Annotated in this window: 50 protein-coding genes and 1 riboswitch (2 of these 51 running past the window's edge); of the genes, 27 read left to right on the forward strand and 23 right to left on the reverse strand. The window is 71.6% G+C overall.

The window, feature by feature from the left end; genetic code table 11:
* Positions 1 to 626, reverse strand: the 5' portion of a protein-coding gene (locus tag ABZZ38_RS14345; RefSeq protein WP_356739280.1) for a bifunctional DNA primase/polymerase. 85 nt of this gene lie to the left of the window's left edge; only the first 626 of its 711 coding nucleotides appear in the window; the start codon lies at positions 624 to 626; its stop codon lies off the left edge, out of view.
* 546 nt (positions 627 to 1172) lie between these two features.
* Here ABZZ38_RS14345 and ABZZ38_RS14350 point away from each other — a divergent pair.
* Entirely contained in the window at positions 1173 to 2777 is a 1605-nt protein-coding gene (locus ABZZ38_RS14350; protein ID WP_356739425.1) for a SpoIIE family protein phosphatase, read from the forward strand.
* A gap of 74 nt (positions 2778 to 2851) precedes the next feature.
* Positions 2852 to 4309, forward strand: coding sequence for an aminopeptidase P family protein (locus ABZZ38_RS14355; RefSeq protein ID WP_356739282.1), 1458 nt, complete (start codon positions 2852 to 2854; stop codon positions 4307 to 4309).
* 71 nt (positions 4310 to 4380) lie between these two features.
* Here the strand turns inward: ABZZ38_RS14355 and ABZZ38_RS14360 are convergent, their stop codons facing one another.
* The gene (locus ABZZ38_RS14360; RefSeq protein WP_356739284.1) at positions 4381 to 4821 is read right to left on the reverse strand and encodes an ATP-binding protein; all 441 of its coding nucleotides are present in this window, start codon (positions 4819 to 4821) and stop codon (positions 4381 to 4383) included.
* Positions 4822 to 5025: 204 nt separating this feature from the next.
* Between ABZZ38_RS14360 and ABZZ38_RS14365 the strand changes: the two genes are divergently transcribed.
* From ABZZ38_RS14365 to ABZZ38_RS14405, 9 genes are all read left to right on the forward strand, one after another.
* Positions 5026 to 5805, forward strand: a complete 780-nt coding sequence (locus ABZZ38_RS14365; protein ID WP_356739286.1) for a hypothetical protein — start codon at positions 5026 to 5028, stop codon at positions 5803 to 5805.
* Between the two features lie 83 nt (positions 5806 to 5888).
* On the forward strand, positions 5889 to 6647 hold the full coding sequence (locus ABZZ38_RS14370; protein WP_356739288.1) for a YcnI family protein: 759 nt from the start codon (positions 5889 to 5891) through the stop codon (positions 6645 to 6647).
* A gap of 40 nt (positions 6648 to 6687) precedes the next feature.
* Positions 6688 to 7392: an SCO family protein gene (locus ABZZ38_RS14375; protein WP_356739291.1), complete on the forward strand. Its 705-nt coding sequence runs from the start codon at positions 6688 to 6690 to the stop codon at positions 7390 to 7392.
* A 104-nt stretch (positions 7393 to 7496) separates the two neighbouring features.
* Positions 7497 to 7907: a copper chaperone PCu(A)C gene (locus ABZZ38_RS14380; RefSeq protein ID WP_356739427.1), complete on the forward strand. Its 411-nt coding sequence runs from the start codon at positions 7497 to 7499 to the stop codon at positions 7905 to 7907.
* 6 nt (positions 7908 to 7913) lie between these two features.
* Complete coding sequence (locus ABZZ38_RS14385) at positions 7914 to 9965, forward strand: copper resistance protein CopC (protein ID WP_356739293.1); 2052 nt, start codon at positions 7914 to 7916, stop codon at positions 9963 to 9965.
* Positions 9966 to 9972: 7 nt separating this feature from the next.
* On the forward strand, positions 9973 to 11217 hold the full coding sequence (efeB, locus tag ABZZ38_RS14390; protein ID WP_356739295.1) for an iron uptake transporter deferrochelatase/peroxidase subunit: 1245 nt from the start codon (positions 9973 to 9975) through the stop codon (positions 11215 to 11217).
* Between the two features lie 28 nt (positions 11218 to 11245).
* Positions 11246 to 12181, forward strand: a complete 936-nt coding sequence (gene pheA, locus ABZZ38_RS14395; protein WP_356739297.1) for a prephenate dehydratase — start codon at positions 11246 to 11248, stop codon at positions 12179 to 12181.
* Positions 12182 to 12847: 666 nt separating this feature from the next.
* Positions 12848 to 14125: a serine--tRNA ligase gene (gene serS / locus ABZZ38_RS14400; protein ID WP_356739299.1), complete on the forward strand. Its 1278-nt coding sequence runs from the start codon at positions 12848 to 12850 to the stop codon at positions 14123 to 14125.
* Positions 14122 to 14931 (forward strand): HAD family hydrolase, encoded by an 810-nt coding sequence (locus ABZZ38_RS14405; protein WP_356739302.1) that lies wholly within the window; start codon positions 14122 to 14124, stop codon positions 14929 to 14931. Before serS ends, ABZZ38_RS14405 begins: the two co-directional genes overlap by 4 nt.
* Positions 14932 to 15273: 342 nt before the next feature.
* On the opposite strand, the gene lpdA is transcribed toward ABZZ38_RS14405, so the two are convergent.
* From lpdA to ABZZ38_RS14430, 5 genes are all read right to left on the reverse strand, one after another.
* Complete coding sequence (lpdA, locus tag ABZZ38_RS14410; protein ID WP_356739305.1) at positions 15274 to 16677, reverse strand: dihydrolipoyl dehydrogenase; 1404 nt, start codon at positions 16675 to 16677, stop codon at positions 15274 to 15276.
* 126 nt (positions 16678 to 16803) lie between these two features.
* Positions 16804 to 17523: an ABC transporter permease gene (locus ABZZ38_RS14415; RefSeq protein ID WP_356739307.1), complete on the reverse strand. Its 720-nt coding sequence runs from the start codon at positions 17521 to 17523 to the stop codon at positions 16804 to 16806.
* A 34-nt stretch (positions 17524 to 17557) separates the two neighbouring features.
* A complete protein-coding gene (locus ABZZ38_RS14420) occupies positions 17558 to 18469 on the reverse strand; it encodes an ABC transporter ATP-binding protein (protein WP_356739309.1) in 912 nt (303 codons plus the stop codon).
* Between the two features lie 70 nt (positions 18470 to 18539).
* Complete coding sequence (locus ABZZ38_RS14425; protein ID WP_356739311.1) at positions 18540 to 19484, reverse strand: ABC transporter permease; 945 nt, start codon at positions 19482 to 19484, stop codon at positions 18540 to 18542.
* Entirely contained in the window at positions 19481 to 20515 is a 1035-nt protein-coding gene (locus ABZZ38_RS14430) for an ABC transporter ATP-binding protein (protein ID WP_356739429.1), read from the reverse strand. The genes ABZZ38_RS14425 and ABZZ38_RS14430 overlap by 4 nt, the downstream gene beginning before the upstream one ends.
* A gap of 226 nt (positions 20516 to 20741) precedes the next feature.
* Here ABZZ38_RS14430 and ABZZ38_RS14435 point away from each other — a divergent pair, with 226 nt between their 5' ends.
* From ABZZ38_RS14435 to ABZZ38_RS14450, 4 genes are all read left to right on the forward strand, one after another.
* The gene (locus tag ABZZ38_RS14435) at positions 20742 to 21584 is read left to right on the forward strand and encodes a M24 family metallopeptidase (protein ID WP_356739313.1); all 843 of its coding nucleotides are present in this window, start codon (positions 20742 to 20744) and stop codon (positions 21582 to 21584) included.
* Entirely contained in the window at positions 21584 to 23359 is a 1776-nt protein-coding gene (locus ABZZ38_RS14440; RefSeq protein ID WP_356739315.1) for an SDR family oxidoreductase, read from the forward strand. The genes ABZZ38_RS14435 and ABZZ38_RS14440 overlap by 1 nt, the downstream gene beginning before the upstream one ends.
* 56 nt (positions 23360 to 23415) lie before the next feature.
* Positions 23416 to 24360, forward strand: coding sequence for a MerR family transcriptional regulator (locus tag ABZZ38_RS14445; protein WP_356739317.1), 945 nt, complete (start codon positions 23416 to 23418; stop codon positions 24358 to 24360).
* 125 nt (positions 24361 to 24485) lie between these two features.
* Complete coding sequence (locus tag ABZZ38_RS14450; RefSeq protein WP_356739319.1) at positions 24486 to 25034, forward strand: RNA 2'-phosphotransferase; 549 nt, start codon at positions 24486 to 24488, stop codon at positions 25032 to 25034.
* Between the two features lie 178 nt (positions 25035 to 25212).
* Here ABZZ38_RS14450 and ABZZ38_RS14455 read toward each other — a convergent pair whose 3' ends face one another.
* Entirely contained in the window at positions 25213 to 26124 is a 912-nt protein-coding gene (locus ABZZ38_RS14455) for an LLM class flavin-dependent oxidoreductase (RefSeq protein WP_356739321.1), read from the reverse strand.
* A 58-nt stretch (positions 26125 to 26182) separates the two neighbouring features.
* On the opposite strand from ABZZ38_RS14455, the gene ABZZ38_RS14460 reads away from it, so the two are divergent.
* On the forward strand, positions 26183 to 27091 hold the full coding sequence (locus ABZZ38_RS14460) for a Cof-type HAD-IIB family hydrolase (RefSeq protein ID WP_356739323.1): 909 nt from the start codon (positions 26183 to 26185) through the stop codon (positions 27089 to 27091).
* Between the two features lie 140 nt (positions 27092 to 27231).
* Here the strand turns inward: ABZZ38_RS14460 and ABZZ38_RS14465 are convergent, their stop codons facing one another.
* From ABZZ38_RS14465 to ABZZ38_RS14485, 5 genes are all read right to left on the reverse strand, one after another.
* Positions 27232 to 28356, reverse strand: a complete 1125-nt coding sequence (locus tag ABZZ38_RS14465) for a M23 family metallopeptidase (protein WP_356739325.1) — start codon at positions 28354 to 28356, stop codon at positions 27232 to 27234.
* Between the two features lie 120 nt (positions 28357 to 28476).
* The gene (locus tag ABZZ38_RS14470; RefSeq protein WP_356739327.1) at positions 28477 to 30198 is read right to left on the reverse strand and encodes a GAF domain-containing protein; all 1722 of its coding nucleotides are present in this window, start codon (positions 30196 to 30198) and stop codon (positions 28477 to 28479) included.
* 46 nt (positions 30199 to 30244) lie between these two features.
* The gene (cydD, locus tag ABZZ38_RS14475) at positions 30245 to 34084 is read right to left on the reverse strand and encodes a thiol reductant ABC exporter subunit CydD (RefSeq protein WP_356739329.1); all 3840 of its coding nucleotides are present in this window, start codon (positions 34082 to 34084) and stop codon (positions 30245 to 30247) included.
* A 25-nt stretch (positions 34085 to 34109) separates the two neighbouring features.
* Positions 34110 to 35111 carry a cytochrome d ubiquinol oxidase subunit II gene (gene cydB, locus ABZZ38_RS14480; RefSeq protein WP_356739331.1) on the reverse strand — a complete coding sequence of 334 codons (1002 nt, stop codon included), beginning with the start codon at positions 35109 to 35111 and terminating at the stop codon, positions 34110 to 34112.
* A 32-nt stretch (positions 35112 to 35143) separates the two neighbouring features.
* Positions 35144 to 36661 (reverse strand): cytochrome ubiquinol oxidase subunit I, encoded by a 1518-nt coding sequence (locus tag ABZZ38_RS14485; RefSeq protein ID WP_356739333.1) that lies wholly within the window; start codon positions 36659 to 36661, stop codon positions 35144 to 35146.
* Positions 36662 to 36855: 194 nt separating this feature from the next.
* Between ABZZ38_RS14485 and ABZZ38_RS14490 the strand changes: the two genes are divergently transcribed.
* Positions 36856 to 37230: a cyclophilin-like fold protein gene (locus tag ABZZ38_RS14490; RefSeq protein ID WP_356739335.1), complete on the forward strand. Its 375-nt coding sequence runs from the start codon at positions 36856 to 36858 to the stop codon at positions 37228 to 37230.
* Between the two features lie 16 nt (positions 37231 to 37246).
* Here the strand turns inward: ABZZ38_RS14490 and hisC are convergent, their stop codons facing one another.
* Positions 37247 to 38377, reverse strand: a complete 1131-nt coding sequence (gene hisC / locus ABZZ38_RS14495; protein ID WP_356739337.1) for a histidinol-phosphate transaminase — start codon at positions 38375 to 38377, stop codon at positions 37247 to 37249.
* Between the two features lie 476 nt (positions 38378 to 38853).
* Here hisC and ABZZ38_RS14500 point away from each other — a divergent pair, with 476 nt between their 5' ends.
* From ABZZ38_RS14500 to ABZZ38_RS14510, 3 genes are all read left to right on the forward strand, one after another.
* Entirely contained in the window at positions 38854 to 39960 is a 1107-nt protein-coding gene (locus tag ABZZ38_RS14500; RefSeq protein ID WP_356739339.1) for a LacI family DNA-binding transcriptional regulator, read from the forward strand.
* 209 nt (positions 39961 to 40169) lie between these two features.
* Positions 40170 to 41246 carry a metallophosphoesterase gene (locus ABZZ38_RS14505; protein WP_356739341.1) on the forward strand — a complete coding sequence of 359 codons (1077 nt, stop codon included), beginning with the start codon at positions 40170 to 40172 and terminating at the stop codon, positions 41244 to 41246.
* 159 nt (positions 41247 to 41405) lie between these two features.
* Positions 41406 to 42230 (forward strand): hypothetical protein, encoded by an 825-nt coding sequence (locus tag ABZZ38_RS14510; protein ID WP_356739343.1) that lies wholly within the window; start codon positions 41406 to 41408, stop codon positions 42228 to 42230.
* A 109-nt stretch (positions 42231 to 42339) separates the two neighbouring features.
* Here the strand turns inward: ABZZ38_RS14510 and thiC are convergent, their stop codons facing one another.
* A complete protein-coding gene (gene thiC, locus ABZZ38_RS14515; RefSeq protein ID WP_356739345.1) occupies positions 42340 to 44133 on the reverse strand; it encodes a phosphomethylpyrimidine synthase ThiC in 1794 nt (597 codons plus the stop codon).
* A riboswitch (TPP riboswitch) is annotated at positions 44127 to 44261 on the reverse strand. Its footprint overlaps the gene before it by 7 nt.
* Before the next feature lie 71 nt (positions 44262 to 44332).
* On the opposite strand from thiC, the gene ABZZ38_RS14520 reads away from it, so the two are divergent.
* The gene (locus ABZZ38_RS14520) at positions 44333 to 45667 is read left to right on the forward strand and encodes a YibE/F family protein (protein ID WP_356739347.1); all 1335 of its coding nucleotides are present in this window, start codon (positions 44333 to 44335) and stop codon (positions 45665 to 45667) included.
* Positions 45668 to 45731: 64 nt separating this feature from the next.
* Here the strand turns inward: ABZZ38_RS14520 and ABZZ38_RS14525 are convergent, their stop codons facing one another.
* From ABZZ38_RS14525 to ABZZ38_RS14540, 4 genes are all read right to left on the reverse strand, one after another.
* Complete coding sequence (locus ABZZ38_RS14525) at positions 45732 to 46166, reverse strand: SsgA family sporulation/cell division regulator (protein ID WP_356739431.1); 435 nt, start codon at positions 46164 to 46166, stop codon at positions 45732 to 45734.
* Positions 46167 to 46323: 157 nt separating this feature from the next.
* Positions 46324 to 47094, reverse strand: coding sequence for a helix-turn-helix domain-containing protein (locus ABZZ38_RS14530; protein ID WP_356739349.1), 771 nt, complete (start codon positions 47092 to 47094; stop codon positions 46324 to 46326).
* Between the two features lie 193 nt (positions 47095 to 47287).
* The gene (locus ABZZ38_RS14535) at positions 47288 to 47506 is read right to left on the reverse strand and encodes a DUF5326 family protein (protein ID WP_356739351.1); all 219 of its coding nucleotides are present in this window, start codon (positions 47504 to 47506) and stop codon (positions 47288 to 47290) included.
* 186 nt (positions 47507 to 47692) lie between these two features.
* A complete protein-coding gene (locus tag ABZZ38_RS14540) occupies positions 47693 to 48010 on the reverse strand; it encodes a cupin domain-containing protein (RefSeq protein ID WP_356739353.1) in 318 nt (105 codons plus the stop codon).
* A 52-nt stretch (positions 48011 to 48062) separates the two neighbouring features.
* On the opposite strand from ABZZ38_RS14540, the gene ABZZ38_RS14545 reads away from it, so the two are divergent.
* The 4 genes from ABZZ38_RS14545 (at position 48063) to ABZZ38_RS14560 (ending at position 51244) form a co-directional block, all read left to right on the forward strand.
* Entirely contained in the window at positions 48063 to 48443 is a 381-nt protein-coding gene (locus ABZZ38_RS14545) for a phage holin family protein (RefSeq protein WP_356739355.1), read from the forward strand.
* The gene (locus tag ABZZ38_RS14550) at positions 48443 to 49582 is read left to right on the forward strand and encodes a cystathionine gamma-lyase (protein WP_356739357.1); all 1140 of its coding nucleotides are present in this window, start codon (positions 48443 to 48445) and stop codon (positions 49580 to 49582) included. The genes ABZZ38_RS14545 and ABZZ38_RS14550 overlap by 1 nt, the downstream gene beginning before the upstream one ends.
* 235 nt (positions 49583 to 49817) lie before the next feature.
* Positions 49818 to 50714, forward strand: coding sequence for a LysR family transcriptional regulator (locus tag ABZZ38_RS14555; protein ID WP_356739359.1), 897 nt, complete (start codon positions 49818 to 49820; stop codon positions 50712 to 50714).
* A gap of 50 nt (positions 50715 to 50764) precedes the next feature.
* Positions 50765 to 51244, forward strand: coding sequence for an NUDIX hydrolase (locus tag ABZZ38_RS14560; RefSeq protein WP_356739361.1), 480 nt, complete (start codon positions 50765 to 50767; stop codon positions 51242 to 51244).
* A 49-nt stretch (positions 51245 to 51293) separates the two neighbouring features.
* On the opposite strand, the gene ABZZ38_RS14565 is transcribed toward ABZZ38_RS14560, so the two are convergent.
* The 3 genes from ABZZ38_RS14565 to ABZZ38_RS14575 form a co-directional block, all read right to left on the reverse strand.
* Complete coding sequence (locus tag ABZZ38_RS14565; protein WP_356739363.1) at positions 51294 to 52949, reverse strand: globin domain-containing protein; 1656 nt, start codon at positions 52947 to 52949, stop codon at positions 51294 to 51296.
* Between the two features lie 926 nt (positions 52950 to 53875).
* Positions 53876 to 54301, reverse strand: coding sequence for a heme-binding protein (locus ABZZ38_RS14570; RefSeq protein WP_356739365.1), 426 nt, complete (start codon positions 54299 to 54301; stop codon positions 53876 to 53878).
* Between the two features lie 39 nt (positions 54302 to 54340).
* Entirely contained in the window at positions 54341 to 55555 is a 1215-nt protein-coding gene (locus ABZZ38_RS14575) for an MFS transporter (RefSeq protein ID WP_356739367.1), read from the reverse strand.
* A 144-nt stretch (positions 55556 to 55699) separates the two neighbouring features.
* Between ABZZ38_RS14575 and ABZZ38_RS14580 the strand changes: the two genes are divergently transcribed.
* Both ABZZ38_RS14580 and ABZZ38_RS14585 read left to right on the forward strand, forming a co-directional pair.
* Positions 55700 to 56161 carry a MarR family transcriptional regulator gene (locus ABZZ38_RS14580; RefSeq protein WP_356739369.1) on the forward strand — a complete coding sequence of 154 codons (462 nt, stop codon included), beginning with the start codon at positions 55700 to 55702 and terminating at the stop codon, positions 56159 to 56161.
* A gap of 30 nt (positions 56162 to 56191) precedes the next feature.
* On the forward strand, positions 56192 to 56644 hold the full coding sequence (locus ABZZ38_RS14585) for a GNAT family N-acetyltransferase (protein WP_356739371.1): 453 nt from the start codon (positions 56192 to 56194) through the stop codon (positions 56642 to 56644).
* Positions 56645 to 56710: 66 nt separating this feature from the next.
* Here the strand turns inward: ABZZ38_RS14585 and ABZZ38_RS14590 are convergent, their stop codons facing one another.
* A protein-coding gene (locus ABZZ38_RS14590; protein ID WP_356739373.1) for a serine hydrolase domain-containing protein crosses the window boundary here: on the reverse strand, positions 56711 to 57108 show its 3' end. 979 nt of this gene lie beyond the right edge of the window; the window shows 398 of its 1377 coding nt (coding positions 980–1377); its start codon lies off the right edge, out of view; its stop codon occupies positions 56711 to 56713.

Genomic DNA, 57108 nt, shown 5'->3' on the forward strand with positions numbered 1-57108 from the left:
TCCACCACCGCCTCCACCCCGGGAAGCCAGGGCGACGCCGACCCCGCGAGCGGGGCGCGCTCCCAGCGCACCTGCCCCATCCCGGTGTCCGACGGCGGGAGCACCAGATAACCGCCCTCCCCGTGGAACCGCAGCGAGCTGGGCACGTGGTCCTTGGCGTACAGCAGCTCGCCCAGCTGTTCGAGTGTGTACGGGGCGACCAGCAGCGACCACCGTGTCGGCGTCGCCACCACGGGGCCGAGCCGCATGCCCATCGCGTCCAGCGCCGCCAGGGCCCGCGCCCCCGCGACCGCCGGCAGGCTCACCGCGCAGGGGGCCCGGCCGCCGGTGGCCAGCATGATCGGGGCGTCCGGGCGGTTGGACCACCACCAGCGCACCATGCGCGCGTCGGTGGTGGCGGCCAGGAGCCCGGGGTCGAAGGGGTGCGCGCCGGGCACGACGCACTCGGGGTCGGGGCAGGCACAGCCGCGTTCCCGGTCACCGCGGCCCCCGGCCGCCTTGAGCCCCGCACCGGGGAGTACGGGCCAGTGCCACTCGGTGGCGCACAGGAGCGCCGCGTCCGGATGGGCAGGCTTCCTCTTGCGCCGGAACCGGAGCCTGCGTCGCCTTCCGAGGATCTCGCGCATGAGCGCTCGTTCCTTTCCGTTGAACGCCGAAGGTCCACGTCACACCACGTGACAAGACGTGTGCATTACTTCACTGCGCGTGCAAACCGACGTCTCGCCACCTGATCGTGTCGCGTGCCGGTGGCATGCGTCGTCGGGGTTCTTCGCCTGCGGCAAGCAACACCGCCGGAGCCGAGCGTGGGCTGTCGTCCCGGTGGACTGTCGTCCCGTGGGCTGTCCATTCAACACGTGGCGAGGGGTGGCGCGCCCGTGGCGCTCGCCGGCCCGCTGGACTTCTCCCGCCACACAGGGACGGGGCGCGACCCTTGGTGGTGAGGACGCCGGGACCACCCGTGCGGTTCCAGGCCCGCCCCAACCGCCCCCGGCCGTCACCGTCCACGTACCCGGCACGGTCGGAATGACGCTCGCCCTGGGCCGTCGTCCCGCGACGGCGTCCCGGGGCGTTCCCCGCTTCGAACGGCCTCAGTCGATCGCAAATGGCGCCCATGGGGGGCATTTTTGAGCCAAGTTCGCCTCCTTGTAAACACCGTGCGCGCCATGGGGACAATGCTGGACATCCCCTTACTTCTGCGTGTACATGTGGGTGCAGTGATAGCGGCGCAGAATGACTTGGGGGTTCGCGATGCTATTGAGCGAAACGCACCGGTCGGAAAGCCGATTGCCATGAGCGCCCCTCACCTGCCGAAAGTGGCTGGAATCGATCCCACGGTTCCGGCGCCCGCGCACACTGCGCCGCCCCTGCCGGGCATCCCCGCACCGCCGATGGCGCCCGGCGCGATGATCCAGGACCGGCTCGCGGGCTGGGTCTCCGACCTCACGAGCCTTCACGAACTCACCGAGCGGCTCTCCCGCACCGGTACCCTCGACGACGCCCTGAACGAGCTGCTGCGCGCCGGGGCCGCGCTCGTCGGCGCCCGCCGCGGCATGGCCGTCCTCGAACCGGCCGACGGCCTCGGCCCGGCCACCACCATCGGCCTCGGCCTCGCCCACGCCGACCTCGGCACGATCGAGACCGTGCCGCGCAGCGCGACCTCCTACGGGCGCATCCTGGAGGCCCTGGCGCCCGAACCCCTGACACCCGGGCCCCCCGAGGCGCGGCCGGCCCGGTCACCCCAGGACCCCCGGGCGCCGGAGGAACCGGCCTCCCCCGCCCCCGGCCCCGACGGGCGCCTGCCCGACCCCGTCGCCGTCCCCGACCTGTTCGCCGACGAGGGGCTCGACCCGCGCCACCGCGAGGTCGCCGCCCGCCTAGGCTTCGCCGCCAGTTACGCCGTACCGCTCGCCACCGAGGCGGCCGGCAAGCTGGGCGCCGCCGTCTGGCTCTACGACGAACCCGGCGAACCGGCCGCGCGCGGGCGCCACCTCGTCGGCCTCTACGGGCAGTACGCGTCCGAGCACCTGGCCCGCCTCCTGGAGCTGGAGCGCGGCCGCGCCACCCTGGCGACGATCGCGGAGGAGCTGCTGCCCAGCCGGCTGCCCCGCGTGCCCGGAGTCCAGCTCGCCGCCCGCCACCGCGCCTCCCCCCGCGGCGGCGGCGACTGGTACGACGCGCTGCCGCTTCCCGAGGGTGCGCTGGGCCTGGCCGTCGGCTCGGTCTCCGGCACCGGACCGAGCGCGCTGGCCGCGATGGGGCGGCTGCGTGCCTCCCTGCGGGCGTACGCCGTGATGGAGGGCGAGGACCCCGTCGCCGTCCTGTCCGACCTGGAACTGCTGCTGCGGCTGACCGAGCCCGCGCGGTCGGCCACCGCGCTGTTCGCGTACGCCGAGCCCGCCCTGCGGAAGATCGTGCTGGCCGGGGCCGGGCACACCCCGCCACTGGTCGTCGGCGAGCGCCGCACCGAGTACATCGAGACGTCCCTGTCCGCGCCGCTCGGCATGCTCGCGTGCTGGGAGGCACCGAGCGTGGAGATCACGACGGAGCCCGGGGAGACGGTGCTCCTCTACACGGACGGGCTGCTGCGGCGCACCGGTGAGCCCATGGACCGGGCCTTCGCGCGGCTGCACGCCGCGGCGGCGGCCGTACCGAAGGCGGACCGCGGCGACCCCGGCTCGATCGCGGACCACGTGCTGCGGACGCTGCTGCCGGAGGGCGTGGACCGGGGCGGCGGGCAGGACGAGGACGTGGTCCTGCTGGCGGCCCGCTTCGAGTGACGCAAGGCCCTGGGAGCCGCTTCCGTACGACCGTACGATGGGAAAAGTCCTGTGTCGTACGAAGGAGGCGGACCGTGGCCGAAGAGCTCACACCGGAGACCCCGGAAGAGACCGACGAGCCGATCGAGCAGCGCAAGAACGGCCTGTACCCGGGCGTGTCCGACGAGCTCGCGGAGAACATGAAGTCCGGCTGGGCCGACACGGAGCTGCGCGACCTGGAGCCCATCCCCCAGGCGGCGCACACCGCCGCCCGCCGCGAGGCGCTCTCCAGGCGGTTCCCCGGCGAGCGTCTGGTGATCCCGTCGGGCAACCTGAGGACGCGGTCCAACGACACGGAGTACGCCTTCCGGCCGTCGACCGAGTACGCGTACCTCACCGGCGACCACACCCATGACAGCGTCCTGGTGCTGGAGCCCAAGGGGGACGGGCACGAGGCGACGCTCTACCTGCTGCCGCGCTCCAACCGGGAGAACGGCGAGTTCTGGCTGGACGGCCAGGGTGAGCTGTGGGTCGGCCGCCGGTACTCGCTGGCCGAGGCCGAACGCCGGCTCGGCATCCCCGCGAAGGACGTACGCGAACTGCCGGCCGCCCTGAAGGAGGCCACCGGCCCGGTGCGCAACGTGCGCGGGCACGACGCCGGCATCGAGGCCGCCCTCACCGACAAGGTCACCGCCGAGCGGGACGAGGAGCTGCGGGTCTTCCTCTCGGAGGCGCGCCTGGTCAAGGACGACTTCGAGATCGGCGAGCTGGAGCGGGCGTGCGCGTCCACCGCGCGCGGCTTCGAGGACGTCGTACGCGTGCTGGACAAGGCACAGGCGACCAGCGAGCGGTACATCGAGGGGACGTTCTTCCTGCGCGCCCGCGTCGAGGGCAACGACATCGGCTACGGCTCCATCTGCGCGGCCGGCCCGCACGCCACCACCCTGCACTGGGTCCGCAACGACGGTCCCGTGCGCGCCGGTGAGCTGCTGCTGCTCGACGCCGGTGTCGAGACGACGACGCTGTACACGGCGGACGTCACGCGCACGCTCCCGATCAGCGGCCGCTTCGACGACCTCCAGCGCAAGATCTACGACGCGGTGTACGAGGCGCAGGAGGCGGGCATCGCGGCGGTGAAGCCGGGCGCGAAGTACCGCGACTTCCACGACGCGGCGCAGCGCGTGCTCGCCGGGAAGCTCGTCGAGTGGGGCCTGCTGGAGGGCCCCGTCGAGCGCGTCCTGGAGCTCGGCCTCCAGCGCCGCTGGACCCTGCACGGCACGGGCCACATGCTCGGCATGGACGTCCACGACTGCGCGGCCGCGCGGACCGAGACGTACGTCGACGGAACGCTGGAGCCGGGCATGTGCCTGACCGTCGAGCCGGGGCTGTACTTCCAGGCCGACGACCTGACGGTGCCGGAGGAGTACCGGGGCATCGGCGTCCGCATCGAGGACGACATCCTCGTCACGGAGGACGGCAACCGGAACCTGTCGGACGCGCTGCCGCGGCGGTCGGACGAGGTCGAGGCGTGGATGGCGGCGCTGGGGGGCTGACGCCCGTCGCGTGAGGACGCCGATGGTCGGAAGGGGCGGGGTTTCCCGCCCCTTCCGACCGCGCGCGGGGGTCAGCCGGTGACGAGCGGGGCGTCCGACCTCCACTTGACGATCTTGTCGAAGCTCACCACCGCGCCGCCGCGGCCCGATCTGTTGCCGATGTGGACATGGTCGGCCAGCTCCTCGATGAGGCTCAGGCCCCGGCCGTGCTCGGACTCCGCGGCGGCTCTGCGCGGCGGGCGTACCGGGGCCGCGGGGAAGCCCGGCCCGGAGTCGGCCACCTCGATGCGGCACTTCTCGCCGTCCAGATACGCGGTCACCCGGTACTCGGCGGAACCGTCCCCGCAGCCGTGCTCGACCGCGTTCGCGCAGGCCTCGCTCAGCGCCAGCGACAGGTCGTAGGAGATGTCCGGGTCGACGCCCGCGGTCTCCATCGTGCCGAGGAGGAGGCGTCGGGCGAGCGGAACGCTCGCAGCCTCGCGCCGCAAATGGAGTGACCACCAGATGCTCATGCTCCAGCCTCCTGGCTGCGGCTCGACATACCGTTTCGTATTGCCCTCAGGGGACAGTCGTAAGCCCGCAGTTGACGCCTGAACCCTCATTCGGCGGATGTGCGTAGCCCGTACGCCGGTGTATGTCGTCATCCCGTGCGCAAACGGTGATGTTCCGGACCTGCCGTGTGGAGGACATGAGGGCAGTGCGATGATGGCCCGGCCATGTCTGCCCTTCCCTCCGGTCCACGGATGCTGAGGGCCGCGGTGTTCGCCGCGGTCTGCGTCGTGCTGTCCGGGGTCGGGCATGTGCTCGCCGCGTGCGCCGCCGTCCCGTGGTGGACGCTGGCCCTGGGGTTCCTCGGCGCCTTCGCGGTCGCCGTGCCCCTCGCCGGCCGGCAGCGGTCCCTGCCGGTGATCGCGACCGCGCTGGCGGGCGGGCAGCTCGCGCTGCACACGCTCTTCGGGCTCGGGCAGCGGCGGCATCTCGCGATCAGCGACCAGGCGGACGACGCGCTCATCCGGATGGCCGCGAAATTGGTGTGCGGGGCGGGCGGCGCGTCGCTGACACCAGCGGACGCGCGCCGGATCGTCACCACGGCGGGCATCGACCCCGCCGCCGTCACCGCCCCCGCCCACGCGGGGCACCTCGCCGAACCGGCCGCCGGCGCCGGGCTGTGGCCCAGCCTGCCCATGTTCCTCGGCCATCTGCTGGCCGCCGTCGTGGCCGGCTGGCTGCTGCGGCGCGGCGACCTCGCGCTGCTGAAGCTGGGCACGCTGTCGGCGCAGGGCGCCACGGAGGTCGCCGACGCGGCGCTCGTACGGTCCCTGCGCGCCGCCCTCGTCCTCGTACGCGCCCTGGCCGCCGGGCTGCCCGCGCTGCCCGCGGGCGGGCCGCTTCCCTCGCGTACCGACGACGACGCACCCCCGCCCGCCACGGCGGACGCACTCCTCCACACGGTGATCAGGCGCGGCCCCCCGGCCGTACTCGTCCTCGCAGCCTGACACGGCCCACTCGACGGGAGTGGTGCCGTGGTGCGCCCGTGCGCACACGCCCCCTCCCTCACCTCTGTGGAGTGTGTAACGCCATGAACGTCTCCCGTGCCGCCCTCGCCTGCGGTGTCGCCGTCTCCTCCGTCGTCCTGCTCTCCGGGACCGCCTTCGCGCACGTCAGCGTGCAGCCGCAGGGCGAGGCCGCCAAGGGCGGTTACGCCACCGTCCACTTCAAGGTGCCCAACGAGCGCGACAACGCCTCGACCGTGAAGGTCGAAGTGACCCTCCCCGCCGAGCACCCGCTGGCGTCCGTGTCGACCCAGCCCGTCCCGGGCTGGAAGGCGGCGGTCACCAAGGCGAAGCTGGCCAAGCCGCTTCAGGTGCACGGCAAGCGGATCACCGAGGCCGCCACCAGGATCACGTGGACCGCGGACGGCTCGAAGATCGCCCCCGGCCAGTTCCAGCAGTTCACCGTCTCCCTGGGACAGCTCCCCGAGAACACCGACAGGCTCGTCTTCAAGGCCCTCCAGACGTACGACAACAACGAGGTCGTGCGCTGGATCGAGGAGCCGAAGGACGGCGCCCCGGAGCCCGAGACCCCCGCGCCCGTGCTGAAGCTGTCCGCCGCGACCGAGGACCACCACGGGGGTGGCGCGGCCACCGCCGGGACCGGTGACGAGGACAAGGAGCAGGGCCACGGCACGGAGGAGAAGGCGGCAGCCGACTCCACCGACACCACCGCCCGCGTCCTGGGCGTCGTCGGCATCCTCGTCGGTGCCGCGGGCGTCGCCTTCGGCGTCCTGGCCGGGCGCCGCCGCCCGGGCGCCTCGGACGGCCCGCGGGCCTCGGCCTGACGGCGCCTGCCACCCCGATCGAACCGCGAGAGAGAACCCCATGCAGCTCCAGAAGACCGACGAGCCCCGTCCCCGCCGGCGCGCCCCGCTGATCGCGGCGGTCGCCGGCTTGGCGGCGCTGGCCGTCGCCGGCGGCGCCGCCCTCACCCAGGGCGGCGGCGCCACCCCGGCCAACAGCCCCGTCGCCGACGTCTCGGGCGGGACGACCACGGACAAGGCCGGGACCGTGCTCGGCCGGCCCTTCCCCAAGCCGGACCTCGTCCTCACCGACACCAAGGGGCAGAGGTACGACCTGCGGGAGCGGACCAAGGGCAGGCCCACGCTGATCTACTTCGGCTACACGCACTGCCCCGACGTCTGCCCGCTGACGATGAGCAACATCGCCATCGCCAAGAAGAAGCTCCCCAAGGCGGACCAGGACAGGCTCCAGGTCGTCTTCGTCACCACCGACCCCGAACGGGACACCGTCGCCGAGCTCGCGAAATGGCTGCCGGGCGCCGGTGACCCGTCCTTCACCGGACTCACCGGCGACTTCCCGGCCATCCAGGCGGGGGCGCGCCAGATCGGCATCGGCATCGACCCGCCGACGAAGGACGAGAGCGGCGGGGTCGTCTCCATGCACGGAGCGCAGGTGATCGCGTTCTCGCCGAAGACCGACCGGGGCTACGTCGTGTACGGCGAGAACACCACCTGGCAGCAGTACGCCGAGGACCTCCCCAAGATCGTCAAGGGGGAGAACCCGTGACGGGGACCGGGCCGGGAGCCCTGACCGGGACCGGGACGCGCCCTGTGACGCGCCGGCGCACCACCGTCACCGCGCTGTCCGCCGCCGTGGCCCTCGCCGGGGCCATGGCGCTGGGCGGGTGCTCCGCCGGTGACGCCGAACCCCGGCTGGAGGTCAGCGGCGCCTTCATACCGCAGCCCGTGGGGGACATGGCCGGTGGTTTCCTCACCGTCACCAACCAGGGCGACGCGGCGGACACGCTCACCTCCGTCACCAGCCCGCTCTCCGACGACGTGCAGATCCACGAGACGAAGAACCAGAAGATGCGTCAGGTGGAGTCGTTCGACATTCCCGCGAACGGTGAGCTGAAGCTCCAGCGGGGCGGCAACCACCTGATGTTCATGGGCATCAAGCGGCAGCCGAAGCAGGGCGACACGGTCGAGATCGAGCTGCACTTCGAGAAGTCCGACCCGATCAAGGTCCGGGTTCCGGTCGAATCGCGCACCCACAACCCGGCCACGCACCAGGGGGACTGACCCACCATGACGGCCACCACCGCACTGCCCTGCGGGCGCACCGCCCCGGTCCGGCCCGGGGTCACCACCCCGCCGTACAGGACGGCCATCGCGCGGCTGCTGCTCGTCGCGGCCGTGCTGTTCGGAGCGCTGTTCACCGGCGCGGCCCCCGCGTCCGCGCACGCCGCGCTGACCGGGAGCGACCCGAAGGACGGGGCGGTGGTGGCCACCGCGCCCAAGGGCGTCACGCTCACGTTCTCGGAGCAGGTCGCCATGGACGACGACTCGATCCGCGTACTCGAACCGAGCGGCAAGCGCGCCGACACCGGGGCGCTGCGCACCCTGGGCACCGGGACCGTCGTCAAGTACGGCGTCGACCTGCACGCCGGACTGCCGGACGGCACCTACACCGTCGCCTGGCGGGCCGTCTCCGCCGACAGCCACCCGATCTCCGGCGCCTTCACCTTCTCCATCGGCGCGCCGTCCGAGACGACCGTCGCGCTCCCGAGCGAGGAGGCGGGCGGCGGAGTCGTCGGGGTGCTGTACGGGATCGCGCGGTATGCCTCGTACGCCGGTTTCATCCTGCTGGTGGGGGGCGCCGCCTTCATCCTCGTCTGCTGGCCGCGCGGCGCGACCGTACGGCCGCTGCAACGGCTCGTCGTGCGCGGCTGGGTGGCGCTGACCGCCGCCACGCTCGCGCTGTTGCTGCTGCGCGGGCCCTACACCGGGTCCGGGAAGCTGGGTGACGTCTTCCAGCTGGGCGGGCTCGGAGCCGTCCTGGAGACCAAGACCGGCGCGGCGCTCATCTCGCGGCTGCTGCTGCTCGGCGCGGCGGCGCTGTTCGTGGCCGTGCTGTTCGGCGCGTACGCCCGCCGCGATGACGAGCCCGAAGGCGACGACGAGCGCACGCCAGGGCGCGACGGCGAGGCCGGTGGTGCCGACGAGGCCCGTGGTGCGGGCGAGGCCGGTGGTGCGGGCGAAAGCGGGAAGAAGGACCTGGCCTTCGGCCTCGCGATCGGTGGCACGGTCGTCGCCGCCGGGATCGCCGGTACGTGGGCGCTCTCCGAGCACGCGTCGGCCGGGCTCCAGCCCGGGATCGCGATGCCCGTCGACATCCTCCACCTGCTGGCGATGGCCGCCTGGCTGGGCGGGCTGGCCGCGCTGCTGGTCGCGCTCCACCGGGAACCGTCGATCGAGCGGACGGCGGTACGCCGCTTCTCGCGGCTCGCGTTCGGCTCGGTGGTGGTGCTGGCCGCGACCGGCGTCTACCAGTCGTGGCGGCAGGTCGGGTCCTGGTCGGCGCTGACCGGCACCTCGTACGGGCGGCTGCTGCTGGTCAAGGTGGGGCTCGTCGCCGTACTCGTCGGCGTCGCGTGGCTGTCGCGGCGGTGGACGGAGCGGCTGACCGAGACCGCCACCCTCCTCCTCCCCGAAGGGGAGGAGGAGGAGGACGAAGAGCCGGTCACCGTGCCGGACATCGCCGGTGAGGCCCACGGGGACGTCCCGCCGGAGCGCGCCGCCCAGCTCGCCCGCCAGCGGGCCGCCCTGTCGGCCGCCCGCGCCAAGCGCGCCCGCGACGCCGACCCCGGGCGCGCCGGGCTGCGCCGCTCCGTGCTCGCCGAGGCGGGCGTCGCGGTGGTGCTGCTCGCCGTCACGACCGTCCTGACGACGACCGAGCCGGGCCGTACGCAGGAGGAGGCCGACCGTACGCAGGCGTCGTCCGCCGCCGTGCCGAACGAAGCGGTCAACCTCACCCTCCCCTTCGACACGGGCGGTCAGGGTGGCAGGGGAACCGTACGGCTGAGCCTCGACCCCGCCCGCTCCGGCACGAACGCCCTGCACGTCTTCGCGGACGGCGCCGACGGCCGGCCCCTCGACGTCCCCGAGCTGAAGGTGTCCTTCACCCTCGACGCGCAGCGGATCGGCCCCCTCCCCGTCACCCCGGACCGCGTCACGGCCGGGCACTGGAGCGCCGAGCGCGTACAGATCCCGATGCCCGGCGAGTGGCGGATCAAGGTGACCGTCCGCACCTCCGACATCGACCAGACGACCATCGACAAGAACGTGAAGATCGGCTGACCTGACCGTGCGCGACCACGCCCCCCACCACGAGGAGATCTCCCGGCGCAGGCTGCTGGGCACCGCCGGCGCGGCCGGAGCAGCCGGGCTCGTGTTCGGCGCTGCCGGTGGCGCCGCCGCACACGCCGCTGCCGCCGCCCCCGGTACGCCCCTGACGGCGGTCGGTGCGACCGCCGTGCCCTTCCACGGCGCGCACCAGGCGGGCATCACCCAGCCGTTGCAGGCCCGCGGTCATCTCGTCGCCTTCGACCTGGCGCCGGGCGCGGGCCGCAAGGAGGCCGCCGCGCTGATGCGCCGCTGGTCGGCGGTGGCCGAGCTGCTCATGGCCGGGAAGCCCGTGGGCGACACGGACAGCGGGGTGGCCCTGGACGCCGGGCCGTGCGCGCTGACCGTCACGTTCGGCTTCGGGGCGTCCTTCTTCGACCGCACGGGGCTGGTCGCGCGGCGCCCGGTGGCGCTCGATCCGCTGCCCGCCTTCTCGTCCGACCGGCTCGACGCGAAGAGGTCGAACGGCGACCTGTGGGTGCAGATCGGCGCGGACGACGCGCTCGTCGCCTTCCACGCGCTGCGCGCGATCCAGCGCGAGGCGGGCGCGGCGGCGAAGGTCCGCTGGCAGATGAACGGCTTCAACCGCTCGCCGGGCGCCACCGCCCACCCGATGACGGCCCGCAACCTGATGGGCCAGGTCGACGGCAGCGGCAACCCCAAGCCGTCCGAACCCGACTTCGACGAGCGGATCTTCGTCCCGGCGGGCGGGGAGCAGGCGTGGATGACGGGCGGGTCGTACGCCGTCGTCCGCCGTATCCGGATGCTGCTGGACGACTGGGAGAGGCTGCCCCTGAAGGAGCAGGAGCGGGTCATCGGGCGCAGGAAGTCGGACGGCGCGCCCCTGACGGGCGGCAGCGAGACCACCGAGCTCGACCTGGACCGGACCGGTCCCGACGGCAAGCCGGTCATCCCCGGCAACGCGCACGCGCGGATCTCCGCACCGGAGCAGAACGGCGGCGCGGCCATGCTGCGGCGCCCCTTCTCCTTCCACGACGGGATCGGGCCGGACGGGACACCCGACGCGGGGCTGCTGTTCATCGCCTGGCAGGCCGATCCGCTCACCGGTTTCGTGCCGGTGCAGCGGAAACTGGACCGGGGGGACGCCCTTTCGCCGTTCATCCGGCACGAGGCGAGCGGCCTGTTCGCGGTGCCGGGCGGCCCGGCGAAGGGCGAGTACGTGGGCATGCGACTGCTGGAGTCGTAGCGGGCGCGTGCGGACTAAGGTGGCCGGTATGTCGGCCACGCGCTATACGTATCTCGGTCCCGAGGGCACCTTCACGGAAGCCGCCCTGCGTACGCTCCCGGAAGCCGCCACGCGCGAACTCGTGCCGATGGTCTCCGTCCCGGCGGCGCTGGACGCCGTGCGCAACGGAGAGGCCGCCGCCGCGCTCGTGCCGATCGAGAACTCGGTGGAGGGCGGGGTGACGGCGACACTCGACGAGCTGGCGTCGGGGACGCCGCTGATGATCTACCGCGAGGTGCTGCTGCCCATCACCTTCGCGCTGCTCGTACGGCCCGGCACCAAGCTCACCGACATCAAGACGGTGACCGGTCACCCGGTCGCCCAGCCGCAGGTGCGCAACTGGCTGCGGACCCACCTGCCGGAGGCGATCTGGGAGTCCGCCGCCTCGAACGCGGACGGTGCGCGGCTGGTGCAGGAGGGCCGGTACGACGCGGCGTTCGCGGGTGAGTTCGCGGCGGCGACGTACGGGCTGGAAGCCCTGGTCACCGAGATCCACGACGCGGAGAACGCCGAGACGCGGTTCGTCCTGGTGGGCCGCCCGGCCCGGCCGGCCGCGCCCACGGGCGCCGACAAGACGTCCGTGGTCATCTGGCAGCGCGAGGACCACCCGGGTGCGCTGCTGGAGCTGCTCCAGGAGTTCGCGGCCCGCGGGGTCAACCTGATGCTGCTCCAGTCCCGCCCCACGGGCGCGGGCATCGGCAACTACTGCTTCGCCATCGACGCCGAGGGCCACATCGAGGACCGGCGGGTGGGGGAGGCGCTGACGGGCCTGAAGCGCATCTGCGCGAAGGTGCGGTTCCTCGGGTCCTACCCGCGGGCGGGCGTGGCGGCCGGTGACGTACGACCGCCGCGTCCCGGGACGTCGGACGAGGACTTCACGGACGCCTCCGACTGGCTGTCGCGCTGCCTGGACGGCCGGGCCTGAGCCACCCCCGGGCTGCCGGGCTCCCGGGCTCCCGGGCTTGAGCCTGGCCGGCCTGACTCCGCGGGCCTGAATCCCGGTCTTCGCCGTCCGGCGCGACCGGCGCGGCCTCCGCGCGGTTGTTCCCACAGAAGTTATCCACAGGCACGCATCTCGACCTGGGGACAAGTCGACAAGACGGAGGTGCCGCACCTCGACATCGTCGACAAATCGTCCTTCTCGGCGCAGGTGGAGCCAGGTGTACCCACAGGGCGGCATGTCCCCTGCCGTCACCCTGATTCGCTTGATCTACCCATTAGGGGGAGGAATTCCCACTCGAACGAGGGTGCGGAGGGGGTTTGATCAGTGAATCACCCGGTCAGGTTGCCACTTTCGGCATGATCTTTTCCCGAGTCCACAGATCTTTCGCACAGTCTGTGGATAACTCGCGGATGGAAGACCCGCCTGTGGACAACGAGTCGGCGGCGGCGCCCGTACCGGGCCCCACGGGGCCGGGCGGCGGCGGGGGCCACTCCATTTCGGCGAATAGAATCGCCTTTATCGGCGGACACCGACGGACAACCGATCGGACTTTACCGACGAATTTCCCAATTACCGCAATTCGGTCAAAGTGCTGCGCGCGGCGATATCGGGTGAGGGACGCCGAGCGCGCGACGGTAGCCTGGTGGGGTGATTGACCTTCGCCAGCTCCGTGAGGACCCCGACCGTGTTCGCGCCTCCCAGCGCGCCCGTGGAGAGGACGTCGAGCTCGTCGACGCCCTGCTCTCCGCCGATGAGCGGCGCAGGTCGTCCGGCGTCCGCTTCGACGAACTCCGCTCCGAGCAGAAGGCGCTCGGCAAGCTGATCCCCAAGGCGTCCCCCGAGGAGCGCGCCGAGCTGCTGGGGAAGGCCGAGCAGCTCAAGGCCGACGTCAAGGCGGCGGAGGCGGAGCAGAACGAGGCCGACGAGGAGACCCGGCGGCTGCTGCTCCGGCTGGGCAACCTGGTCCACCCCGACGTGCCGGTCGGCGGCGAGGAGGACTTCGTCGTCCTGGAGACGCACGGCACGATCCGGGACTTCGGCGCCGAGGGGTTCGAGCCCAAGGACCACCTGGAGCTCGGCGAGGCGCTGGGCGCCATCGACGTCGAGCGCGGCGCGAAGGTCTCCGGCTCGCGCTTCTACTACCTCACGGGCGTCGGCGCGCTCCTGGAGCTGGCCCTCGTCAACGCGGCGATCGCACAGGCGACCGAGGCCGGGTTCATCCCGATGCTGACGCCGGCGCTCGTCCGGCCGCGCGCCATGGAGGGCACCGGCTTCCTCGGCCAGGCCGCGGAGAACGTGTACCACCTGGAGAAGGACGACTACTACCTGGTCGGTACGTCCGAGGTGCCGCTCGCCGCATACCACATGGACGAGATCATCGACGCGGACAAGCTGCCCCTGCGGTACGCGGGCTTCTCCCCGTGCTTCCGCCGCGAGGCCGGGACGTACGGCAAGGACACCCGCGGCATCTTCCGCGTCCACCAGTTCGACAAGGTCGAGATGTTCTCGTACGTCTCCCCGGACGACGCCGAGGCCGAGCACCAGCGGCTGCTGGAGTGGGAGAAGCAGTGGCTGACCTCGCTGGAGCTGCCGTTCCAGGTGATCGACGTCGCGACCGGTGACCTCGGCGCGTCGGCGTCCCGCAAGTACGACTGCGAGGCGTGGATCCCCACGCAGGGCAAGTACCGCGAGCTGACGTCCGCTTCCAACTGCGACGGCTTCCAGGCGCGGCGCCTGTCGGTACGGATGCGCGACGGCAAGAAGGTGCAGCCGCTCGCCACGCTCAACGGCACGCTGTGCGCCGTACCGCGCACGATCGTCGCCCTGCTGGAGAACCACCAGCTCGCCGACGGTTCGGTGCGGGTCCCGGAGGTCCTCCGGCCCTACCTGGGCGGGCGCGAGGTCCTGGAGCCCGTCTCCCCGTGACCTCCTTCCCGTACAGGCTGATCGCGACCGACCTCGACGGGACGCTGCTGCGCTCCGACGGCACGGTCTCGCAGCGCACCCGTGACGCGCTCGCCGCCGCGACGGCGGCGGGCGCCGCGCACATCGTCGTCACCGGCCGCGCCGTCCCCTGGACCCGCCACATCCTCGACGACCTCGGCTACGACGGGCTCGCCGTCTGCGGCCAGGGCGCGCAGGTCTACCACGCGGGTGAGCACCGGCTGCTGACGTCGGTGACCCTCGACCGCCAGCTCGCGGGCCTCGCCCTGTCGAAGCTGGAGGCGGAGGTGGGCCCCCTCGCGCTCGCCGCCAGCCGCGACGGGCTCGACGGCGAGGTGCTCGTCGGCCCGGGCTACCTCGTCCAGGAAGGCCCGCTCCCGTACGTCTCGTACGAGGATCCGTCCGACCTGTGGTCCGCGCCGCTCAACAAGGTCTACATCCAGCACCCCACCCTGGACGACGACGCCCTCGCGCAGGCCGCCCGGGAAACGGCCGGCAGTCTCGTGGACGTGGTCGTCTCCGGCGCGGGCATCGTGGAGATCCTGCCCCTGGGGCTCAGCAAGGCGACGGGCCTGTCGCTGGCCGCCCGCCGCCTGGGCATGAAGTCGACGGACACCATCGCCTTCGGTGACATGCCGAACGACATCCCGATGTTCGCCTGGGCCGCGCACGGGGTCGCCATGGCCAACGCCCATGACGCGCTGAAGGCGGTGGCGCACGAGGTCACGGCCTCCCACGACGCCGACGGCATCGCCGTGACCCTGGAATCGCTTCTCCCGGCCGGCTGACCGGAGAACGGCCCGCTCGGCCGGCTTCCCGGCCGTCCGGGGAGGGGCGGCCCGCGCGGAACGCGCGCTCGAAGCGGCCGCCCCGGGCAGCTGTGCGCGGGCGGGCCTCACGGAGTGGTGGGTGGCCACTTCCGGTGCCCGGCGCCGCGCGCCGCCCTGTGAGGAGTTCGGCGGACTCGTACTCTCCACGGTCGTCGCCGCGCTCCTCCCCGGAACCGGTGCCGCTGACCGTTCGTGGTCAGCGCCGCACCCACTGTGCGCCGAACGCGCTTTCGGGCGCCAGCGAATTTCCGGGCAGGCACCGCGTACGGCGCCTGCCCGGTCCCCGCGTGCGGCGGCCGATCAGAAGTTGATCATGTGGCCGGCGAGACCGTGCACGGCCTCCTTGACCGCCTCGCCCAGCGTCGGGTGGGCGTGGACGTTCCGCGCCACCTCATGCACCGTCAGATCCCACTGCTGGGCCAGTGTCAGCTCGGGCAGCAGCTCCGTGACGTCCGGCCCGATCAGGTGCGCGCCGATGATCTCGCCGTACTTCGCGTCGCTGATGAGCTTCACGAACCCGGTCGTGTCGCCCAGGCCGTGCGCCTTGCCGTTCGCCATGAAGGGGAACTTCGCGACCTTGACGTCGAAGCCCTTCTCGCGTGCCTGCTCCTCGGTCCAGCCGAAGCTGGCGATCTGCGGCTGGCAGTACGTCGCGCGCGGGATCATCGGGTAGTCGAGCTCCATCGTCTCCGCGCCCGCGATCGTCTCGGCGGCGACGACACCCATCGCCTCGGCCGTGTGCGCGAGCATCAGCTTCGCGGTCACGTCACCGATGGCGTAGATGTGCGGCACGGACGTGCGCGACCGCCCGTCGACGTCGATCGCGCCGCGCTCGGTGAGCTGAACGCCCGTCTTGTCCAGCCCGTACCCCTCGACGTTCGGCGCGAAGCCGATCGCCTGGAGGACCTTGTCGGCCTCCAGCACCTGCTGGTTGCCGTCCTTGCCGGTGACGGTGACCCGCACCTGCGGGCCCGACTCGTCGATCGACTCGACCCGCGTCGAGGTGAGGACGTCGATCCCCAGCTTGCGGTACTGCTTCGCCAGCTCCGCCGAGACGTCCTTGTCCTCCAACGGCGCGATCCGGTCGAGGAACTCGACGATGGTGACCTTCACCCCGTAGTTGTGCAGGACGTACGCGAACTCGATGCCGATCGCGCCGGCGCCCGCGATCACGATCGAGCGCGGCAGGTCACCGGCGAGGATCTGCTCCTCGTACGTGACGACCCGCTCGCTGCGCCGCGTCCCGGGCAGCAGGCGCGGCGAGGCGCCGGTCGCGATGATGCAGTTGTCGAACGAGATCGTGGCCGTGGAGCCGTCGGACCGCGCGACCTGAAGGGTGTTGGCGTCCAGGAAGGTGCCCCGGCCGGTGAACTCGGTGATCTTGTTCTTCTTCATCAGGAAGTGGACGCCCTTGACGCGGCCGTCCGCGACGGTCCGGCTGCGCCGGAACGCCTCCCCGTAGTCGAAGGAGACCTCGCCGTCGACCTTGATGCCGTACGTCTTCGCCTCGTGCCGGAAGATGTGCGCCAGCTCGGCGTTGCGGAGCAGCGCCTTGGTGGGGATGCAGCCGACGTTCAGGCAGACGCCACCCCAGTACTTCTCCTCGACCACCGCGACGCGCTTGCCCAGCTGGGCGGCGCGGATGGCGGCGACGTATCCGCCGGGGCCAGCTCCGAGTACGACGACGTCGAAGCGGTCTGACATGGCTTGCTCCCCAGGTTGTGAGTGCGTGCGAGTCGTACGGGCCGTGCCGTGTGGTCGCGCCCGTGCCCACAGTAATCCCGGGTGCCTGCCGCCACGCGCCGGTCGGCCGCCGGTGAGACGTACGCCCTACTCGTCGCCCGCCAGGGTCAGCGTCCGCAACTTCCGCCCCGCGTACCACGTCGCGGCCACCGTCACCCCGACCAGCAGGACCGCCGCCACCGGCAGCCCGACGTCCGAGGCGATGAGCCCCTCCCCGCTGGTCCGCTCGGCCACCGCGAGCGCCCACTGCTGCACGCTCAGCGTCCGCGCCCCGGCGATCAGGGAGCCGAACAGCGCCTCCCACACGAGCGCGTACACGAGCCCGATGACGACCGCGTGCCGGCTGACCGTCCCCAGGAGCAGGAAGAGCGCGCTGTACGCGATCGAGGCGACCAGCGCCGCGACGGTGTGGGCGACCGCCACCTGCTGGCCGTTGCCGTTGAGGATCAGGCCCGCGAGGAAGGTGGGCACCGCCGAGAACGCCATGGTCACGGCGATGGCCACGATCAGCTTGGTGAAGATGATCGTCGGCCGCTTCACCGGCTTGGCCAGCAGATAGACGATCGAGCCGTCGTCGATCTCGGGCCCGATCGCGCCGGTCCCGGCGATCACCCCGATCAGCGGCACCATCGTGGCGAGCGCGAACCCGCCCAGGACGTCGGCGGCGATCTGGTCGTCGGGGCCGTTGAAGCCGCGGACGGCGGCGGCGATGAGCAGCAGCAACCCGGGCAGGACGAAGAGGATCGCGGCCCGGCGGCGACCGAGCAGCGCCCGGTAGGTGAGCCGGGCGACGGTGGGGTTGTACATGGTCGAGGGTCCCTTCAGGCCGGCGCTGAGGCGCTCAGGCCGCGACGAGGTACGAGAAGACGGACTCCAGGGACTCGTCCGAGGGCGAGACCGTCAGCAGACGGATGGAGTGGGCGCGGGCGACCCGGGGCAGCAACGCGGTGAACCGCCCGAAGTCCACGGCCTGGATGCGCAGGGCGCCCTCCGTCACGTCCACCTCGATCCCGGCCGTCGACGGGTCGGCGATCAGCGCCGCCGCGAGCGCCCGGTCGTCGCTGGAGCGGACCAGGTAGCGGTGCGGGCGGTCGGTCATCAGGCGCCGGATGCGCCGGAAGTCACCGCTCGCGGCGTGCCGTCCGGCGACGATCACCTCGATGTGGGAGGCGAGCTGCTCGACCTCCTCCAGGATGTGCGAGGAGAACAGGACCGTACGGCCCTCGGCGCCCATCCGCCGCAGCAGATCCATCAACTGCATGCGCTGGCGCGGGTCCATGCCGTTGAACGGCTCGTCCAGCAGCAGGACGGAGGGCTCGTGGATGAGGGCCGAGGCCATTTTCACGCGCTGCCGCATGCCCTTGCTGTACGTCGCGATCCTGCGGTCCTGCGCGTACTCCATCTCGACCGTGGCGAGCGCGCGCTGCGCCTCGGCCGCGCCCAGCCCGTGCAACTCGGCGTTGGCGACCACGAATTCGCGCCCGGTGAGGAAGTCGTACATCGCCTCCCGCTCCGGTACGACGCCGATCTGCCGGTAAACGGACTCGTCGCGCCAGATCGGCCGGCCGTCGAGCGTCACGGAGCCGGTGGAGGGGGCGAGGAAGCCGCCCATCATGTTGATGAGGGTGGACTTTCCGGCGCCGTTGGGGCCGAGCAGCCCGGTCACGCCCGGACCGATGGTCATGGTGACGTCGTTGACGGCCACGACGTTGCCGAACCACCGTGACGCGTTGCCGATGTGAAGAGTGCTCATGGGCGCAGCCCATTCCTTTGAGGGGTGGTGGTGGGCGACTGAGGGGTGGTGGTGGGCGACGGGAGGGCGATCACAGCCCGACCTTCCGGTAGCGGCGCATCAGGACGCCGTACGAGCCGGCGATGAGCGCGAGGACGACCAGCAGATACACGACGCCGGCGCCTGCGCCCGGTCCCGCCTCGGCCGGGAAGGAGGACGAGGCGCCCAGGAAGGCGGTCTGCACGCCGTCGATGAGGGTGATGGGGGAGAACAGGCCCAGCCACTGGATGGCGTCCATCGACCCGGTGCTCCAGGCGATGGCCTGGAGGGTGGAGACGGCACCGTACGAGATGGTGAGCGCGGCGATGACGGCGGCGACGCCGAACCCGCGGCGGGGCGTCAGCGCGGCCAGGACCAGCCCGATTCCGCCGAAGAGGAGCGACAGCAGCGCCACGGAGACCAGCCCCTGTGCGAAACCCTCGGTCTGCTCGGCGAAGTCCATCTTCGCCAGCAGAGATCCGATGTAGAGGATGAGCAGCGGCGACGCGGTGAGGATGAACAGCGCCGACGCCATCGCGCCGTACTTGGCGAGCACGTAGTCGACGCGCTCGATGGGACGGGAGAAGTACAGCGGCACGGACTTGAAGCGCAGGTCGCGGGAGACCGACTGCGGTGCCTGAGCCGCCAGGTACAGCCCGATGACGGCCTGCGTGAAGATCGCGTACCGCGTGTAGTCCAGCGGCAGGTCCGTGACCTTGGTGGCGACGGCCACGGCCACCACGACGAGCGCCGGGACGCACATCACCGCGAGAAGGATCATCGGCAGGACCTTGGACTTGGCACTGCGGCCCAGTCCGTAGGCGCCGCGCAGCGACTGGGAGAAGAGCGAGCGGCGCGCGTAGGCGCGGCCGAGGCGCGGCCCGTCGTAGCTGCGGTAACCGATGTTGTGGATCTCTGTCCGGGCCTGGCCCCGGGGGTGCGTCTGCGTGTGGTTCGGGGTCCGGTCCCCGGTGGGGGTCTGCGGCTCGGCGCTCATCGGGCCTGCACCTCCGTCGTGGCCTCGGCCGCTGTCCGTGCCGCCGCTGCCTGTTCCGTTGCCTGTCCCGCTGCCTGTTCCGCTGCTTGCGTGCCCGGCCGGAAGACCTCGGCGATGTGGTGGCGGCGCTGTTCCATCCGTACGAGGCCGAGGCCGAGTTCGGCGACGGTGTCGCGCACGGTGTCGTACGTCTCCTCGCCGGTCGCTTCGAGCAGCAGGATGTGCCCGGCGCCCGGCAGACCGTCCGCCGCTCCTTCAGGGGTCCCGTGGATCGTGATCCCGGCGGCGGTGAGCGCCTCGCGCAGGGCGGCCGTGCCGTCGGGATGCGCGTCGGTGTCGGTGACCTCGACCGCGAGGGTGGTGGTGATCCGGGTGAAGTCGCTGGTGGAGCTGGAGCGCAGCAGCCGGCCGCCGTCGATGACGACGACGTGGTCACAGGTGCGTTCGAGCTCGCCGAGGAGATGGGAGGTGACGAGGACCGAGATGCCGAAGTCGGTCCAGACCCGCCGGATCAGGCCGAGCATCTCGTCGCGGCCGACCGGGTCGAGGCCGTTGGTCGGCTCGTCGAGGAGGACCAGCTTCGGGTCGTGGACCAGGGCCTGCGCCAGCTTCACACGCTGCTTCATGCCGGTCGAGTAGCCGCCGATGGGCCGGTAGCGCTCCTCGTACAGGCCGACGTGACGCAGGGTGTCCGCGGTGCGCTCGCGGGCCGCGGTGGGCGGCAGGCCGGACATCCGCGCCATGTGGACGACGAACTCGGTGGCCGAGACGTCGGGCGGCAGGCAGTCGTGCTCGGGCATGTAGCCGACCCGCTCACGGATGGCGGCGCCGCTGGTGGCGACGTCGAGGCCCAGGACCTCGGCGCGGCCCTCGGTGGCGGGGGACAGACCCAGCAGGATCTTGATCATGGTGGACTTGCCGGCTCCGTTGGCACCCACAAGTCCGGTCACACCGGGCCCGATGTCCAGGGAGAGCCGGTCGAGCGCGGTCACCCGGGGGAACCGCTTGCTGAGGCTTTCGGTCGCGATCACAGTCACGTCCTCGACGGTAGTGGCGCGGACCACACCGGTCGTCAGACCTGGCGGCTGGATACATGTCCGACTCCAGGCGTACGGGCCCGTAGGGGAGCCCTTCCGGGGTCGGGGTTTTCCACAGGGCGTGCACGACCCTTGACGCAGCCGCCGGTCATTGTCACATTCATCGGTGTCAGGTTACGGACGCGTAGCGCACACACCGCACACGGGACGGACGGGTGGCATGACGTCGGTAGGGACAGCCGAACGCGGCGCGCAGCTGCGGGGGTTCGTTGAAGTGCAGCGCCTGGCGTACGCCTGCGCGGAAGCGGTCGCCGCGCGGCTCGAGCCGGGTGTGACCGAGCGCGAGGCGGCCCGGATGCAGCGCGCGTGGCTGCGTGAGCGGGGCGTGCGGGACTGGTTCCACCTGCCGTTCGCCTGGTTCGGGGACCGCACGGCGTTCGTGAACTTCCGGATACCGCTGCAGTTCTTCCCGACCGACCGGAAACTGGAGGCGGGGATGCCGTTCATCCTCGACATGGCCCCGGTGTACCGGGGCCACACCGCAGACATCGGGTACTCGGGATGCCTCGGTCCCAATCCGCTGCACGACAGGCTGCTGGCCGACCTGCGGGACCACCGCGAGCTGATCCTGCGCGAGGTGCGCGAAAGGCGCCCGCTGCGGGAGATCTACGAGGACGTGGACCGGCTGATGGTGCGGCAGGGGTACGCCAACCGGCACCGCGCCTACCCCTTCGGCGTGATCGCCCACAAGGTCGACCGGGTCAAGGAGCGCCGCTGGTCGCCGACGCTCTTCGGGTTCGGTGCGCAGTCGCTGAAGGGTCTCGCGAGCGACGCGCTCCACGGCCACCGGGACGGCTGGTCGCCGCTGTGGTCGCCCTACCGGTTCTCCGACCACCCGCCGCGGCCGGGGCTGTGGGCGGTCGAGCCGCACCTGGGTTTCCGGGGTACGGGTGCGAAGTTCGAGGAGCTCCTGGTGGTCACCGATTCCAGGGACCCCGAGGAGAGCGCGTTCTGGCTCGACGACGATCTGCCGCACGTGCGGCGCTGGGCGGAGGTGGCGTGATGGCCGTGGCGGGACTCGAGGGCGCGCGGGAGCGCCGGGTGCGTACGGGCGGGATCGAGCTGTGCGTCGCCGAGCTGGGTGACGCGGCCCGGCCGACCGTGGTGCTCGTGCACGGCTACCCGGACTCCAAGGAGGTGTGGGCACGGGTCGCGATCCGGCTCGCCGAGCGCTTCCACGTCGTGCTGTACGACGTGCGCGGCCACGGCCGCTCCACCGCGCCGAAACCGCTGCGGGGCGGGTTCACGCTGGAGAAGCTGACGGACGACTTCCTGGCGGTCGTGGACGCGGTCAGCCCCGGCCGGCCCGTGCACCTGGTCGGGCACGACTGGGGGTCCGTGCAGGCCTGGGAGTTCGTGACCGTCACCCGCACGGAGGGCCGCATCGCGTCCTTCACCTCGCTGTCCGGCCCGTCGCTTGACCACTTCGGGCACTGGATCAAGCGGCGGATGGCCCGGCCCACCCCGCGCGGGGTCGGCCGGCTGCTGGGACAGGGCGCCAAGTCCTGGTACGTGTACCTGCTGCACACCCCGGTGCTGCCCGAGCTCGCCTGGCGCGGCCCCCTCGGCAAGCGGTGGCCGAAGCTCCTGGAGCGGGTGGAGAAGGTGTCGGACGGCGACTATCCGACGCCGTCCCTGCCGAGTGACGCGGCCCACGGCGCGTGGCTGTACCGGGACAACGTACGGGCGCGGCTGCGCCGCCCGCGGTCCGACGCGTACGCCCACGCGCCCGTGCAGCTGATCGTGCCCACCGGTGACGCCTTCCTGTCGGAGCATCTCTACGACGGGCTGGAGGTGTGGGCGCCGGGGCTGGTCCGCCGTACGCTGCCGGCCAGGCACTGGGTGCCGCGGACCCGCCCCGACCAGCTGGCCGCGTGGATCACCGAATTCGTGACGGCGCACGAGGAGCGGGGGGCCCGGGTGCCGGCGCCCCTCGCGGCGGGGAAGCCGTACGCCGACCGGTTCGGCGGGCAGCTGGTGCTGGTCACCGGGGCGGCCGGTGGCATCGGGCGGGCCACCGCCTTCGCGTTCGCCGAGGCGGGCGCGCGGGTCGTGGCGGTGGACCGGGACGCGGAGGGCGCTGCTCGCACGGCCGAGCTGGCGCGGCTGATCGGAGCGCCCGACGCGTGGGGCGAGGTGGCCGACGTCAGCGACGAGCGGGCGATGGAGAAGCTGGCCGAGAAGGTCGCCGCCGAGTACGGCATCGTGGACGTCCTGGTGAACAACGCCGGGATCGGGATGTCCGGCTCGTTCTTCGAGACGACCACCGAGGACTGGAAGAAGGTCCTTGACGTCAATCTGTGGGGTGTCATCCACGGCTGCCGGGTCTTCGGCCGGCAGATGGCCGAGCGGGGCCAGGGCGGCCACATCGTCAACACCGCGTCGGCGGCGGCCTTCCAGCCGTCCCGGGTGCTGCCCGCCTACAGCACGTCGAAGGCAGCGGTGCTCATGCTCAGTGAGTGTCTGCGGGCCGAGCTGGCGGGGCAGGGCATCGGGGTGACGGCGATCTGTCCGGGCATCGTGAACACCAACATCACCGCGACCGCGCACTTCGCCGGGGTGTCGCAGGACGAGGAGAAGCGCCGGCAGAAGCGGGCCGCCCGGCTGTACGGGCTGCGGAACTATCCGCCGGAGAAGGTCGCCGACGCGATCCTGCGGGCCGTCGTGAACAACCGGGCGGTCGTGCCGGTGACCCCGGAGGCCCGTGGCGCGCGTCTGCTGTCCCGCCTCGCGCCGCGCGGCCTGCGGGCGCTGGCCCGGCTGAACCCTCCGCTGTGACCGGCCGCGGTCGTACGATCCCTCGAAGGAGGGTTCTGGGCAGGTAGGGAGCGGGTGTGGACGAGCGGGCCGAGTACCGGATCGAGGACCTGGCGCAGCACAGCGGCGCCACGGTCCGCACCATCCGTGCCTACCAGGACCGGGGACTGCTGCCGAAGCCGGAGCGGCGCGGCCGGTCCAATGTGTACGGGGCCGCCCATCTGGCGCGGTTGCGGCAGATCGCCGACCTGCTGGAGCGCGGTTACACACTGGCCTCCATCAAGGAGCTGCTGGAGGCGTGGGACGCGGGCCGTGGGCTGGGCGGGGTGCTCGGTCTGGTCGCGGAGGTGAACGGCCCGTGGACGGACGAGGAGGCGGACCGGATCACGCGCGCCGAGCTGGACGCCGCCTTCGGCGGCACGCCGGACGACGGGGCGGTGGAGGAGGCGATCGAGCTCGGCGTGCTGGAGCGCGTCCCCGGCCGCGAGGACGAGTTCCTGGTGCCGAGCCCCCAGGAGCTGGCCGTCGCCGCCGAGTTGTACGCGGCGGGCGTGCCGCTGCCGGCAATAGCCGGGCATCTGAGGGAACTTCGCGTGGAGGTGGAGCACATAGCCCACAGGTTCCTGGAGTTCACCACCGAGCACGTCTTCGCCCGCTATCTGGAGCACCGCCCTCCGACGGACGCGGACGCGGCGGAGGCGGCGACGCTGGTGCGCCGGCTCCGCCCGCTCGCCCAGCAGACCGTTGACGCCGAACTGGCCCGCGCCATGAGGACGTTCGCCCCGCGCCACCTCCAGCGGCACCTGTCGGCGGATCCCCCGGCACAGCCGTCCGTACGGGACGACGAACCGCGCGCCGTGGCACTGCCCGCCGCGACAATTCGCGCCGTGCAGCAGCTGGTCGGCCCGGAGAACGCGCCGGCGTTCATCGCTGCCGCCGCCGAACGGGAAGTACGGGCACGGACGTTGGACGCGCTCGCCGCACGCCATGGCGGCGCCCCCGGAGTTGACCAAAGCGCCTGAGAATACAGGGGAGTTGTCCACAGAATCGCCAATTACCCTGTGGATAACCGCAGTTCCTTGTGGACCAAACCTACCGGCCGCGATTTCTGTGGCGGATCGGCTGTGATACCTGACACGCTGAGCCCATGGACGACAGACGCACCGTAAAGGTGTCGAAGTACCTCGCGAAGCATCTGCGCCACCAGCCCGAGCGGATCGGGCTCACCCTCGACCCGCACGGCTGGGTCGCGATCGACGACCTGCTGCGCGCGGCGGCCGAGCACGGCGTACGCCTCAGCCGCGCCGAGCTGGAGCACATCGTGGCCGTCAACGACAAGCGACGGTTCACGATCGACGGCGACCGGATCCGCGCCAACCAGGGCCACACGGTCGACGTCGACCTCGGCCTGCCCCCGGCGACCCCGCCGGCGTACCTCTACCACGGGACCGTCGCCCGCGCGCTGCCCGCGATCCGCGCGGAGGGGCTGCGGCCCATGGCCCGCCACCACGTCCACCTGTCCCCGGACCGGGACACCGCGACCCGCGTCGGCGCCCGCCGCGGGCGGCCCGCCGTCCTGTCCGTGGCGGCCGGTGAGATGCACCGCGACGGCCACGTCTTCCACGTCACCACCAACGGCGTCTGGCTCACCGACACCGTCCCCCCGGCGTACCTCCGCTTCCCGGACACGGCATAGGGGCGCGGCGCGGACGCGTACCGGAAGGCGTAGCACCGGCTCGCGAGGCCGGGACCATCCTGCTGGGCCTGCCGCGCTTCGATGTCGTCCCGCCGTTCACGGTCAGGAGGCCCGGCAAGCCGGGGAGCAGGCGCAACGGGCGGGCGGCCGGGGCACGGCGCCGCAGCGGGACCGACTCCTACGGGGCGCCCTCACCGAGCTGCCCGAGCGCCTCGGTCGCGATCCGCTCGAAGACGGCCCGATCGGCGGCGAACCGCGTGCCCGGAACCGGCGCGTGGATCACGATCTCGGTGAAGCCGAGCTCACGGTGGCGTCCCGCGAAGTCGACGAACGCGTCGACCGACTCCAGCGGCGCGCTGCCCTCCGGCGTGAAACCGGTCAGCAGCACCTTCTGAAGCTCCGCCGCGTCCCGTCCGGCGTCGGCGCACGCCTTGCCCAGCTTCACGAGCTGACCGCGCAGCGCCTCCAGCGACTCCTCGGGCGTCCCCGTCTCCGCCACTTTCGGGTCACCGGTCGTCACCCACGCCTGACCGTGCCGCGCCGCCAGCTTCAGCCCGCGCGGCCCGGTCGCGGCCACGGCGAACGGCAGCCGAGGCCGCTGCGCGCACCCCGGTACGTTCTGCGCCTCGTGCGCCGAGTAGAAGCGGCCCTCGTGCGAGACCGTGTCCTCGGACAGCAGCCGGTCGAGCAGCGGCACGAACTCCGCGAACCGGTCGGCCCGCTCCCGCGGTGTCCACGCCTCCTGTCCCAGCGCCGTCGCGTCGAAGCCGACGCCGCCCGCGCCGATACCCAGCGTGACCCGGCCACCGGATATGTCGTCCAGCGAGATCAGCTCCTTGGCGAGCGTGACCGGATGCCGGAAGTTCGGCGAGGTGACCAGCGTCCCCAGACGAATCCGCTCCGTGGCGGACGCCGCCGCGGTCAAGGTCGGGATCGCGCCGAACCACGGCCCGTCACGGAAGGGCACCCGCCAGGACAGGTGGTCGTAGGTGTACGCCGTGTGGAAACCGAGCTGCTCGGCCCGCAGCCACTCGTCACGGCCGCCCTCGCGCCACCGGCGGAACGGAAGAATCACGGTACTCAGACGCATGCCACGACACTACGCGCCGTCACTGACACTCCCGCCCGGACGTTCTCATGGCTCACATGTGCACAGGACCGCACGGGCGTGCACCGGTGTACGGGACAATGGTCGGGTGACCTTCTCAGCGACCTCTCCCCGACCGCGGCCGACGGCACAGGTACGTCCCCGGCTGATCGCCACCGACCTGGACGGCACTCTCCTGCGCGACGACAAATCGGTCTCCGACCGGACGGTCGCCGCGCTCGCCGCCGCCGAGGAGGCCGGCATCGAGGTCTTCTTCGTCACCGGCCGCCAGGCCCGCTGGATGAACGTCGTCGCCGACCACGTCCACGGACACGGCCTCGCGATCTGCGCCAACGGCGCCGCCGTCGTCGACCTGCACGCCGGCGGCGAACTGCTGGAGGTCCGCCCGCTGGAGCGGGAGGCCGCCCTTCACGTCGTACGGGCCCTGCGCCGAGAGGCGCCCGGCACGTCCTTCGCGGTCGAACTCACCACCGGCTTCCACCACGAACCCGAGTACACGCCCTTCTTCATCGACACCGGCGCCACCGTCGCCCCCGTCGAGAAACTGCTGCACGAGGACGAGCCCGGCACCGGGGCGCCCATCCTCAAGATGCTCGCCCACCACGCGGAGCTCACCCCGGACGGCTTCCTCGCCCTGGCCCGCACGGCGGCCGGTGACCGCGCCGCCATCACCCGCTCCAGCGCCACCGCCCTGCTGGAGGTGAGCGGCCTGGGCGTCTCCAAGGCCAGCACGCTCGCCCTGTGCTGCGCCGAGCGCGGCATATCCGCCGACGAGGTGGTCGCCTTCGGGGACATGCCCAACGACATCGAGATGCTGACGTGGGCCGGCCGTTCGTACGCGATGGGCAACGCCCACCCGGACGTCATCGCGGCGGCCTCGGGCCGCACCGTCGCCAACAACGAGGACGGCGTCGCCGTCATCATCGAGGACATCCTGGCCGGCCTCTGAGGCGTCGGCCGAAACGCTCAGGCGACCGGGCCGCAGGTCAGGGGCCGACCGGGCCACCGGCCCCCGCGTGAGTCCACCGGCCCCCGATCCGGTGGCCTCCGCATGTCCGGGGGCCTCCATCCGCCCCAACCGAGCCCGGCTCACCCGTGCAGCCGCACCCCGTGCTCGCGCAGCCAGGGCACCGGGTCCACGCCCGAGCCCAGGTACGGGGTGAGCCGCACCTCGAAGTGCAGGTGGGGTCCCGTGGAGTTGCCCGTGGTGCCCGCCTGACCGATCCACTGGCCGGTCCGCACCCGCTCGCCCTTGTCGACGGCGGGTGCGGCGAGGTGCGCGTACTGCGAGTACCACCCGTTCCCGTGCCGGACGATCACCTCGATTCCGAACGCGCCGCCGCAGGACACCGACTGCACCCGCCCCGCGCCGATCGACCGCACCGGCGTACCGAGGTCCACCGCGAAGTCCTGCCCGGTGTGCCGGCGGGCCCAGCGCTCACCCGCGCTGTGGAACCGGGCGGACAGCCGGTACTCCTCGACCGGTGCCACCCACGCGCGACGCCCCACCGCCGCCCCGTCACCGCCCGGCTCACCCGCCGCCCCATCCGACGGTCCGTCCGGCTGCCGCAGCCGCACCGCCCCCCGGCACCGCCCCGCCGACACACTCCGCTGCGCCTCGGAGTGCAGCCGCTCCTGAGCGCGCCGCAACCGCGCCTCGAGACTCCGCTTGATCGCGGCCAGCCGCGAGGTGCGTACGTGCAGGGCGTGCCAGGCCCCGCGCGCGTTCTCCTCCGCGACCGTGAGGCGCTGCTCAGCGGTACGGGCGTGCTCCATCAGCCGGTTCACGGCCTTGGCCGCCTGCCCGGCGAGCCGCTGCGCGGCCATCACCTCGTTCGGGTCGTCGGCCATCAGCAGCCGCGCGGTCAGCTCCAGCGAGCCGCCGGTGCGGTACTGCACCCGCGCCACCTCGCCCACCCGGTCGTACAGCGCGGCGACCTCGCGCCGCTTCTCGCCCAGCTCCACCTGGAGCCGCAGGGCGGTGGCGCGCTGCGCGGCGGCGGCGCTGCGCCCCCGCTCGTACGCCTCGGTGGCCCGGCCCGCCTCCTCGTACAGCCGCGCCACCTCGGCGCCGGCGCCCACAGGGCCGTCGGGCCGGTCGCGGCCGGCCGCACGGCCGGGGTGGGGGAGCGTCAGGACGAGCAGCGCGGCCACCGTCGGCACGAGCAGCAGCCGACGGTCGCGTGGACGGGCCATGCCGGGACGGAGAGCCATGCTGGGATGGTGCCGCCGCGCCCGCCTGTTCCCGCGCACCCAGGCGCTTCCCTACCGCCGACCGGCCTACGCCCGTACACCACCCGGCCTACTTCACCGTGCCCGGCGCCCCCGCGTGCGCTACAGCGGCGCCTCCCATACCACCGTCGTACCGCCCCCGCCCCTGCCGATCCCCGGCTCCAGGCGGCTCGACCCGCCCAGCGACTCCGCCCGCCGCGCCAGGTTGCGCAGACCGCTGCGCCGCCCTCCCTCCGGGACGCCCACTCCGTCGTCGGCGACCGTCAGCCGTACACCGTCGGTGCCGTCACCGAGGGACACGGTGGCGTCCACCACGACCTCGATCCGGTGCGCCCCCGCGTGCCGGAAGGCGTTGGACAGCGCCTCGCGCAGCGCCGCGACGAGGTTCTTGCCGGTCGGCTCGCCGACCACCGTGTCGACCGGCCCGACGAACCGGTGGGCGGGCGTGAACCCGAGCGGCACCGCCGCCATGCCGATCTCCCGCAGGACCCGGGCGCGCAGCCCCGACGGCGCCTCGGACGGGTCCTGCTGGAGAGCGAAGACGGCGGTACGGATCTCCTGGATGGTGACGTCCAGTTCGTCCACGGCCTTCTCCACACCCTCCCGGACGGCCGGCACGGCCGACCCGCGCTGGGCGCTCTCCAGCATCATCCCGGTCGCGAACAGCCGCTGGATGACGAGGTCGTGCAGGTCGCGGGCGATCCGGTCGCGGTCCTCGTACACCGCCAGCCGTTCGCGGTCGCGCTGCGCCTCCGCCATCATCAGGGCGAGCGCGGCCTGCGACGCGAACCGCGTGGCGAGCGCGCGTTCCATCCCGGTGAACGGGCGGGCCCCCGGCGCGCGGGGCGTGGCGAGCGCGCCGAGCACCCGGCCGCCGCTCTGCAGCGGAAGCATCATGCCGGGCCCGTACTCCCGCGCCGGCCTGGTGATCAGGCGGAGGTCGGTCGCCCCGTCCGCCAGGAACACCGCCTCGCCGTTCAGCAGCCGCTCGACGACGGGGCTCCCCGACGGGATGATCACGCCCATCGCCGTGCCCGGCTCCTCCGAGGCGACCGCCACGATCTCCAGGCCGCCGCCCTGTGCGTCGGGGGCGGGCAGCAGGACGATCCCGGCGGCGGCGTCGGCGAGGCGGCGGGCCTGTTCGGCGACGACCGACAGCGCGTCGTCGGCGTCGCCGCCCGACAGCAGGGCGGTGGTGACGGCGACCGAACCGTCGATCCACTTCTCACGCTGGCGCGCCGCCTCGTAGAGGCGGGCGTTGCCGATGGCGATCCCGGCCTCCGCGGCCAGGACGCGCACCATGTGCAGGTCGGATTCGGTGAACTGGCCGCCGTCCCGCCCCTCCGCCCTCCCCCGCTTCTCCGCCAGGTACAGATTGCCGAAGATCTCCCCCTGGACGCGGATCGGTACCCCGAGGAACGTCCGCATCGGTGGATGTCCGGCGGGAAAGCCGGCCGCGCGCGGGTCGGCGGTCAGATCGGCGAGCCGCATCGGCCGGGGGTCGTGGATGAGCGCGCCGAGCAGCCCGGCGTGGCCGTCGGGGCGGCGGCCGATCGACTGCTCCAGCTCGGGTGCGACGCCGTACGTCACGAAGGCGGACAGGCCCTTGCCGTTCTCGTCGACGACGCCGATGGCGGCATAACGGGCGTCGGCGAGTTCGGCGGCTGTCCGGCAGATCCGGTCCAGGGTGGCGTCGAGCTCCAGGCCGGTGCCGACGGACCGCATCGCCTCCAGCAGTCGCGGGACGCGGGCGGTGAGCCCGGTCGACAGGCTGCCCCGCAGGCCGTGCGCCGCCTGTGCCGCGGCCTCGACGGGATCGGTCATGCCCTTGAGCGTAATAAGTCCTGTTTGTCAGGGAAAGTCAGCCGTCTCAGCCATGCCTGCCAGGCCCGCCGCGCGTGACCTGGGTGACCTGCGTGGCGTGTTGGAGGGCGTCGGCGTCCCGCTCCCGCTGCAGCATGCGGCGCAGCGGCCCCTCCTCTGCCGCCAGCTCGGCGTACGGGCCGCGTTGTACGGTCCGGCCGTCCTCCAGGACGACGATCTCGTCGACCGCGTCGAGGCCGCGCAGGCGGTGGGTGATGAGCACGGTGGTGCGCCCCTCGGTGACCTGGAGCAGATCGTCGGCGAGCGCGTCGGCCGTGGCCAGGTCCAGGTGCTCGGCGGGCTCGTCGAGGACGAGGACGGGGAAGTCGGCGAGGAGCGCGCGGGCGAGCGCGAGGCGCTGGCGCTGGCCGCCGGAGAGCTGGGCGCCGTGCTCGCCCACGAGGGTGTCCAGGCCCGCGGGCAGGGCGTCGGCCCACTCCAGCAGCCGGGCCCGGCCCAGGGCGCGGCGCAGGTCGTCGTCGCTCGCGGCGGGGCGGGCCAGGCGCAGGTTCTCCCGGATGGAGCTGTCGAAGGTGTGCGCGTCCTGGGCGCACAGGCCGACGAAGCGGCGGACGTCGTCACCGTCCAGCGCGGTCGCGTCCACCCCGCCGAGCCGGTACGTGCCCGCACGGGCGTCCAGGAACCGCAGCAGCACCTGAGCGAGGGTCGTCTTGCCGGAGCCGGACGCGCCGACGACGGCGACCCGCCGGCCGGGCTCCAGCCGCAGGGCGAAGTCCGCGAGGGCGTCGCGCTCCTGCCCGGCGTACCGGGCGGTGAGCCCGGACACCTCCAGCGGGAAGGGCGCGGACGGCGGCGTCGCCGGGCGCTGCGGCTCGTGTACGGGGACGGGGGCGTCGAGCACCTCGTACACCCGCTCCGCGCCGCGCCGTACGCGCTGGCGGTACTGGACGGCCAGGGGAAGCCCGGCGACCGCCTCGAACGCGGCGAGCGGGGTGAGGACGACGACTGCCAGCGATACGCCGTCGAGCCGGCCGTCCCGTACCGCCTGTACGCCCACCAGCGCGGCCGCGGCGACGGTCAGGCCGGTGACCAGGGCGGAGAGGCCGCCTCCGAGGGCGGTCGCGGTGGCCTGCCGCCCGGCGATCCGGGTCAGCACGGTGTCCGCCTCGCGTGCCCGGTCCGTGCGGGCCTTGAGGGCTCCGGCCACCGTCAGTTCGGCGCAGCCGCGCAGCAGGTCGACGACCCGGGTGGCCAGGACGCCGCGCGCGGGGGCGAGCCGTTGCTCCGCGCGGCGGGAGGTGGCGCCGCTCACCAGCGGAACGGCGACCCCGGCGACGAGCAGGCCCACCGCGAGGACGGCACCGGCCCCGGGCAGCAGCCACCCCGTGAACCCGACGGCACCGGCGCCGACGACCGCCGCGGTCCCGGCGGGCAGCAGCCACCGGAGCCAGTAGTCCTGGAGGGCGTCCACGTCCGAGACCAGCCGGGAGAGCAGATCGCCGCGGCGCGCCGTACGCAGCCCGGCCGGCGCGATCCGCTCCAGCCTGCGGTACACGGCCACGCGCAGCTCGGCGAGCATCCGCAGCACCGTGTCGTGCGACACCAGCCGCTCGGCATACCGGAACACGGCCCGCCCGATCCCGAACGCCCGGGTCGCCGTCACGGCCACCATCAGGTACAGCACGGGAGGCTGCTCGGACGCCCGCGAGATGAGCCACCCGGAGACGGCCATGAGCCCCACGGCCGACCCGAGGGCGAGACTCCCCAGGCCGAGAGCGACCCACAACCGCCCCCGCCACTCCCCCACCATCCCCCGCACCCGCCGAAACACCCCACGAGCCGCGTCTTCTTCGCGACGGGAGGCACCCCGGCCCGCCCCACCGGCCGTCTTCCCCCGGCCGGGAGAGGCGACCGGGTCCGCCGCACCCATACCGTCCCCCTCACGACGTGACGCCACCGAGGCCGGGGGCGTGGGCCCGCCGGCCCCCGTACCGGCACCGTCCGTCCCGGCCCCGGGGTTCCGGGGGGAAGCCACGGCCTCGGAACCCTCCGACCGGACACCCTCCGGCATCCCCCGTCGCCCCCCGCCGACCAGCTCGAACGCCGCATCGAGCGCGTCCACCCCGCGCGGCGCCCCCGGCCCCGCGCCCGCGTCGGCGCTGACGTCGGCGTCGGCGTCGGCGTCGGCGTCGGCGTCCGCCGTGACCGCCCCGTCCACGACCGCACCCCGTAGCGCGACCACCCGGTCCGCGACCGCCAGCAGCGCCGGGCGGTGGACGACCAGCAGGACCGTGCGCCCCTCGGCCAGGCGCCGCACCGCGGACACCACGCCCGCCTCGGTCTCACCATCGAGCGCCGCCGTCGGCTCGTCGAGCAGCAGGACGGGCCGGTCGGCGAGAAACGCGCGCGCCAGGGCGAGCCGTTGCCGTTGGCCTGCCGACAGACCGGCGCCGTCCTCGCCGATCGCCGTCCCGGCGCCCTCCGGCAGCGCGTCCACGAAGCCGGCCGCGCCCGCGTCCCGCAGCGCCCGTGTCACCGCGTCGTCGTCCGCATCGGGCCGGGCGAGGCGCACGTTCTCGGCAATGGTCCCGGCGAACAGGTACGGCCGCTGCGGCACCCATGCCACCTGCCGGCGCCACCACTGGAGGTCCAGCGACGTGAGGTCGACGCCCCCGACCCGTACCGAGCCGCCGTCGTCCACGGGCTTCGCGAAACCCAGCACCACGTCGAGCAGCGTCGACTTGCCGACCCCGCTGGGCCCGACCAGGGCAACCGTCTCTCCCACCTCGACGGCCAGGGACGCCGCGTCCAGCGCCGGCTCGGCGCGCCCCGGGTGCCGTACCGTGACCGCGTCCAGTTCGAGGCGCGGGGAGGCGGGCCGGCCCGGCGCGTCCGGGACCGCTCCCGTGCCACCCGGGCGCACCGGGGTCTCCAGCACCTCGAAGATCTCCTCCGCCGCCGACAGCCCCTCGGCCGCCGCGTGGTACTGCGCGCCCACTTGGCGGATCGGCAGATACGCCTCGGGCGCGAGGATCAGGATCACGAGCCCGGTGTACAGATCGAGGTCCCCATGGACCAACCGCATTCCGACGCCGACGGCCACCAGCGCCACGGACAGTGTCGAGAGCAGCTCCAGGGCGAACGACGACAGGAACGCGATCCGCAGCGTCCGTAGCGTCGCCTGCCGGTACTCGGAGGTGATCGCCCGGATCGACTCGGCCTGTGCCTTGGCCCGTCCGAAGACCTTCAGCGTCGGCAGACCCGCCACCACGTCGAGGAAGTGCCCCGACAGCCGGGACAGCAGCTTCCACTGCCGGTCCATCCGGGCCTGTGTGGCCCAGCCGATGAGCACCATGAAGAGGGGGATCAGCGGCAGCGTCACCACGATGATGGCCGCCGACACCCAGTCCTCGGTGACGATCCGCGCCAGCACCGCCACCGGCACCACCACGGCCAGCCCGAGTTGCGGCAGATACCGCGCGAAGTAGTCGTCGAGCGCGTCCACACCGCGTGTCGCGAGCGCCACCAGGGAACCGACCCGCTGCCGGCTCAGCCACCCCGGACCGAGCCCGACGGCACGCTCCAGCAGCCGCCCCCGCAGCTCGGACTTGACCGCGGCGCTCGCCCGGTGGGCGGCGAGCTCCGTCAGCCATGACACGAACCCGCGCCCCACCGCGACCGCCGCAAGCAGCACCAGGGGCGTCCCCAGCTCGGAAACCTCCAGCTCCCGCTGGAACGCCTCGGCCACCACCTCGGCGATGAGCATCGCCTGAGCGACGACCAGCGCCGCCCCGAGCAGGCCGAGCGCGACCACCGCCGCCAGGAAGAGACGAGTGGCCCGGGCGTACCGGAGCAGACGCGGGTCGATCGGTTTCACGTGAAACATCCCCTACAACGTGGCCGGTGCGCGGTTAGTGGGCGTCGGCGATGTGCTGCGTACCGATCCGCTTGCGGAACACCCAGTACGTCCAGCTCTGGTACAGCAGCACCAGCGGCGTGGCGATGGCCGCACACCAGGTCATGATCTTGAGCGTGTACGGGCTGGAAGCCGCGTTGGTGACCGTCAGACTCCAGTCCGGGTTGAGCGAGGACGGCATGACGTTCGGGAAAAGCGTCAGGAAGAGCATCGCCACCGCGGCGGCGATGGTGACACCCGACAGCGCGAACGACCAACCTTCACGCCCCGCCTTGATCATCACGATGGCCACGACGAGCGCCACCACGGCGATGACCATCGACACCAGGCTCGTCCCGTCACCACGGGAGACCTGTGTCCAGCCCAGGAACGCGAGCGCGGCCACAGAGGTGACCAGGCCCAGCGCGAACGCCAGCTTCCGGGCGCGTACCCGGATGTCGCCGACCGTCTTCAGCGCGGTGAACACCGTGCCGTGGAAGGTGAACAGCGTCAGCGTGACCAGGCCGCCCAGCAGGGCGTACGGGTTGAACAGATCCAGCAGCGTGCCCACGTACTCCTTCGTGGCGTCGATCTTCACGCCCCGCACGATGTTGCCGAAGGCCACGCCCCACAGGAAGGCGGGGATCAGCGAGGTCCAGAAGATCGCCTGCTCCCAGTTGTGCTGCCAGCGCTCCTCCGGCCTCTTCGCCCGGTACTCGAACGCGACACCGCGCACGATCAGGCAGACCAGGATGAGCAGCAGGGGCAGGTAGAAGCCGGAGAAGAGCGTGGCGTACCAGTCCGGGAAGGCGGCGAACGTGGCGCCGGCGGCCGTCAGCAGCCACACCTCGTTGCCGTCCCAGACGGGTCCGATGGTGTTGATCAGCACCCGCTTCTCGACCCGGTTGCGGGCGAGCAGCTTGGTGAGGACACCGACCCCGAAGTCGAACCCCTCCAGGAAGAAGTAGCCCGTCCACAGGACGGCGATGACGACGAACCAGACGTCGTGGAGTTCCATGCCTCAGCTCCCAGTCCTTGTGTGCGGGGCCATCAGTACGAGAAGGCCATCGGCCGGTCGGCGTCGCGATCCGCGCCCCGGTCATGGCCGCCGATCTTGGTGGGCGGGTTGAGGTCGGACTCGGTCAGCTCGGGCGGCCCGGCCTTGACGTACTTCACGAGCAGCTTGACCTCGACGACGGCGAGCACCGCGTACAGCGCGGTGAACACGATCATCGATATGAGCACCTCGGCCTGGGAGACGCCGGGGGAGACGGCGTCACGGGTGCGCAGCACGCCGTACACCACCCAGGGCTGGCGGCCCATCTCGGTGAAGATCCAGCCCCAGGAGTTGGCGATGAGCGGGAAACCGAGGGTCCACAGGGCCACGAGCCAGTACAGCCGTGTCAGCTTGGGGCCCAGGGGCGTGCGGAAGAGCACCAGGTTCGGCACCTCGTCGTCGCCCGTCCGCAGCCGTTCCGGCAGCAGGAACCTCTTGCGGGTCAGCCACAGCCCGAGCAGGCCGAGCGAGAAGGACGCCATGCCGAAGCCGATCATCCAGCGGAAGCCCCAGTAGGCGACGGGGATGTTCGGCCGGTAGTCACCGGGGCCGTACTTCTCCTGCATGGCCTCGTTGGTGTCGTTGATCCCGGGCACGTACGACTCGAAGTCGCTGTGCGCGAGGAAGGACAGCAGGCCGGGGACCTCGATGGCGACCTTGTTGTGGCCCTTGTCGACGTCGCCGTACGCGAAGACCGAGAAGGGCGCCGGGGCCTCGCCGTCCCAGAGCGCCTCGGCCGCGGCCATCTTCATCGGCTGCTGCTCGTACATGACCTTGCCGAGGAAGTCCCCGCTGATCGCGGTGAACATCCCGCCGGCCACGAGGGTCACCAGGCCCAGGCGCAGCGAGGTCCTCATGACGGGGATGTGCTTCCCGCGCGCCAGGTGGAAGGCGGCGATGCCGACCATGAACGCGCCGCCCGTGAGGAAGGCCGCGGACATGGTGTGGAACACCTGGGTGACGGCGGTGTTCTGGCTGAGCACCGCCCAGAAGTCGGTGAGCTCGGCCCGCCCGGTAGCGGCATTGATCTTGTAGCCGACGGGGTGCTGCATCCAGGAGTTGGCCGCCAGGATGAAGTACGCGGACAGGATCGTGCCGATCGAGACCATCCATATACAGGCGAGGTGGATCTTCTTCGGCAGCTTGTCCCAGCCGAAGATCCACAGCCCGATGAAGGTCGATTCGAAGAAGAACGCGATCAGCGCCTCGAAGGCGAGCGGCGCGCCGAAGACGTCACCGACGAACCGCGAGTAGTCGGACCAGTTCATGCCGAACTGGAACTCCTGCACGATGCCGGTGACCACACCCATCGCGATGTTGATCAGGAACAGCTTTCCCCAGAACTTCGTCGCCCTGAGGTACTTCTCCTTCTCCGTCCTCACCCACGCGGTCTGGAGACCGGCGGTGAGAGCGGCGAGGGAGATCGTCAAGGGGACGAAGAGGAAGTGGTAGACGGTAGTGATACCGAACTGCCACCGCGCCAGCGTCTCTGGCGCCAGAGCCAGGTCCACGACATCTTCTCCTTACGGCCTACATCCGCGTCCGTGCGCCCTCACCGCCCGCCGAATCCGGTTGATCTTGGGAGGAACCCGGCGCGCTTGTGAATGCGTTCACAATCACAAGCAATTATGACTCACACGAAATCCGTACTTCCACCCGGGGGTACCTCTTCCTCGCAGCTTCAACATCTTGTTGAATTCGGCGGGTGAAGATTCGTATCTCCTGGCCCGCCGGCCACACCACCGCGACCATTGAGGAAACCCCCACGAGCAAGGCGCTCGCGGGGGTTCTCCCGATCACTTCCACCGCCCGGACGTGGGGCGAAGAGGTCTACTTCGACACGCCGGTCTCCACCGCCCTCGAGGCCGGCGCCCGCCAGGTCGTGGACCCGGGCACCGTCGCCTTCTGGACCGAGGGCGACGCGCTGGCCCTCCCGTACGGCCCCACCCCCATCTCACGCGGCGAAGAGTCCCGCCTCGCGAGCCCCTGCAACATCCTCGGCCGGCTCGACGGGGACCCGCGCGTCCTCGCCACCGTCCGCGACGGCGACCCGATCCGCGTCGAGTCCGTGACCGACTAGACCCCTCGGCGGAGCGCTAGAACCTCTCCTTGCGGAACGACTCCGCCACCCGCAGGAAGATGTCGTTCCCCTCCGTCTCGCCGATCGTCACCCGCACACCCTCGCCGGGGAACGGCCGCACGACCACACCCGCCTCCTCACAGGCCGCCGCGAAACTCACGGTCGACTCACCCAGCCGCAGCCAGACGAAGTTCGCCTGCGTCTCGGGCACCGTCCAGCCCTGGGCCACCAGCCCCTCGTACACCCGGGTGCGCTCGCACACCAACGAGCCCACGCGCCCCAGCAGTTCGTCCTCGGCGCGCAGCGAGGCCACCGCCGCGTCCTGTGCCAGCTGGGTGACGCCGAAGGGAACCGCGGTCTTGCGCAGGGCGGCGGCCACCGGCTCATGGGCTATGGCGAACCCCACCCGCAGGCCCGCCAGCCCATACGCCTTGGAGAACGTCCGCAGGACGGCCACGTTCGGCCGCTCGCGGTAGATCTCGACGCCGTCCGGCACCTCGGCGTCGCGGATGAACTCCCGGTACGCCTCGTCCAGCACCACCAGCACATCCGACGGCACCCGGTCCAGGAACCGCTCCAGCTCGGCCCGCCGCACCACCGTGCCGGTCGGGTTGTTCGGGTTGCAGACGAAGATCAGCCGGGTGCGGTCCGTGATCGCGTCGGCCATCGCGTCCAGATCGTGCACCTCACCCGAGGTGAGCGGGACCTGCACGGAGGTCGCCCCGCTGATCCGCGTGATGATCGGGTACGCCTCGAACGACCGCCAGGCGTAGATCACCTCGTCACCGGGGCCGGAGGTGGCCTGGAGCAGCTGCTGCGCGACGCCCACCGAGCCGGTCCCGGTGGCCAGGTGGGACATGGGCACGCCGAAGCGCTCGGAGATCTCGGCCATCAGGCCGGTGCACGCCATGTCCGGGTACCGGTTGAAGGCTCCGGCGGCGGCCAGCACCGTGTCCATCACGCCCGGCAGCGGCGGGTACGGGTTCTCATTGGAGGACAGCTTGTACGCGACCGGGCCACCCGCCCCGGCGCTCGCGGCGGGCTTTCCCGGCTTGTAGGTGGGAATGGTGTCCAGTACGGCGCGCAGCCTCGGACCCGCGCCGCTCGCGCCGCCACCCGTGCCGCCCGCCCCGCTCGTCTCGCTCACTGTGGTCCTCCTCGACCTTCCGTACCGCCAATACTCCTCACCCTATGAGGATTGCGCCGCCGTGCGAATGGCCTGGGGATAACCATTGAAACGCGCATCCCGAGCGACGCCCGGCGCCCGGGCGCCCGGACCGGACTCACCGGCAAGCCCGACGAGCCCGACGAGGCGACGAGACCGGGTGCGGGGAATGGCTGGACGAGGGCGCGAAACGGAAGGGGGAGCGCTCGCCGGGGTGGCGCGCGCCGGTGGCTCACGCCGTGGCGCGCGTCCCCCGTAGTGGTGAGTTGAGACCTCGCCGAGATGTCCGACATATGCCGGGACCGTGCGTACCGACGAGACGCGCCCCTGTGCGCAAACCCCCAACTACCTGTGTTTGCAAGGCTGTTCGGGGGTGGCGACCATGCAGAAACGTGCCTGTCAACGGCTGCATATGCGACCGGCCCAACCGTCCGCCCTCGCCCTACTATCGGCTCGCCATGACAGCAGCAGGGAAGCACCAGGTGAGCCGGGCACAGACCCGGGGAAGCCGGCAAGGTCGAGCGGGCATCCGGGACGTGGCCGCCGCAGCCGGGGTATCCATCACGACTGTCTCCGACGCGCTCAACGGCAAGGGCCGGCTCCCGGACGCCACCCGCCGCCATGTCCGCGAGGTCGCCGACCGGCTGGGCTACCGCCCGTCCGCCGCGGCCCGCACGCTCCGTACCGGCAAGTCCGGCCTCATCGGCCTGACCGTGACGACCTACGGGGATGAACCTTTCACCTTCACCGAATTCCCGTACTTCGCCGAGATGGCCAGGGCCGCCACCTCCGCCGCGCTCGCCCGCGGCTACGCCCTGGTCATCCTGCCCGCCACCTCACGCCATGACGTCTGGTCCAACGTCGCCCTCGACGGCACCGTCGTCATCGACCCCTCCGACCACGATCCGGTCGTCACCGAGCTCGTCCGCCAGGGCCTGCCCGTCGTCTCCGACGGCCGCCCCGCCGGCACCCTCCCGGTCACCGCCTGGGTCGACAACGACCACGAAGCCGCCGTTCTCGATCTGCTCGACCATCTCGCCGCCGCCGGCGCCCGCCGGATCGGCCTGCTCACCGGCACCAGCACCGATACGTACACCCGCCTGTCCACCACCGCGTACCTCACCTGGTGCGAGCGTGTCGGACAGGACCCGGTCTACGAGGCGTACCCGGCCCATGACCCGTGCGCCGGGGCCGTCGCCGCCGACCGGCTGCTGGCCCGCCCGGACCGCCCCGACGCCGTCTACGGTCTCTTCGACCCCAACGGCACCGACCTGCTCGCGGCGGCCCGGCGGTACGGGCTGCGCGTCCCGGACGACCTGTTGCTGGTCTGCTGCAGCGAGTCGACGGTGTACGCCGCCACCGAGCCGCCCGTCACGACGCTCTCCCTCCAGCCGCGCCGGATCGGCACCGCGGTCGTCCAGTTGCTCATCGACGCGATCGAGGGCGTCGACGGCGACCGGCCGGTCGAACAGGTCATACCGACCGAGCTCATCGTCCGGACGTCCTCCCAGCGGCGCTCCACACGCACCACCGTCAGCCCTCCCAGGTCACCCTCCCAGGAATGAACCGACAACAGCCCGGGGTGACGACCAGGGGCAGACATTGCCAATTGGGGCAAAACAACCGGTGAACCCGGGACCACACCCGGATTCACCACCCCTGGTGCGTCACACAGCTGGGGCCTCATTCCTATGATGGGCGGACGACACCGCGGGCCGCCCCGACCAGGCCGGTCCGCCAGGTGTAGGGCGTCGCGACGGTGGTGGAGGGGTCGATGACTCAGGGGGCCGGTCAAGGACCCGTGGTGCGGACGGCGACGTTGCGCGACTTCCGCGTACCGCCGTACGCCCAGGTGCCGGTGCAGGGTGACGCCACACCCCCGGGCCAGGCTTTTCCCGAGGGCGAGTTCCCGGAGGGGTACACGCCCACCGAGCGGGACCTTCCGGTGATCAACCGTGGTGACACCGTGCAGGTGTCCATGGACCCGGAGACGGCTCCGGTGGCCGCCCCCGCGCCCGCCGCCGAGAGCGGCCCAGGTCCGCTGTACGTGGTCGGCGACGTCCACGGGTATCTCGACGAGCTCCTCGCCGCCCTGCACCAGCAGGGTCTGATCGACGGCGATGGCCACTGGGCCGCGGGCAACGCCCGGCTGTGGTTCCTCGGCGACTTCACCGACCGGGGTCCGGACGGAATCGGCGTCATCGACCTCGTCATGCGGCTCTCCGCCGAGGCCGCGGCGGCGGGCGGCTACTGCAAGGCCCTCATGGGCAACCACGAGCTGCTGCTGTTCGGCGCCAAGCGGTTCGGCGACACACCGGTGAACTCCGGTGCCGGCACCGCCACGTTCCAGGCGGCCTGGCTGCTCAACGGCGGCCAGAAGAGCGACATGGACCGTCTCCAGGACGTCCACCTCCAGTGGATGTCCCGGCTGGACGCGGTCGTCGAGGAGGACGGGCACCTGCTGCTGCACTCCGACACCACCGCCTACCTGGAGTACGGCTCCACCATCGAGGACGTCAACGACACCGTCCACGAGATCCTGACCCGCAACGACGCCGACGAGTGCTGGGACCTGTTCCGCAAGCTCACCAAGCGCTTCGCCTTCCGGGACGAGGGCGGCCCCACGGCCGTGCGGGAGCTGCTGGCGGCCTACGGCGGGCAGCGCGTCGTGCACGGCCACAGCCCGATCCCCTACCTGCTGGGCGAGGTCGGCTCGGAGGACGGCGAGGACGGCACCGGCCCGTCGGTCGAAGGGCCGCATGTGTACGCGGACGGGCTCGCCATCGCCATGGACGGCGGTGTCACCATGGCCGGAAAGCTGCTGGTCGTCCAACTCCCCTTGCGCGGCTGAGACGTCACGCAGCGCAGCCGGGCCAGGCGATTTCCGGAAATCCTCTGTCACCCCCCGCCGTAACGGCTCTACCATCGGCTTATCCGTAGCAGGCTCTCCTCCGTTTCCGCCCAACTGCCCGTTCCACGCGGGCAAACAGGCCCTACGGAGTATCGGGGGATGCACATGAAAAGCGCTCCGCACCTGCTGACCGAGGACCGTTCCGAATACGAGCGCCTCCTCGACGACGCACTGCGCAATGCGCACGAACGTCCGGAACTCGCCGGGATCGGACAGCGGCTCAACGCCGAGCAACTGCGCACCATGGCACTGAACGCGACGGCGATCATCACCGCTGCCGCCGCCACCGAGTACGACCACTTCGTACAGGTGCGCGAGGAGTCGCGTACGCCCTCGCGTCTGTCCGCCATCGATTCCGTACTGTCCGCTTCCGATGACGGAACGGCGACCGGCCCGGGTGCCGGTCTCGGGGTCGTGGTGACCGTACTGGCGCCCGTGCTGGCCGGCACCGCAGCGGTCATCTTCCTGCTCGTCGGATATCTGCTCAAAGTGCTCGATCCGGCGCCGTCCTTCGCGGATCCGCTGCTCGCCGCGGGCTGGTTCTTCGCCGCGGTCACGGCCCTGGGCATCCTGGTCGCCGCGATCGGCCTGCTCATCACGGCGCTACGCAACAGCTCCACCCAGGTGTCCGCCGACGAACCGGGCGGCGAGCTTCCCGACGAGATCGCCCGGGCGAGAGAGGCGTGGCGCCACGCCCTCCTGGAACGGGGCATCATGCCCTTCCTGCGTGACGCCCTGGCCGATCCCAGTGCCGATCCTGCCTCCGGGGCTCCTCCGCGCCCGGTCGGACGGATGCCGAAGGTCGGTTACAGCGGCCCGGACTTCTCCAGCCCGAGCGAGGGCGGCGCAGCCGCCCGCCCCACGTTCACCAGCCCCGACTTCACCAGTCCGGACTTCGGCGGACCGGGTCACCAGCCGGACTGATCTCCCGGCGCACCGGCATACCGACGCGCCGTGGGGCGCGGTCGGCTGTCGGTGTTTCACGTGAAACATCCGTTCACGCGGAGTACCGCAGCCGACGCGCCCGATCGGATCAGTCGGCCATCGGGAGGTACACCCTGTTGCCGGACGCCGCGAACTCCTTGGACTTCTGGAGCATCCCTTCCGCGATCTCCGAGTCCGTGCCCGCCGGCTGGTCGCCGCCGAACTGCTCCGTGATGCTCCTGCTGATCTTCATCGAGCAGAACTTCGGACCGCACATGGAGCAGAAGTGCGCGGTCTTGGCCGGTTCGGCAGGCAGCGTCTCATCGTGGTACTCCCGGGCGGTGTCCGGGTCGAGGGCCAGGTTGAACTGGTCCTCCCACCGGAATTCGAACCGGGCGTCCGACAGCGCGTCGTCCCACTCCTGTGCCCCGGGGTGCCCCTTGGCCAGGTCGGCCGCGTGCGCGGCGATCTTGTAGGTGATGACGCCGGTCTTCACATCGTCCTTGTTGGGCAGGCCGAGGTGTTCCTTGGGCGTGACGTAACAGAGCATGGCGGTGCCCCACCACGCGATCATCGCGGCGCCGATACCGGAGGTGATGTGGTCATAGGCCGGGGCCACATCCGTGGTCAGCGGGCCGAGCGTGTAGAACGGCGCCTCCTCGCAGATCTCCTGCTGCAGGTCGATGTTCTCCTTGATCTTGTGCATCGGGACGTGGCCCGGGCCTTCGATCATCGTCTGGACGTTGTGCCGCTTGGCGATCCGGTTCAGCTCACCGAGCGTGCGCAGCTCCGCGAACTGCGCCTCGTCGTTGGCGTCCGCGATGGAGCCGGGGCGCAGACCGTCACCCAGGGAGTACGTCACGTCGTACGCGGCGAGGATCTCGCAGAGCTCCTCGAAGTTCTCGTACAGGAACGACTCCTTGTGGTGCGCCAGGCACCACGCGGCCATGATCGAGCCGCCGCGCGAGACGATGCCGGTCTTGCGACGCGCGGTCAGCGGCACGTACCGCAGCAGCACGCCCGCGTGGACCGTCATGTAGTCGACGCCCTGCTCGGCCTGTTCGATGACCGTGTCCTTGTAGATCTCCCAGGTCAGCTCCTCGGCCTTGCCGTCGACCTTCTCCAGCGCCTGGTAGAGCGGCACGGTGCCGATCGGCACGGGAGAGTTGCGCAGCACCCACTCACGGGTGGTGTGGATGTTGCGGCCGGTGGAAAGGTCCATGACCGTGTCGGCGCCCCAGCGGGTCGCCCACGTCATCTTCTCCACCTCCTCCTCGATGGAGGAGGTGACGGCGGAGTTGCCGATGTTGGCGTTGACCTTCACCAGGAACCGCTTGCCGATGATCATCGGCTCGATCTCCGGGTGGTTCACATTGGCCGGGAGTACGGCGCGGCCGGCCGCGATCTCCTCGCGCACCACCTCGGGGGAGACGTTCTCGCGGAGCGCGACGTACTCCATCTCCGGGGTGATCTCGCCGCGGCGCGCGTACGCGAGCTGCGTCACCGCCTGGCCGTCGCGGCCACGGCGCGGCTGGCGCGGCCGGCCGGGGAAGACGGCGTCGAGGTTCCGCAGGCCCCCGCGCGGCGAGGTGTGCTTGACCCCGTCATCCTCGGGGCGAACCGGACGGCCGGCGTACTCCTCGGTGTCACCCCGCCCGATGATCCAGTTCTCGCGCAGCGGCGGCAGGCCGCGGCGTACGTCCGTCTCGACATGCGGATCGGTGTACGGCCCTGACGTGTCGTACAGCGTCACGTCCTTGCCGTTGGTGAGGTGCACCTTGCGGACCGGCACACGGAGGTCGGGGCGTGAGCCCTCGATGTACCCCTTGTGCCATCCGATGGACTTCCCGGCCTCGTCGTCGTTCTGGTTCGAGGCAGGCGTGCGTGCGTCCTGAACGGTCATCGTGACCTACTCCCTACGCCGGCATTACCCGGTAACAGGTTCGGCGGTCGACGCAGCCGTTTCCGTACGTCTCGTACGGAGGTCAGCGCCCTCTCAGCCCGGTGCTCCGAGCTCCCGCGTGTACAAAGGTGCCACCACGCTAGCGTCCTTGCGGCCACGCTGAACAGAGGGCCCCCACCGTTCTTGCGATGATCGGTCCGTGACTTCCCCACATGAGACCCCCGAGCCCAGCGGACAGGCACACGGACAGACGCACGGTCACGCGCACAGCCACGGCCCTGCCGCGCCCGTCTCCCAGCACCTGCGCAAGGTCATCGCCGCCGTGCTGATCCCCTTCGCCACGGCGGTGGTGGTCGGTCTCGCCGTGCTCTGGCCGGGCGGCGCACCGGAGCACGAGCGCACCGGTGTCGGCTTCGACCGGCAGACCGAGCAGGGCGAGGTCGTCCGCGTCGAGAAGGTGGACTGCAAGGACGTCAACGCCGCGCAGGTCCCGCCGACCGGCGACACGACGACACCCGAGGGGCGCGAGGCGGTCAACGCGCAGCAGGGCCAGTGCGAGAAGGCGACGGTCGAGGTCACCACGGGCCAGGACAAGGGCCGCAGGTTCACCGAGATCGTGCAGCCCGACGCGCCCCGTCAACTGGACGAGGGGCAGGGCGTGGTGGTGGCGTATGCCCCTGACGCACCGCGTGACCTGCAATACTCCGTCACCGATGTGATCCGCAAGGTGCCGATGGCGCTGCTCGCCGCGATCTTCGCGCTGGCGGTGGTGGCCGTCGGCCGGATGCGCGGGGTGATGGCGCTCGTCGCGCTCGCGGTGAGTTTCGCCGTACTGACCCTCTTCATCCTGCCGGCCATCCTGCAGGGATCGAATCCGCTGGTCGTGGCGGTGGTGGGGTCGAGCGCCATCATGCTGATCGCGCTCTACAGCTGCCACGGGCTGACCGCCCGCACCTCGGTGGCGGTGCTGGGCACGCTGATCTCGCTGCTGCTGATCGGGCTGCTGGGCTCACTCTTCATCGGCTGGGCGTCACTCTCCGGCAACACCGACGACAACACGGGCCTCATCCACGGTCTTTACCCGAACATCGACATGTCCGGTCTGCTCCTCGCCGGTGTCATCATCGGCTCGCTCGGCGTGCTGGACGATGTGACGGTCACCCAGACCTCGGCCGTATGGGAGCTCCACCAGGCGGACCCGAAGATGGGCCCCCGAGCGCTGTACCGGGCCGGTATCCGCATCGGCCGCGACCACATCGCCTCGGTGGTCAACACGCTGGTGCTGGCGTACGCGGGTGCGGCGCTTCCGCTGCTGCTGCTCTTCTCGATCGCGCAGAGCAGCGTGGGGACGGTGGCCAACAGCGAGCTCGTGGCGGAGGAGATCGTCCGCACGCTGGTCGGTTCGATCGGGCTCGTCGCCTCGGTGCCGGTCACGACCGCGCTGGCCGCCCTCGTGGTCTCCGCCGACCGGCCGGGCCCCGCCGCCGCGGGCCCGGCGGTACGCGGCGGGCGGGGAAGGCGGCGCCGGAAGTAAGGGCCCGTCCCCGCCCCCCGCGCGCGGCCGGGACCCGGCGGCGGATCCGTGGGATGCCGGTCGTTCAGCCGGCGTTCTCCTCGGCGAGGATCCGGCCGAGCGCCTCCTCCAAGTGGTGCTCGAAGTCACCGAGCGAGCACTCCTGCCCCAGCGGCACCAGCTTGTCGGTCCGGTCGAGGAACGCCACCAGAGGCGGCGCGCTCGCCCGGAACTGCGCCCGGTCGCTGCCGACCTGGAGGCGGATGCTGACGTCCGACAGGTCCTCGGGGCCGGTCGGCGCGATGTGCACATCACCGTCGCCGCTGGGCGCGTTGATCCCGTCGAGCAGCAACTCCCGCCCGAACGCCCACGTCACAGGCGCGTCCCCGGGCAGATGGAAGGTCATCCGGACCGCGTACGGGTCCTTCGTCTCGTACCCGAGCTCGACCGGGATTCTGAAGGAGAGCTCCTCCGAAACGACGAAACTCATCAGGACCTCGGCCTGCACCGACTCGCGCATCATGTACCCCGCAGTGGATGAAGCAGTTTATGAACAAGAGCCTGAACAACAGCTGATGAAGGACGGGCCCGAAACGGCCGGTTATTGATCCTTACTCGCCCCTCTTGAGTCATCGTCATCGTGGTCGAGGTACTGGAGGATCACAAGGAGTGAGTTTTCAGATACTGATAGAGAACGCGAGCGAATACAGCACGCTGCCCACTTCCCCGCGCAGCCAGTCAACAGCGGGACGCAGACGTTCCTCCTTATGGAGGGGTAGGGAAATGGCCATCGCCCCGGCCGCCGATCCCGCCGTGATGGGAATGGCGGCGCACACGGTGCCGAGCGCGTATTCCTGGCGCTCGATGAGCGGCTGCATCGGCGCCGTTCCGGCCAGCCGCTCCAGCAGGGCCCGGCGGTCACGGACCGTGTAGGGGGTGATCGGCTGGACGGGATACCGGTCCAGATGGTCCTGACGGGCGCCCTCGTCGAGCTGGCTGAGCAGACACTGGCCGATCGCATGGGCGTGGCCGGTCTCGCGGAAGTCGGCCCATTCGTCGACGGCGGGGTCGGCCGGGGTGTCGGAGACGGCGATGACCTCGATCTCGCCGTCGCGGTAGACCGCGAAGTAGATGGGCACGCCGATGGTGTCGCGCCAGTACGCCATCGAGTCCTCGATCTTGCTGCGACGATTCTGCAGAGTCGCCCCGCCGACCAGGCACCTCGCCGCGTCACCGAGGGTGAAAACGCCCTTCTCCCGGCGCAGATAGCCCTCATGGGTCAGCGTGCGCAGCAGGTGATACGCCGTCGGCAGCGGCAGGTCCGTCTCGCGGGCGAGCTGCTTCGCGGGGGCCCCGCCGGCATGGGAGCCCACGGCCTCCAGCAGCCTCAGCGCCCGCTGCACGGAGCCGATCAGGGTGGGACTCGCTGCACTGCTTGCCGTGGCCAAAGGTCACCCCCAGGCGTATCGCCCCCATACAGTCCTACAAACCGCTGGTGGGGGCGTTCGTCTGCCCTTGATTCCCAAGGACAACGGAGGCCTGCCACTCTAATGGCAGCCTCCGTTCGGGGTGAGGTTTCGCCCAGGCTGTTCGCCCGCCCGGGCTAACGCCCGGGTCGGCGAGCCGACGGATGCCCGGCGGTCACCAGTCGCCGCGGGACGACGAGGACGCCATGAACTTCCGTACGACGTAAATCAGTCCGCCGACGAGCGCGACGAAAACCAGCACCTTGAAGAGCAGGCCGATCAGCACGCTCACCACGGTCGCGATCAGACCGCCGAAGACCAGCACGGCGATGAGAGGTATGGCGACCCACTTCACCCACCACGGCAGCCCCGCCAGAAGTTCCTTTACCGCCATCGTCCTGCCCCATCTCATCCACGCCAGTGACCTATGACGTGTTCGATGCTAGGGGCGGGCACACCGCTCACGGGGGCCTCACGCCCCTGGCTCTTCCCTGATCCATCCCCTAGGGACGACCCGGTGACGGCCCTGGCGACGGCCCCCTGGACCGCTCCGCGCTCCGTGTGGCGCGGGCGTCCGGCGTCAGCTCTCGGGCGGGGAGAACACCACCAGCACCCGCAGGTCCTCGGTGATGTGGTGGAACTTGTGCGCCACGCCGGCCGGCACGTAGACCACGCTGCCTCGCCCCACCTGCGTCGTCTCCATCCCCACCGTGATGGACGCCCGCCCGCTGACGACGACGTACACCTCGTCCTCGTTGTGGGGCATCTGCGGGTCGAGTGCGCCCGCGTCGAGCGCGTACAGGCCCACCGACATGTTCCGCTCCCGCAGGAACTGCAGATACGCGCCGTCGTTGGCGGCGCGCTCCGCCTCCAGCTCGTCCAGTCGGAATGCCTTCATCGCCCGTCCCGCCCCTGCGTCAGCTCACGTTCTGTCTGCCACGATCAGACACATGATGAATTTCGTAGTCAAGACGGTGGCGAACGCGGCCGCGCTGGCAGTGGCGATCTGGCTGCTGCACGACATCACGCTGACCGGTGACAGCACCGGCAAGAAGGCGCTGACGCTGGTCCTGGTGGCCCTGGTCTTCGGCGTGGTGAACGCCCTCGTCAAGCCGGTGGTGAAGCTGCTCACACTGCCGCTCTTCATCCTCACGCTCGGACTGTTCACGCTGGTCGTGAACGCGCTGATGCTGCTGCTGACCTCCTGGCTCGCCGACAAGCTGGACCTGGGCTTTCACGTCGAGGGCTTCTGGACGGCCGTCCTGGGCGGCCTGATCATCTCGGTCGTCTCGTGGGCCATGAACGTCGTCCTGCCCGAGGGGAAGGACTGATGGAGCGCGCGCGGCTGGGAGATGGAACCAGGGCGGTACGGGCCGGGCTGCCCGAGCCCCTTCCGCACGAACCGACCCTCCCAGGGCCGGTGTTCGCCGCCCACTACCACCTGCCCGGCGAGCCGACCGGCCCCTACACGTACGGGCGGGACGAGAACCCGACCTGGACGCACCTGGAGCGGGCCATCGGCGAACTCGAGGCACCCGGCGAGCAGGTCGAGACGGTGACCTTCGCGTCCGGCATGGCCGCGATCTCGGCGGTGCTGTTCTCGCAGCTGACGACCGGCGACGTGGTGGTCATGCCGGCCGACGGCTACCAGGCGCTGCCGCTGGTGCACCAGCAGCTGAAGGCGTACGGGATCGAGGTGCGTACCGCGCCGACCGGCGGCGACGCCCAGCTGGCCGTGCTGGAGGGGGCGCGGCTGCTGTGGATCGAGACGCCGTCGAACCCGGGGCTGGACGTGTGCGACGTCCGGCGGCTGGTCGCGGCCGCGCACGAGGGCGGCGCGCTCGTCGCGGTCGACAACACGCTCGCCACACCGCTGGGGCAGCGGCCGCTGGAGCTGGGCGCGGACTTCTCGGTGGCCAGCGACACCAAGGGCATGACCGGCCACGGCGACATCCTGCTCGGCCATGTGACCTGCCGCGACGCGGGGCTCGCCGCTTCGGTACGCCGCTGGCGCAAGATCGTCGGGGCGATTCCGGGGCCCATGGAGGCGTGGCTCGCCCACCGCTCGCTGGCCACGCTGCACCTGCGCGTCGACCGGCAGTGCGCGAACGCGCTGGCGCTCGCCGAGGCCCTGGCAGGGCGCGACGATGTCACCGGGCTGCGCTACCCGGGGCTGCCCGGCGACCCGTCGCACAAAGTGGCGGCCGGGCAGATGCGGCGCTTCGGGTCGGTCGTCTCCTTCGTCCTGCCGGACCGGGCGCGCGCCGAGCGCTTCCTGGCGGGCCTGCGGCTGGTGGACGACGCGACCAGCTTCGGCGGGGTGCGGTCCACGGCGGAACGGCGCGGACGGTGGGGCGGGGACGCCGTCCCCGAGGGCTTCATCCGCTTCTCGGTCGGGGCCGAGGACGCCGACGACCTGGTGGCGGATGTGGTGCGGGCGCTCGACGAGGCGGCCCGGCACGAGGGATGAGCGCCTGCGGTACGGAGAAGGGACGGTCCGAGCCTCCCCCCTCGTGGCTCGGACCGACCCGCCTTTACGCGCGGAGACCCGCGTGGTGATCCGCGCAGTACCAGGCTAGTTGACTCTGCGTCAGTGTCCAATCACTGGAGCGGCAGAGACCTATCGACTTATTTATAGTTGGTACGGTCCTTAGGCGTCGTCAGGCGACGTGACGAGGACCGTGGGGGTGGGCCGGGGGGTGGGTATGGATCTTGCGCTGCTGCGTACGTTCGTCACCGTGCACCGAGCCGGGTCCTTCACCCGCGCCGCCGCCCTGCTGGGTCTCTCCCAGCCCGCCGTGACCAGCCAGATCCGCACGCTGGAGCGCCAGCTGGGCCGCCCGCTCTTCCTGCGGCAGGCCCGTGGCGTCACGCCGACCACCATCGGCGACGAGCTCGCGCACCGGGCCGCCCCGCACCTGGACGCGCTGGTCGAGATCGTCGAGAGCGGACTCGACGAACAGACCGGCGTACGCACGCTCCACCTCGCCGGACCTCCCGAATTCACCTCCGTACGAGCCTTGCCCGCCCTCAGCCCACTCGTCTCGCAGGGCCTCGCGCTGAGGACGTCCCTGACCGGCGCCGCCGAGGAGGTCCTGGACGGGCTGGCGGCCGGCCACCACGACCTGGCCATCGCCACCGCCCGCCCCCGCGGCGGACTGCTCACCGCGACCCCGCTGTGCGACGAGGAGCACGTCCTGGTCGCCTCGCCGCGCTGGGCCGCCCGGCTCGGTCCCGGCGTGCTGCTGCGCAAGGGCGCCGTCGTCCTGGAACAGCTGCCCGTGGTGGAGGTGCACGAGTCGCTGCCCTTCGTCGCCCGCTACTGGGCCGCCGTCTTCGACTCCAAGCCGGCCGCCGCGGCCACCGTCATCGCGCCGGACCTGCGCGCCGTCCTGGAGTCCGCCGCCGCGGGCGCCGGGCTCGCCGTACTGCCCCGCTATCTGTGCGAGGACGAGCTGGACCGAGGGCGGCTGGTGGCGCTGCTCGACCCGCCGGTGCCGCCGCTGCGTACGTACTTCCTGGTGATCCGCACCGGCACCCTCCCCCTGCCGCACATCGCGCGGGCGCACGAGTCGCTGCTGCGTGCCGCCGCCGACTGGTGACGGTTCCCCCGAGGAGTTTCAGACGCGTCCTGGCGGGCCATTTTCAAGCCATGACCGAACGGCCAGTGGTCAAGCGCACCGCCCGTGCCATCCTGCTCGACGGCGATGACCTCATCCTGATCAAGCGTACGAAGCCCGGTATGGATCCGTACTGGGTCACCCCGGGCGGTGGTGTGGAGGAGTCGGACGCCACCGTCGTCGACGCGCTCCACCGCGAGGTCCATGAGGAGCTCGGCGCCAAGATCGTCGATGTGGTGCCCTGCTTCGTCGACACCGTCGAGCACATCGTCGACGGCGGCGTGTCGGGCGTGAAGGTGCAGCACTTCTTCGTCTGCCGGCTGGAGTCCATGGACCCAGGCCGACGGCACGGCCCCGAGGTCGACGAGCCCCTCGGGGAGTACGAGATCGTACGGGTGCCCTTCAGCCGCGTCGGCATCGCCACCGTCCACCTCGTGCCCCTCTCGCTGCGGCACTACCTGGACGGCAACATCGAAGGCGTCCGGGCCATGCACGCCCCGGACCTGGGGTAGCCCGGACCTGGGCGCGCGGCCCGGGGGCCCGTGCCGGTCGGGGTCCGGGTCAGTCGGCTGCGGCGACGAGCTCTTCGAGGGAGTCGTGCCGGATCCGCTCGAACGGCACCCCGACGCCGCGCAGCGCGTCGACGCCGCTGCGGATCATGCCGGGCGGCCCGGACAGGTACGCGTCGTACTCGTTCCAGGGGCCGTACTCGCGCACCGCGTCCGGCAACTGCGTCTTCCCGTCGATGATCGCCCGGACCGCCAACCACGGGTGCGACTGCTGCAACCGCAGCATCGTGTCGATGTCATACAGGTCGTGATCGGTGCGGGCTCCGTAGAACACCTCGACCGGACGCCGCGCGCCGTGCTCGGCGACGTCCTCGACCAGCGCCTTGATGGGCGCGATGCCGGTTCCGCCGCCCACACAGAGAAGGCCGTTGTCGGTGGTGTGGTCGACGGTCATCGAGCCGGCGGGCGGGCCCAGACGCAGCACATCGCCGGGGCGGGCGTGGTGGACCAGGGCGTTGGACACCCAGCCGGCCGGGACCGCCTTGACGTGGAAGGACAGCAGGCCGTCGGAGCGTGGGGCGGAGGCGAAGGAGTAGTGGCGCCAGATCCGCGGCCACCAGGGGGTCTCCAGGCTGGTGTACTGGCCGGCCAGGAAGGGGTACGGCTGGTCGGGGCGGACGGTGATGACCGCGATGTCGGGGGTTCTCAGCTCGTGCGAGACCACCTCGGCGTGCCACCAGGCCGGTGCGTGCCGTTCGTTCTCGGCGGCGGCGTCGATCATGATCTGGGAGATCGTGGTGTACGTGCGGACCCAGGCCGCCTCGGTCTCCTCGTCCCAGGTGGTCGTCGCGTACCGGCTGAGCGCCCCGATCAGGGCCTCCCCGACGGCCGGATAGTGCGAGGCATCGGTGCCGTACTTGCGGTGGCCGCGGCCCAGGTGCTGGAGGTAGTCGGTGAGGACCTCCGGGCTGTCCATGTGCTCGGCGGAGGTCAGCAGCGCCTTCAGGAGCCGGTCGCGCTGGGTGTCCATGGCGGCGGGGAACAGGGCCCGCAGCTCGGGGTGGTGAGTGAAGAGCAGGGCGTAGAAGTACGAAGTGACCTTGTCGGCCACCGGGCCGACCTCGGCGAGGGTTCGCCGTACCCGTATCGCGTCGGGCGAGCCGCTCTCGGTCGCACCGATTGCCTCGGCCTCAGCCGACGCCGCTTCCGGGGCGTGCGCCTCGGGTCCGGGGCCATAGGGCGCGGCGGCGGAAGGCACGGAGGTGCCGGGGGTCCCGGCTTCCGGGTGGCGGCCTGCGGTGGCGGCCTCCTGGGGGGCGGTGACGGCCCGGTCGTCGTCGGCGGACCGGGGGTGTTCGGCGGCATGGTCCTGCCGGCCCCAGGCTCCGGGGGAGGCCGGCTCGTCGGCGGGGTGCTGCTCCGCGGTGGCCGGCTCGGCGGGCTCGGTGGCTGCGGGCCGCTCCGGGGCCCCGGCGCCGGTCGGTGGCGGGGAGGTCCGGGACGGGCCGTTGCCGACCATCCGTATGGACGTCAGCGGACGGCGCGGGCTCGCTATTCGTCCGCCATCGGAGTTGCCTTCACGTATCCGGTCGGCATCCGGTGCCGCGGGTCTGGCCGTGACCGGCTTACGCGGCGTGAACCAGCCGCCACCCCCGCCGCTGTCACCGGAAGTGCCGTTGTCGGCCGACGTGGTGGTCGGAGCGTCCATAGAGTGCCTCGCCTCGAACATCTTTCGGTCGGTATACGCACTTCCGTCTGCCCGGAACGTGCTCGGAATCCCCGCTCTGCCCGTCATTTCACCGTTGTCGCGCCCACAGTAACCGCAGCGGCCCGTGAACCGGGATGATGGTGATTCCTTGTGCCATCGACCACAGCCGCCGTGCTCGCAGCATGGCAGGGGTCGCCGGTTCGTCGGACGGACACGGGAAAGCCAAGGTTTTCGTCCCCGTTTGCCGTTAGGCTGCTCTGCCTCCATGTCCTTGGAACCAGCGGTGGCCTCACGCCAGTTCGTAGGCCTCTCGGCGACCCACCCGCCGAATCCGCATCCCTCGCAGACCGGCTCTCCGCGTCGGACATGGAATCACCGCATGAGTCACACACGTCCAGCTCTACCCCCAACTCTGCACAGAGCCGGTGCCTGATCTTCACTTTTGCCGTGTGTAGGCCGGGACGTGCCGGGACGTGTCGGGACGTACAACGCCATCTATCCGCCGCGATACGTACGACGCGACGCGTCCGCCCGGGAAACGCCCGCCGGACACCTACGACGCGGTGAGTACGCGCGCGTACTCCCGCCGTCAGGCGCCATAGCTCGCACCAGCGAGCACCGTGTTTCACGTGAAACCACTCAAGCGGCCCGCCCGACGGGCACTCTCACCGTCCACGTAACCGTCTCCGTGAGCCGGCTCGGCCTCATCCTCGGCCTGCTGGCGCTCGGCACAGCGGCCTACACCACTGCGGCACCGAGCGTCGCCACCGGGGCGTATCTCTTCATGACGGTGGTCTCCGCGCTCAAGCCCCTGGGGCTGACCCGTGGACGGCGACTGCGTGCCGGAACACAGGCGCGTCCCCCTGGCTCCGGGCATTCCCGGAGCAGAGGGACGGCGGATGTGCGGGAGCCCCCGCCTAATGGGGTTACGCCAGGGCCTCCACCGCGGCGGTGGCGAAGCCGTGGTCCTCAGCGGGAGCGCCGCCCCCCACGCCGATGGCGCCGATCAGACGCCCGTCGCGGTGGACCGGAACGCCACCCGCGATGAACAGGAGCGGTCGGTCCAGAGCGGTCGGCAGGGTGTGGAACAGGCCGCCGGGCTGGACGGCGTCGACGAGGTCGGCGGTCGGGGTGTTCAGCTGGAGGGCGGTGAACGCCTTGCGGGTGCTGGTCTCACCGGCGATCAGCACGGCACGGTCGTCGCGGCGGAAGGCCAGCAGATGGCCGCCCGCGTCCAGGACCGTGATGGCGACGGTGACCCCGGCCGCTTCAGCGGCGCGGCGGGCGGCGTCCACGAGGGTCTCGGCGTCCTGGGTGGTCAGCGGGGAGACGGCGGTGGCGGTGGTGTTCATGAGGAGTGCTCCTGTCGAGTGGGGAGTCGGGTGCGGGTTTCAGTGGTGCCCTGCGGACACGGGGGCCGAGTCGGGGGTGGCAGCGGCGACGATCCGGCTCGCCCGGTGACCGTCCCGGCGCTCCAGAGCGCTCGAGAGGACGGCGAGTGCGAGCGCGGAGGCGGCGAGAACGGCGCCGACCCAGTTGGGGGCGGTGAAGCCCAGGCCGGCGGCGATCACGATGCCGCCGAGCCAGGCGGACAGCGCGTTGCCGAGGTTGAAGGCGCCGATGTTGACGGCGGAGGCGAGGGTGGGTGCCCCGGCCGCCTGGTCCAGAACCCGCTTCTGCAGCGGCGGCACGGTGGCGAAGCCCAGCGCGCCGATCAGGGTGATCGTGACGGCGGCGGCGACCTGGTTGTGCGCGGTCACGGTGAACAGGGCCAGGACGAGGGCCAGCGCGCCGAGCGACACGTACAGCAGCGGCATGAGCGCGCGGTCGGCGAGCTTGCCGCCGATCAGATTGCCCCCGACCATGCCGAGGCCGAACAGGACGAGCAGCCAGGTGACGGAGGACTCGGCGAAGCCGGCCGCCTCGGTCATCATCGGCGTGATGTAGGTGATCGCGGCGAAGACTCCTCCGAAGCCCAGCACGGTCATCGCCATGGCGAGCAGGACCTGCACGTTGCGGAACGCGGCGAGCTCGTGGCGCAGTCGTACGCCTTCGGGCTGGGGCTGCTCGGGTACCAGCTTGGCGACGCCCAGCAGTCCGAGCACACCGAGCGCGGCGACGAGGAGGAAAGTGACCCGCCAGCCGGCCGTCTGGCCGATGAACGTGCCGGCCGGCACCCCGACGACATTGGCCACGGTCAGGCCGGTGAACATCATCGCGATCGCGCCGGCCTTCTTCTCCGGGGCCACGAGGTCGGCCGCGACGACCGAGCCGATGCCGAAGAAGGCGCCGTGCGCCAGGGAGGCGACGACCCGGCCGGCGAGCATCAGGCCGAAGACGGGTGCGACGGCGGACAGGACGTTACCGGCGATGAACAGTCCCATCAGCAGCATCAGCATGCGCTTTCGGGAGACCCGGGTGCCCAGGAGGGTCATCAGCGGTGCGCCGAGGACGACGCCGAGTGCGTACCCGGTGACGAGATACCCGGCGGTGGGGATGGAGACCTCGTAGTCCCCCGCGACCTGGGGCAGCAGTCCCATGATCACGAACTCCGTGGTTCCGATACCGAAGGCCCCGATGGCCAGGGCGAGGAGCGCGAGCGGCATGGGGTGTGACCCTTTCCAAGAAGATTGCATCTGCGCCTAACAAGCGTCGACAATAATTGCAGACGCGGGTTAATTGCAAGCGCTGGAAATTGCGCCGGTCGTCTATCCTGGTTCTCAAGCCGCTCCGGTACGGAGGAGACACGCATGACAGCGACGGACCCGGCACTGACCGCCCTCTCTCAGGGCTGGTGCGCGCTCTCCCTGCTGCACGGGAGGATCGAGGCCCATATCGAGCGCGCGCTGGAGGGCGAGCACGGCCTGAGCATGCGCGAGTTCTCCCTGCTGGATGTGCTCAGTCGCCAGCACAACGGCCCGGGCGGCCACCTTCAGATGAAGCAGGTGGCCGACGCCGTCGTCCTCAGCCAGAGCGCCACGACGCGCCTCGTCACGCGCCTGGAGGACCGGGGCCTCCTGACCCGGTACCTGTGCGACACCGACCGGCGCGGCATCTACACCGATGTGACCGAAGCCGGACTCGCCCTTCTCAGCGAGGCGCGGCCCACCAATGACGCAGCGCTGCGCGAGGCACTCGACGAGGCAGCGAAGAACCCACAGCTCGCGCCGCTGGTCCGGGTCGTCGAGGAGCTGCACGCCCCGGTCGGCTGACCGCACAAGAACGATCCCTAGCCTGACCACATGAGTGATCTCGAAATCAGGCCGGCGACCCCTGATGACCTCCCCGCGATCGTGGCGATGCTCGCCGACGACCCGCTGGGGGCGCAGCGGGAATCGCCCGACGACCTCACCCCCTACGCCGCCGCCTTCCAGCGGCTCGCCGCCGACCCTCAGCAGCACCTGGTCGTCGCCGTGCGCGACGACCAGGTGGTCGGGACGCTGCAACTCACGCTCGTTCCGGGGCTGTCCCGGCGTGGTGCCACCCGCTCCATCATCGAGGGGGTACGGGTCCGCACCGACGAGCGCGGCAGCGGGCTCGGCACACGGCTGATCGAATGGGCCATTGCCGAATCCCGGCGCTTTGACTGCCAGTTGGTCCAGCTGACGTCCGACTCCAGCCGCACGGACGCCCACCGCTTCTACGAGCGGCTCGGCTTCGAAGCCTCCCATCTCGGCTTCAAAATGGCGCTGTAGCTCCCGCACTCATCCTGTTTCGGGTGAAAACTCATCCGGTTTCACGTGAAACAGGACGGACGGCCCTCAAAGGCCGCGCCAGCCGCCCTCGTCGACCCCACCCGGAACCGCGTCCCCCTGCTCGTACGGCTCCCGGGTGAAGACGAACGAGCCCAGGTCGAGATGGCTCGCCGACCCGTCCGCACGCCGCACCACGCGGAGGGTCTCGCCCGCGTAGTACCCGTCCAGACCGGTCCAGGTACCGTCCGCCTCCGCCCGGAAGCGGGCGGCACGCCCCTGGCCGCGCAGGGGCCGTAGCTCCACTCCGCGATCGGCCAGCACCCCGAGGCCGTAGGCGTACGTCCCCCAGTACCAGGGTCCGGTCAGCTCCAGCAGCGCCGCATCCACCTCCGGCAGCGGGCGCCACGGCTCGGGGATGCGCGGCTCGGCATCGGCCACGATCCGTACGAGGTCGGCGGCGACCG

Origin of the sequence: Streptomyces sp. NPDC006368 (assembly GCF_040612535.1) — a bacterium.
Lineage (GTDB): Bacteria > Actinomycetota > Actinomycetes > Streptomycetales > Streptomycetaceae > Streptomyces.

Excerpts from the sequence above, each read along its gene's own strand:
- ABZZ38_RS14415 (WP_356739307.1), bottom strand. The coding sequence starts at position 17,523 with ATGTACAACCCCACCGTCGCCCGGCTCACCTACCGGGCGCTGCTCGGT.
- ABZZ38_RS14470 (WP_356739327.1), bottom strand. The coding sequence starts at position 30,198 with ATGACCGATCCCGTCGAGGCCGCGGCACAGGCGGCGCACGGCCTGCGG.
- ABZZ38_RS14505 (WP_356739341.1), top strand. The coding sequence starts at position 40,170 with ATGACTCAGGGGGCCGGTCAAGGACCCGTGGTGCGGACGGCGACGTTG.
- ABZZ38_RS14455 (WP_356739321.1), bottom strand. The coding sequence starts at position 26,124 with ATGCGTCTGAGTACCGTGATTCTTCCGTTCCGCCGGTGGCGCGAGGGC.
- pheA (WP_356739297.1), top strand. The coding sequence starts at position 11,246 with ATGTCGGCCACGCGCTATACGTATCTCGGTCCCGAGGGCACCTTCACG.
- cydD (WP_356739329.1), bottom strand. The coding sequence starts at position 34,084 with ATGTTTCACGTGAAACCGATCGACCCGCGTCTGCTCCGGTACGCCCGG.
- ABZZ38_RS14380 (WP_356739427.1), top strand. The coding sequence starts at position 7,497 with ATGGCGCTGGGCGGGTGCTCCGCCGGTGACGCCGAACCCCGGCTGGAG.
- lpdA (WP_356739305.1), bottom strand. The coding sequence starts at position 16,677 with ATGTCAGACCGCTTCGACGTCGTCGTACTCGGAGCTGGCCCCGGCGGA.
- ABZZ38_RS14350 (WP_356739425.1), top strand. The coding sequence starts at position 1,173 with ATGCTGGACATCCCCTTACTTCTGCGTGTACATGTGGGTGCAGTGATA.
- ABZZ38_RS14550 (WP_356739357.1), top strand. The coding sequence starts at position 48,443 with ATGGAGCGCGCGCGGCTGGGAGATGGAACCAGGGCGGTACGGGCCGGG.
- ABZZ38_RS14450 (WP_356739319.1), top strand. The coding sequence starts at position 24,486 with ATGGACGACAGACGCACCGTAAAGGTGTCGAAGTACCTCGCGAAGCAT.
- ABZZ38_RS14360 (WP_356739284.1), bottom strand. The coding sequence starts at position 4,821 with ATGAGCATCTGGTGGTCACTCCATTTGCGGCGCGAGGCTGCGAGCGTT.
- ABZZ38_RS14525 (WP_356739431.1), bottom strand. The coding sequence starts at position 46,166 with ATGCGCGAGTCGGTGCAGGCCGAGGTCCTGATGAGTTTCGTCGTTTCG.
- ABZZ38_RS14555 (WP_356739359.1), top strand. The coding sequence starts at position 49,818 with ATGGATCTTGCGCTGCTGCGTACGTTCGTCACCGTGCACCGAGCCGGG.
- ABZZ38_RS14440 (WP_356739315.1), top strand. The coding sequence starts at position 21,584 with ATGGCCGTGGCGGGACTCGAGGGCGCGCGGGAGCGCCGGGTGCGTACG.
- ABZZ38_RS14570 (WP_356739365.1), bottom strand. The coding sequence starts at position 54,301 with ATGAACACCACCGCCACCGCCGTCTCCCCGCTGACCACCCAGGACGCC.
- ABZZ38_RS14425 (WP_356739311.1), bottom strand. The coding sequence starts at position 19,484 with ATGAGCGCCGAGCCGCAGACCCCCACCGGGGACCGGACCCCGAACCAC.
- ABZZ38_RS14545 (WP_356739355.1), top strand. The coding sequence starts at position 48,063 with ATGATGAATTTCGTAGTCAAGACGGTGGCGAACGCGGCCGCGCTGGCA.
- ABZZ38_RS14385 (WP_356739293.1), top strand. The coding sequence starts at position 7,914 with ATGACGGCCACCACCGCACTGCCCTGCGGGCGCACCGCCCCGGTCCGG.
- ABZZ38_RS14585 (WP_356739371.1), top strand. The coding sequence starts at position 56,192 with ATGAGTGATCTCGAAATCAGGCCGGCGACCCCTGATGACCTCCCCGCG.
- ABZZ38_RS14435 (WP_356739313.1), top strand. The coding sequence starts at position 20,742 with ATGACGTCGGTAGGGACAGCCGAACGCGGCGCGCAGCTGCGGGGGTTC.
- ABZZ38_RS14465 (WP_356739325.1), bottom strand. The coding sequence starts at position 28,356 with ATGGCTCTCCGTCCCGGCATGGCCCGTCCACGCGACCGTCGGCTGCTG.
- ABZZ38_RS14510 (WP_356739343.1), top strand. The coding sequence starts at position 41,406 with ATGCACATGAAAAGCGCTCCGCACCTGCTGACCGAGGACCGTTCCGAA.
- ABZZ38_RS14560 (WP_356739361.1), top strand. The coding sequence starts at position 50,765 with ATGACCGAACGGCCAGTGGTCAAGCGCACCGCCCGTGCCATCCTGCTC.
- ABZZ38_RS14375 (WP_356739291.1), top strand. The coding sequence starts at position 6,688 with ATGCAGCTCCAGAAGACCGACGAGCCCCGTCCCCGCCGGCGCGCCCCG.
- ABZZ38_RS14565 (WP_356739363.1), bottom strand. The coding sequence starts at position 52,949 with ATGGACGCTCCGACCACCACGTCGGCCGACAACGGCACTTCCGGTGAC.
- ABZZ38_RS14575 (WP_356739367.1), bottom strand. The coding sequence starts at position 55,555 with ATGCCGCTCGCGCTCCTCGCCCTGGCCATCGGGGCCTTCGGTATCGGA.
- ABZZ38_RS14535 (WP_356739351.1), bottom strand. The coding sequence starts at position 47,506 with ATGGCGGTAAAGGAACTTCTGGCGGGGCTGCCGTGGTGGGTGAAGTGG.
- ABZZ38_RS14365 (WP_356739286.1), top strand. The coding sequence starts at position 5,026 with ATGTCTGCCCTTCCCTCCGGTCCACGGATGCTGAGGGCCGCGGTGTTC.
- ABZZ38_RS14500 (WP_356739339.1), top strand. The coding sequence starts at position 38,854 with ATGACAGCAGCAGGGAAGCACCAGGTGAGCCGGGCACAGACCCGGGGA.
- cydB (WP_356739331.1), bottom strand. The coding sequence starts at position 35,111 with ATGGAACTCCACGACGTCTGGTTCGTCGTCATCGCCGTCCTGTGGACG.
- ABZZ38_RS14370 (WP_356739288.1), top strand. The coding sequence starts at position 5,889 with ATGAACGTCTCCCGTGCCGCCCTCGCCTGCGGTGTCGCCGTCTCCTCC.
- ABZZ38_RS14420 (WP_356739309.1), bottom strand. The coding sequence starts at position 18,469 with ATGAGCACTCTTCACATCGGCAACGCGTCACGGTGGTTCGGCAACGTC.
- thiC (WP_356739345.1), bottom strand. The coding sequence starts at position 44,133 with ATGACCGTTCAGGACGCACGCACGCCTGCCTCGAACCAGAACGACGAC.
- ABZZ38_RS14580 (WP_356739369.1), top strand. The coding sequence starts at position 55,700 with ATGACAGCGACGGACCCGGCACTGACCGCCCTCTCTCAGGGCTGGTGC.
- ABZZ38_RS14540 (WP_356739353.1), bottom strand. The coding sequence starts at position 48,010 with ATGAAGGCATTCCGACTGGACGAGCTGGAGGCGGAGCGCGCCGCCAAC.